Below are 56,445 nucleotides of genomic sequence, written 5' to 3' on the forward strand. Positions count from 1 at the left end.
GCGCGCCAACAGGATGCCGAGGACGATGCCGCTTGTGACCATGCCGACGATATGGCCGCGCTCGGTAGGATGCGCGAGGCTCGCCGCATAGGCGACCAGCGCCTGTGTCACGACTGCCAGAAAGCCGACGGCGGCCATGGAGGCGAGCAGCATCGCCGCATTGGACGAGAAGCCGACGCTGATGAGGGCCGCCACGCTCAGCAGCAATTGCACGATGATGAGCTTGCGCCGGTCGACAAGGTCGCCGAGCGGCACCAGCAAGATCAGGCCGAGCCCATAGCCGAGCTGTGTTGCGCCGACGATGAGGCCGGCAGCCGTGCGCGACAGCTTCAGATCATCAGCCATGACATCGAGAAGCGGATGGGCAAAATAGGCATTGGCGACAGCGAGGCCGCTCGCGACGGCAAACAGGAAAATCGTCGCTCGCGTCAAAGGCGAATTGGCCTCTCCGGAGTATTCGGCGCCCTTGAACCAACCCTTTCGTGATGAGTGAGGGCGCAGAACGTCCTTCGCGCCGCCGGCCGGCGGCGCGTCCTGATCGATCGTCATTGCAAAACTCCCGATTCTTCGGTTTAATAATGAAACCAACGATCGAGTAACATTATTGGTTTAATCATGCAACCATTCTTGCGAACAAAAGACCGGAAAGGCTGAGCCAATGGTGGCGCGGAAAAGCCTGAAAGGCGATTATTGCCCGAGCGCGCGTTCGCTCGACGTGATTGGTGACTGGTGGTCGCTCCTGATCGTGCGCGATGCCTTCGATGGGCTGACGCGCTTCGGCGAATTTCAAAAGAGCCTGGGGATTGCCAAGAATATTCTCACGGAGCGCCTGCGCACGCTTGTCGCGAGCGGCATCCTGGAGCTTGTGCCAACAAGCGAAGGCGGCTCGCGCATGGAATATCGGCTGACGGCGATGGGAAAGGATCTCTTCCCCGTCATGGTGGCATTGCGGAAGTTCGGCGAGCGCCATCTCTTCGCGCCGGCGGAAGAGCATTCGCTGCTGGTGGACCGGGCGACGGGTCAGCCGGTGCAGCTCGATATCCGGGCGCAGGACGGCAGATCCATCGGCCCAGACGAAACAATTATCTTGAAGGTGCCGGAAGCGGAATAGGATAAGAACGCCGGTGTTCGGCAGACGAATAGTCCTTCGAACCGAAGCTTAGAACACCAGCGACCGGTGCAATTGCGCACCTGCCCAGGCGCCGTCGCCGACGGCAAGCGACACCGAATGCGGGATGCGAGCGGCATCGCCGCAGGCAAAGGCGCCCGGCACGGTCGTTTCCTTCATGGCGTCTGTCTGGATCTGTATCCCGAAAGGCGTTTCCTCCAACGCGCAGCCAAGCCGCTCCGCAATCGTGCTTGAAGGCGACACACGCGACGCAGTGAAGAGCCCGGCAAACGGCAGCAGGCGTCCATCGCTGAGCCGCACGTCGGCCTCTCCGTCCAGCCTTGCGACCGGCGTTTCCTCGATCGTCACGCCACGAGCGGCGAGATCGGCGCGCTGCACCTCATCGGGGACAAAGCTGCCGTTGAGGAAGAACGTCACGTCTCCCCATTCCGGCAGCAACTGCGCCTGATGTAGCGACATCGAGCCGGTGGCGATGCAACCGATGCGGCCTTGATCGAGCTCGTAGCCATGGCAATAGGGGCAATGGAAGACGCTTTTGCCCCAACGCTCGCCAAGTCCCTCGATCTCGGGCAAGGCATCGGAGACGCCGGTTGCGAAAAGCAGGCGCCGGCCATCATGGCGCGCGCCGTCTAGCGTGGTGACGACGAAGCCATCTTTCTCTCCCTCGGCCTTCTCGGCAGTCCCTTCGATCCAGGTCAGCGTCGGATAGGTGAAAAGCTGCTCGCGCGCCTTGCGGGCGATCTCGGCGGGGTCGACGCCATCCTGGCCGAGAAAGCCGTGGGATTCCCGGGCAAAACGATTGCGGCGCTTGCCTGCATCGATGACAAGCACCTTGCGGCGGGCACGAAGAAGCTGGAGGGCGGCCGCCATTCCCGCGTAACTGCCCCCAATGACGATGACGTCATAGGTCATGACAAAGCCCTTTCTGAGCGCCATTGCGTGTGACGCCGCGCAAATTCGGCGGCGAGATCGGCAAGTGTGACGTTTTCAAAGCGCTGGAGGAGCAAGGCCTCGGCTTCGGCAAAAGCATCATCGAGGACGGAATTGACCGATTGCTCGACCAGACATTCCGGCGTTTCGTTGCGATTGCCGATGGCAAAGACGGCCGGTTCGCCGAGTGCCTCATGCAACTGGCGCAGCGTGACGCTTTTGAGATCGGCCGCAATCGTCCAGCCGCCAGTGTGCCCCTTGGCGGAATGGACAATGCCCACCTCGCGCAATAGCCCCATGGTACGACGCACGACGACAGGATTGGTGTGCATGCATTGCGCCAGGGCTTCGGAGGTCAATGGTCCATCCTGCTCGGCCATGTGGAGCAAGGCATGGAGAACGGAAGAAAGTCGGCTATCGCGTTTCATGTAACTTCAATTATTACGATTCGATCCGACATTCAAGGGTGGCCTGTTGTGATGAAGCAGGGCTGCGGCTAAGCCCGCTGTTTGAAACGAACCTCGCGTGCCGAAGCGCAAATCCTAATCTCGTCGCCGAGCGACCATTCGGCTGCCCTTGCCGCCATGGCTGCAGGCACGCCCTGCGAGCCAGGCCCGGCGGGAACATCATAAGTGGCGTGCGCATCATGCGGCAGCAGCACACCATAACCGCGCTCAAGCGCCGCCCGCGCCGTTGCGGCAACGCACATGTCCGAGAGCACGCCGCAGATCACCAGATGCTTCGCGCCGAAAGCGGTCAGAATAGCGTCAAGATCGGTGCCATCGAAGCCATCATCCTCCGTTTTCCTGATGACCACCTCGCCAGATAGCGGCGGAAAATGGAGTTTCCACCCCGGTTGAAACGGCTCATCCAGTGCACCGGGCGGACCATCGTTCTGCAGGAAAATCACCGGCGCCCATGCCGACCGCGCCTTATCCAGCAGGAGTTCGATCATCGCTTTCAAGGTGGCATGGCCGGGAACCGCACTCGGCCCCTCCACGAAAGCATTCTGCACGTCGACAACAAGCAGGACATCGGCCGGCGGACGGTCATCGGAAATCTCTTGCTGCTCTCTTTCCATCGATCGGTCAGGCCTCACCTTGAAACAAACTCGGAAGCATATGGGTACCTGCAGGGCAACCCAGCAATGTGAGACCGCCTCAAAAAGCGGCTTTGACGATCATCTCGGCGCCAAGCACCAGAAGGCAGACCAGAAACCCGCGGCGGAAGGCCGCCGGGCTGACGCGATTGCGGATGACCTGGCCGGCCCACATGCCAGCGAGCGCCGGCACGATCGCAAGGGCAGAGAGTGCGAGATTGTCGATGCGGAAAGCGCCATGCCAGGCGAGCGCACCGGCCAGCGCCACCGTGGAGATGGTGAAGGAAAGGCCGAGCGCCTGGATCAGATCTTCCTTTTCCAGCCCGAGCGCCTGCAGATAGGGCACCGCCGGCACGACGAAAACGCCGGTCGCGCCCGTCAAGAGGCCTGTGACCATGCCGATGACCGGCGATAGCAGCGGCTCCAGTGTCTGCGGAACACGAAGCTGGCGGGCAAGCAAGGCGTAACCAGCATAAAGAAGGAGGGCCGCTCCCAGTGCTGCCGAGGTCATATGCGTATCGCCAGCGGCGAGCAGATATGAGCCGGCGAAGGTTCCGACGATGATGGCGCTGACCAGCAGAGAGAAACGACGCGCAAGCGCACCGAAGCTCGGACCGGCCAGAAGCTGCCAGACATTGGTGACGAAGGAGGGCACGATCAGGAGGCTCGCTGCCGTTAGCGGCGAGATCAGTGCGCCCAGCACGCCCATTGCCACGGTCGGCAGCCCCATGCCGGTGACGCCCTTGACCATGCCGGCGATGAAGAAGGTCGCGAAGATCGCCGCGAGAAGCCATATCGAATGATCCATCATGCCCTTTCACTACCAGACGCGAGGGCCGGCACAATGCGGATGATGCGAAGCCAGCCTTCGGCTATTCCGAAGACTGGACATGCGGTAATCTGCACGTCATGCGCTTCGATCTGACCGACCTTCGCCTTTTCCTCGCCGTCGTCGATGCCGGCAGCATCACGCATGGAGCGGCCGATGTCGGGCTTTCGCTGCCGGCCGCCAGCGAGCGGCTGCGTGACATGGAGGCAAATGGCGGCGTACGGCTTCTGGAGCGCGGGCGACGCGGCGTGAGTCCGACGCCCGCCGGTGAGGCATTGGCCCATCATGCCCGGTTGATCCAGCGGCAGCTCACGCAAATGCGCGGCGAGCTTGGCGAGCACGCAAGCGGCCTGCGCGCAACCGTCCGGCTTCTCGCCAACACCGCGGCGATTGTCGAATACCTGCCGCCGCGCCTTGCCGAATGGATGGCCAGAAACCCGCGAACGGACATCGATCTCAAGGAGCGCCAGAGCATCGAGATCGCCCGGGCCGTTTCGGCCGGGCTGGCCGAGATCGGTATCCTGTCGGACGCGGCCGATACCTCCGGCCTGACATTGCGACCCTTCGCGATCGACCGCCTGGTGGTGGTGATATCTAGCGATCATGCGCTGGCAGCGGCAAAGCAGATCGCTTTCACGGAGATCCTGCATGAGCATTTCGTCGGACTTGCCGGCGGAGCGCTGCAGGATCACATCGACGCGCAGGCGGCCCGACTCGGCAGCCGGTTGAAAATGCGGGTACGGATGCGGACGTTTGAAGCCATCTGCCACATGGCCGGCCAGGGCATCGGCCTCGGCATCGTGCCCGAAACGGCGGCGCGTCGCTGCAGCCGATCCGCGAAAATTGCAGCCCTCCGCCTCACCGACCCATGGGCGACGCGCCGGCTTTCGCTCTGCGCACGCTCCCTCGAAGAGCTTCCGTCGCCGGCCCGCGATCTTTTCGAGCATCTGGCAACGATATGACCGTAGCCTGTTGAAAAGACGCGTTGGGATCGACTAGTCTCGCCACGTGGCTGTCGGGGAGAGACGGCGCAATGGGAGGTCGGTATGGAATTTCACGACGACGAGCTTCACCGCTTCGAAGCCGAAGGGGCCGCTCCCTTGCCGCACACCGAGGCGGAAGGCCATGTCGATCATGATGGCGCGCGTATCTGGTATGCGTCCTATGGCAAAGGCTCACCGGTAATCCTCCTGCATGGCGGGCTCGGAAACAGCGGCAATTGGGGCTATCAAGTGCCCGCGCTCATCGACGCTGGCCATCAGCTTATCGTCATCGACAGCCGCGGCCATGGCCGCAGCACACGCGACGAGCGGCCTTATACCTACGAGCTCATGGCCACAGACGTTCTCGCCGTCATGGACAGGCTGAAGATCGACAAGGCCGCGATCGCCGGATGGAGCGACGGCGCCTGTATCGGCATGGTGCTTGGAAAAACCCATCCGGAACGCGTTTCCGGTGTCTTCTTCTTTGCCTGCAACATGGACCCGAGCGGTACCAAGGAATTCGTGGCGACGCCTATCATAGAGCGCTGCTTCACCCGCCATATGAAGGATTATGCCGCTCTCTCAGCCACACCCAGCGAGTTCGATGCTTTCGTCGAAGCGGTTGGCCTGATGCAGCGGACCGAGCCGAACTATACCATTGCCGATCTCGCCGAGATCGACGTGCCCGTCGCCATCGTGCAAAGCGAGCATGACGAGTTCATCAAGCGCGAACATGCCGATTATCTCGTGCGGCACATTCCAGGCGCGAAGCTGATCCTTCTGCCCGGCGTCAGCCATTTTGCCCCCTTGCAGCATCCGGCTCAGTTCAACGCCGCCCTGCTCGGCTTTCTTGCAACGATTTCAGTCTGACGGCAGATTCAGTTGCGCAGGTCCGATCGTTCGGATAAATGATGATCATCATCTTATTCGAACTCCCGAGACCGAATCGCCGCTGACAGGCCCTTCCGCCCCGGGGAGCAATTTGGCTCCAGGCAGGAGAATTTTATGACAGCCACTTTGTTTTCGCCTCTTTCCATTGGCCCGTATGAATTTGCGCATCGCGTCGTCATGGCGCCGCTGACCCGCATGCGGGCGAGCCAGCCGGGCAATGTGCCTTCGGCATTGAATGCCGAATATTACGCCCAGCGCGCCAGCGAGGGCGGGCTCATCATTTCCGAAGGGTCGCAGATTTCCAGTGCCGGTCAGGGCATGCCGGCAACGCCGGGCATCCACACGGCCGAACAAATCGCCGGCTGGAGGGCCGTGACGGATGCGGTTCATTGCAAGGGCGGCAAGATCTTCCTGCAGCTCTGGCATGTCGGCCGCATCTCCCATTCCTCACACCAGCCGGGCGGAGCGGTGCCGATCGCTCCTTCAGCCATTGCCGCCAAGGGTGATGCGTTTACCGCTTCCTTCGAGCGCGTTCCCTTCGAGACGCCGCAGGCGATCGATATCGACCTGATGCCGCTTTTGATCGACGTCTACGCCCAGGCTGCCGCCAATGCCAAGCAGGCGGGCTTTGACGGCGTCGAGATTCATGGCGCCAATGGCTATCTGATCGAACAGTTCCTGCAGGCCCGCACCAACCAGCGCACTGACCAATATGGCGGCTCGATCGAGAATCGTACGCGGCTGCTGCTTGAGGTGGTCGAGGCGGTTTCCGAAGTTTGGGGTTCGGATCGCGTCGGTGTGCGCCTTTCGCCCTTCGGCATCGCCAATGACAGCGGCGAGGACGATCCATTGCGCCTCTACGGCCATGTCATTCGCGAACTGGACCGCCTCAACCTCGCCTATCTGCATCTGATCGAGCCGCGCGCCAGTGGTGCCGGCCAAGCCGAAGTCGACCACAAGAATGTGCCCTCGGCTGCGGAACTCTTCCGGCCTGCCTGGTCCGGCACGCTGATCGCCGCGGGCAATTTCCGGCCGAACACTGCCGAGGCAGCACTTGCCGCCGGCCATGCCGATGCCATCGCCTTCGGTCGTCTCTTCATCGCCAATCCCGACCTGCCGGAGCGCATTCGTCTCGGTGCCCCGCTCAATACCTATCATCGCCAGACCTTCTACGGCGGCGGCGCCGAGGGTTACACCGATTATCCGACGCTGGATGCCAGGGAGGCCGCCGAATGAGCACGCCGAGCGCTATCATCGTCGGAGTAGGAGCCGAACAGGGGCTGGGGGCGGCGCTCTGCCGGCTTCTCGCGGACAAGGGCTATCATGTCGTCATTGCCGGCCGGACGGCGGCAAAGATCGATCAGGTGGCGGCTGGCATCCAGGCGTCCGGCGGCAGTGCCGAGGCGATCGAAACGGACGCCACGGATGAAGCTGCGGTCATCCGGCTGTTCGATCATGCCTTTACCGCTCGAGACGATATTGCCGCGCCTGACTTCGTCGTCTTCAACGCCGGCATCAATCGCCAGATTGCGTTTCGCGCCGTCACCGCCGCGCAATTCGAGGAATTCTGGCGTGTCTGCTGCTTCGGCGGATTCCTGGTAGGACGCGAGGCGGCGCGGCATCTGGCGCCGCTTGGCCGTGGAACGGTGATCTTCACCGGCGCCTCCGCAAGCCTGCGCGGCAAGGCGGGTTTCGCCCAGTTCGCCGCTGCCAAAGCCGGTCTTCGAATGATCAGCCAAAGCATGGCGCGGGAATTCGGACCGCTCGGCCTGCATGTCGCTCATACCATCATCGATGGCGGCATAGACGGCGAGCGGCTACGTTCGCGCCGGCCTGATGTGGATGCCGACGGGCTGCTGAACATCGATGCCATTGCCGAGAGCTACTGGCATATTCACCGGCAGCATCCTTCTGCCTGGACACAGGAACTCGATCTGCGTCCTTACAAGGAAAACTTCTGAGGCCGCCGTCGGAGCAACTCATGGCATTGCTCTAGCAATTCCGCGACAGGGCTTTGGCGATGGCCAGGAATTTCGGGTCTTCTAACCCGGTGCGATGCTGGATCTCTGCTTCGCCCTCCGCGGCCGATGTCTCGCTCGGAATCGTGAAGGACCACGCCGATGGTCGCTTCCGGCCGCGGAAAAACTGCGCCATCCGCCCCATCACACTCTGTTTGTCTGCCCTGCCCTTATGTTCTGAAGGCGGATCGACGGCATTCGGATTGCAGGGATCACCCCATCGTTCATCATAGAGATCCTTGAAGATATAATTGGTCAGCATTGGTTCACCTTTCTTTTTTGAATCGATTCAATCCAGTTGCGCATTGTTTTATTGAATCGGTTCAATCGTACGCCTCAAAACCCGACTGTCAAGAAGAATTGAACCGATACAACTTCATTGCTAGTATCCACCGGAAACATATGGAGGATTTCATTGGCCAAAGGCACCATAAGGCTGGCGGATGTCGCCAAGGCGGCAGGCGTATCGCAGGGAACCGCCTCCAATGTTTTCAGTCGGCCCGAAGTGGTGCGCGAAGAGGTACGCGAGCATGTGCTCGAGACGGCCAAGCGGCTTGGCTATGCCGGGCCGAGCCTGACGGGCCGGCTGCTGCGGGCCGGAAAGGTCAATGCCATCGGCGTCGCCGTCGTCGAGCCGCTTTCCTATTTCTTCAACGATCCCTGGGCCAGGGCGCTCCTGGCCGCTGTGTCCCAGGTCTGCGATGCCAGCGGCACAGGTCTCGCCCTGGTCTCGGCCAAGGATCGGCACAAGCTCGACTGGAACATCAAGAGCGCGTTGGTCGATGGCTTCATTCTGCTCTGCGTGGAAGGCGGCGAAAAGCTGGTTCAGTTGACGCGCGAGCGGCAATTGCCTTTCGTTGCTCTCGCCCTGAATGACGAAGATGCGTCGATCCCCTCGATCAGCGTCGACAATCTTGGTGGTGCGGCCGTTGCGGCCCGGCATCTGGCGGAACTCGGCCACAGGCGTTTCGGCGTGCTCGCGACCGAGCTTTCGGACGATCATGTCGGGCCGGTCAGCATCGGCGGGATCGGGCGGGCGATGTATTCCACCTCGCGCGATCGCGCACTCGGCTATTGGCAGGCACTCGAAGCCTTCGGAATTGGGCGCGAAAACGTGCCGATCTTTGAGACGCTCAACGACAAGCCAAGCGTCGAAGCCGGGCTTGAGTACCTGTTTTCTGCGAAGGAACCGCCGACGGCGATCCTTGCCATGTCCGACAATATCGCGCTTCTGGCGATCAATTGGCTGCGGGCACGGGGCCTTTCAGTGCCGCAGGACGTCTCCGTCATCGGCTTCGATGGCGTGCCGGAAGGCGGCATGGTGGAGCCGGGCCTGACGACGATGGCCCAGCCCTTTGCCGAGATCGCGGAACGCGCGGTGCAGGCCGTTCTTCACGATGCCGTACCGGCCGAGCGAGAGATGATCGGCGTCACGCTGATCGTGCGCGGCAGCACGGCAGCGCCGAGACCCGACCGAATCTAGAGCGGTTCAGCTTTTCACGGAATCTCCGAACCGCTCTATCTCTTTGGTTTAACGCAATTCCGGACGCAAAACCGCTTTGCACTTTTGCTGGAATTGCTCTAGCTCGCCTGCTGCGCGCCATCCACGTTTGCAGCCCGCATCTCGATGAGCTGCCGGGCAGCGGCGGCAGCGGCGTCCTTGTCGCTTGCCACCTGCACGGTGGGGAAGGCGAACTGGATGCCGTTCTCGTCGAAGGACTGCTTGATCAAGGCCAGCGCGCTGCGGCGGATGACGGAGAGCTCGTCGGGCTTGGCGGTGATGGCCAGCCTGATCTCGATCGCGAAATCGCCGAACTGCTCGACACCCTTCATCTTCAGCGTCTGGATGATGCTCGGTTTCAGCTCCTCGTCGTCGAGCAGGCGCTGGCCGATATCCTTGATAATGCGCTTCAGTTTCACGAGATCCGTATCGTAGGTCACCTTGACGATGATCTTATCGATTGCCCAGTCGCGGTTCATGTTGTTGACCGCACCGAGCGAACCGAAGGGGATCGTCGCCAGCGGGCCGCGCTGGTGGCGCAGCTTGACCGAACGCAGGCTGAAGGATTCCACCACGCCCTTGTAATGGCCGCTTTCGATATATTCGCCGATACGGAAGGCATCGTCCCAGAGGTAGAAGATGCCGCTGATGACATCCTTGACGATGGTCTGTGCGCCGAAGCCGACCGCGACGCCGACAACGCCGGCGCCGGCGATCAGCGGCCCGATCTGAACGCCGAGGCCCGACAGCACCATCATGACCGCAATGATGCCGATGACGACGGCAAGAATGTTGCGGAAGATCGGAAGCAGCGTCTGCAGCCGGGCGCGGCTCGCTCTCATCTCATCCGATTCGCCGGCGGCCGGCAGGGATTGCATGACTTTGCCGTCGATATAGGTTTTTGCCAGCTGCCAGACGAGATCGGCAACCAGGAGGATGATGATGCCGCCGAGAATGCCGCGAGCGATGCGGCCGACATTCGATTCGCTGCCACTCATCATCGCATGCGCCTCGACCCCCAGCATGTGGCCGAGCCATAAAGCCGCAAAGGTAATGATCAGCGCCCGCAAGCCGCGGTCGAGCAACACGGCCGCGATCTTGCCGGTACCGAAGATGCCGTCGGCGGCATCATGCAGGGCTTCGATCGCCTTCGTCGATACCGAGAGGACGCGCGGCAGCAATATCGCATAGATGCCGAGCCACAAAAGGCCATCAAAACCGGCCACCCAGAGACACCATAGCGCCGCGAAGAAAATCGTCAGGAGCCAGGAAACCGTCTTCGCCCCCCGCTTTTCCGGTGGAAGCGGCCTGGACCACACGGCAGCCGTGGCGATCAGAAACAGACCGATGCCGAGGGTGTAGCCGATGAGGTCGCGCGCCCCGACAGAAAAGTCCAGCGACGTGACGGCCTGTATGATCGCCCAGCCGCAGGCAAAATAGATAGCAAACAGCGTGCAGCGTCGATACCAATAGGATGCGACGCGCCGCCGTTCGGCGATGCGGGCGGCACCGCCGTCCTCATCCAGAACGTCGTTGGCGCGACGCATCGCTATCAATTCCATGACAAGCTTGCCGATGGAGATCGCCAGCCTGATCGACACCATCGCAATGACGCAAGCGATAGCAAAATTTTCAATGGCTGGCGGCCAATCGAAGGCAAGAAGCGGAACGAGCGTCACCAGGCCATGGATGATGGCGGGCACGACACCGCCCAGAAACTGGAAGCGCGCTGCCTGCAGTTCCGTCTCGGTACCGGCAGCCCTCTCGGTGCGCTGCATATGCCTGGTGTTGATGAAGCGTGCAACGGCGAGTTCGGCCGCCAACCCCAGGAAGAAGAGCAGGACAATCTGAATGATGATGCGTACGAGGCCGACCGACTTGCCTTCGCCTTCCAGCTTTTCCGATGCGGTCATGACCTCGTAGGGCAACGTCATCGCAGCGCCGGAGACCAGCTCAAGGTGATGCCGCGTATGGCCGAGCATGCCTGATAGAACCGACATCTGATTGCCGTCGGTCGGCGTCGGATCGCTGATGGTTGCGGGTTTATCGCTGGCGGGTGTCGGTTGACTATTGAGCTGCGCAGTAAGCCATTGCCTGACATCCGGCTCGTTCATCAGCTGGATCAGCTCGCGAACCTTGTCGGGCGGCGGGGCGGCCGGCTGTGGGGCAGCGGCATTCTGCGCGAACGCAGTCACAGGTGCAGCCAATGCAAAAAGACAAAAAAACAGGCCTCCGATCGTCCACCTGCCGCCCCCGACATTTCTCATCTGCGCTGCCCTTCCCGCAATCTGACCATTCGGCCCGCTCCTGCAGACTATACGCGTTTTTTGTACGGGCAAGCAGGCACTTACGGCCCCCACCCCCATCATACCGCCATTGCCCCGCAACGGCTGCCGCGCTAGGTTCTACAGCAATACCGTTCGGTACTCGGGGATGCGCGTGTTCAATTTCCTGAAAAGGCTCTTCGGCAGAGGCAAGCGCGCGGAAATGCGCCCCGGCCAACCCTATCCGATGCAGGAGCCAGAGAGCGCGGCCGTTGCCAAAACCCTCGATCTCAACATTCCCGACGAAGCTTTGCAGGATGAAGCAGCCTTTGCCGCCTATCTGCAGGAACGCCTGCCGTTCTTCGGAGATCTGATCCGCGTCGATTACGATGCTGCCGCCGGCAGTCTGACGCTGCACAGCCGCAACGGCGATACGATGACGAAATTCCTGAGCAATGCGCTGCTGGCGCTGCGCGAAAAGCGCGGGCCGGCACGCGCGCAGGCGCTCCTCAACTATCTCAACATGACGGAAGCCATGGTCGACAGCGGCGAGCTCGCCAAGGTCCTGCCGGTCCTGAAAGCGCGCGATTTCGTCGAGGTTGCGCGGCAGCAGATGATGCAGGCCGCCAAGGACGAGCCCAATCCGCCGCAATTCGTCTACCTCGACGAGGCCGAAAACCTGATCAAGCTCTTCGTCGTCAACGGCGAGACGACGGTCAACTACGTGATGGCCGAAGCACTCGACGACTGGGGCATCGATGTCCGAGAACTCGCCGAAACGGCACAGGCCAACCTGCAGAAATTCCTTGCCAAGACCGGCGTTCAGATCGCCAAACGCAGCCGGTTCCAATATGTCGAGGTGGACGGCCAGTTCGAGTCCAGCATTGCGTTCCTGCCGAATTTCTGGGCGCAGGTGCAGGAGCAATCCGGCGGCGCCGCGCCGATCGCCGCCTTCCTGTCGCGCGACAAGGTGTTCTTCACGCATGAGAACGATATCGAGGGCCTGCAGCTTCTGGAGCTGATCAGCGCCGATCTCAGCGACGTGCCCTACGTTATTTCGCCGGATCAATATCGCTGGGAAAATGGCCGCTGGACGCTATTTCGCCGTGTCGCCCGGATGGAAGCGGCGATCCGCCACTAGACCTTTTACGCATTGCGGACGGAAAACGCCTTAAACCAGCACTTCCTGATCGACGCGATCCTCTGCACCGAAGAACTTCAGATAACGCTCGACTTCCGCAGGCTCGCCCGTCGCCTTCTGAGGATTGTCCGAGAGCTTCACGGCCGGTCGGCCATTTGCCTCGATGACCTTGCAGACGATCGAAATAGGATTGAGGCCCTTGAGTTCGGTGGGCGCGCAGCCGGCGAAATCGTTGGTAAGGTTGGTGCCCCAACCAAAACTCATGCGGACTCGACCGTCGAAATGCTTGTAGGTGTCGATGATGGCATCGACATCGAGGCCATCGGAGAAGATCAGCAGCTTCTGGCGGGGATCGCGGCCCATCTTCTTCCACCATTCGATGATCTTCTCGCCGCCTTCGATCGGCGGGGCGCTGTCGGGGCGGAAGCCGGTCCAGTCGGCCACCCATTCCGGTGCGTTGCGCAGGAAGGAAGCCGTGCCGAAGGCATCGGGCAGCACGACGAGCAGATTGCCGCCATAGAGGCGGTTCCAGTCACGCAGCACCTTGTAGGGCGCCTTGCCGAGCTCTTCGTCATTTTTCGCAAGTGCTGCGGCGACCATCGGCAGCTCATGCGCATTGGTGCCGACGGCTTCGAGATCGGAATCCATGGCGAGCAGCACGTTGCTCGTGCCGGTGAAGGCGTTGCCCACTCCTTCCTTCAGCGCCTCCACGCACCAACGCTGCCAGAGGAAGCTATGGCGCCGGCGGGTGCCGAAATCGGAAATGCGCAGGCCCGGCAGCTCGCGCAGCCGCTCCACCTTCTCCCACATCTTGGCCTTGGCGCGGGCATACAGCACATCGAGCGTGAAGGGGCCAAGCGCCTTCAACGCCGTACGCGAACGAAGCTCGTTGATGATGGCGAGCGCGGGGATCTCCCACATCGTCGTCTCCTTCCACGAGCCGTGGAAATCGAGAATATACTGGCCGTCGCGCTTCGATAGCTCGTATTCCGGCAGCTGGAAATTCGACAGCCAGGCGAGGAATTCCGGTTCGAAGATCTGGGCGCGGCCGTAGAAACTGTTACCCGCCAGCCAGATCATCTCCTTCTTGGAGAGGCGGAGCGTGCGGGCATGGTCGAGCTGCTCACGCAATTCCTTTTCGTCGATCACTTCTGCGAGGCGGACGCTCTTGGTGCGATTGATAAGCGAGAAGGTGGCATCGACATCCGGATAGAGCTTCCAGATCATCTGCAGCATGAGGAGCTTGTAGAAATCCGTGTCGATCAGGCTGCGGATGATCGGATCAAGCTTCCAAGTATGGTTATAGACGCGGGTGGCGATATCCGTCTTGGTCATGTCGTTCCTGCCCCGTCTCCTGCCCTGCGGACGTCATGCTTTTCGCCAGCGGCGTGCCGGCATGCGGTTGTAGCGCCCTGTTATCAAAAAATGTTGAGCGAAAGTCCAGTCGCTGAAAGAAAATTGATACCAGGGCAAATGGGTCGCATTTTGCCGGCGCCAGCCGAGGCATAAGGCCCCGACCACCGCCATCCGAAGATAGACTTAGTAACCCCGACCGCGATCTACCAGATGCTGCAGCGGTTCGCCGCGTTCGAAGCAGGCGATCTGCTCCTCGACGTAGCGCATCAGTGCCTTTTCGTCAGACACGGCGGAATCATGCGGCGTAATGATGACATTTTCCAGGTCCCAAAGCGGATCGTCCGCAGCCAGAGGCTCGACGGCGAAGACATCGAGCGAGGCGCCGCCGAGGACGCCGGTGCGAACAGCCGAAGCGATATCGGCCGCAACCTGGCTCTTGCCGCGGCCGGCATTGATGAAGATCGGCTTGCCGAGCGGGCCGTTGCGATGCAGCTTGGAAAAGAGCGAAGCGTTGTAAATTCCCGTCGTCTCTGCCGTCAGCGGCAGCAGGCCGACGAGAATGTCGGTACGTGCCAGAAACGCATCCAGCCCGGCGGCATCGAAGGTTTCCATACCGTCGATCTCTTTCTTGCTGCGGGACCAGCCGATGACGTTGAAGCCCATAACTTTCAATTTCGCGGCTGCATCGCAGCCGAGAACACCGAGGCCCATGACGCCGACGGTGACGTCGGCAGCTTCCGGACCATGCTGCGGCGCCCAGACGTGCTGTCGCTGATTCCTGAAATGCCCCTGCACGTCGCGCAGATGCATCAGGCACTGCATCACCACCCATTCGCTCATCCGCGTCGTGAGACTGCGATCCACGAAACGGACCATCGGAATATCGGGCAGGCCAGCAATCGACATCATGGAATCGACGCCGGCGCCGCCCGAGAAGATGACCTTGAGATTGGGCGCGCGCTCGAAAAGATCGGCACCCGGCTTCCACAGCAGCGCGTAGTCGACATGCCTCAGATCCAGCCCCTTGCTGGCGGGGTCAGCGAGATTGATGCTGCCGCGATCGGCAAAAGCAGTTTCGAGTGCCCTGGCGACGGTCTCGGGGTTGAATTTGAGGTCGACGAGAACGGGGCTTTTGGCCGGCATGATGGTGGTCTCTATTGCTGGATGGCGGAGGTTGGCACCGCCTCGATGTTAAAGGCGGCAGCGAGAAGCGCCCTGGTGTAATCCTCTTTCGGCGCCCGGAAAATATCGGCGGATGCGCCCTGCTCTACGACCTTGCCGAAGCGCATGACGATCAGCTCGTTGGCGAGCGCCTTCACCACCTTCAGGTCGTGGCTGATGAAGAGATAGGCTAGATCGTGCTTCTGCTGCAGGTCACGCAGCAAATCGACCACCTGCGCCTGCACGCTCATGTCGAGCGCCGAGGTGGGCTCGTCGAGCATGACGAAGCGCGGCTTCAAGACCATGGCCCGGGCGATGGCGATGCGCTGACGCTGGCCGCCGGAGAATTCATGCGGGAAGCGCCAGCGCGTGGAGGGGTCGAGGCCGACCTCCTCCAGCGCCCAGCAGACGCGCTTGTCGCGCTCATCGGCCGAAAGCGACCGCTCATGTACCTTGAGCCCCTCGGCAATGATCTCGCCGACCGACATGCGCGGGCTGAGCGATCCATAAGGATCCTGGAAGACCACCTGCAGCTGATTGCGCAGCGGCCGCATTTCGCGAAACGAATAGCCGGCTATATCCTTGCCGACGAAGGCGATACGGCCCTTGGAGGAAATAAGCCGGGCGAGCGCGAGGCCGAGCGTGGTCTTGCCTGAGCCGGATTCGCCGACGACGCCGAGCGTCTGGCCAGCGCGCAGCTTCAGATCGATGCCATCGACCGCCTTCACATGGTCGACGACCTTACGCATGAAGCCGGCCTTGATCGGGAACCAGACGCGAATGTCGCTGCCTTCCATGACCACGGGCTTGTTCGTATCGCTCGCCGGCGGTTCACCACGCGGCTCTGCCGCCAGCAGATGGCGGGTATAATCATGCTGCGGCCGCGTGAAGACATCCTCCACCGTGCCGGTCTCCACGATCTTGCCCTTGGTCATCACGCAGACGCGGTCGGCGAATTTGCGGACGATGCCGAGATCGTGGGTGATGAACAGCATCGACATGCCATGCGCACCCTTGAGCTCGCGCAGGAGTTCGAGGATCTGTGCCTGCACGGTCACGTCGAGCGCCGTCGTCGGCTCGTCGGCGATCAGGAGTTCGGGGCGGTTGGCAAGCGCCATGGCGATCATCACGCGCTGGCGCTGGCCGCCGGACAGTTCATGCGGATAGGCCTTGAGCCGCTTTTCCGGCTCGCGGATGCCGACCTGATTCAAAAGTTCCAGCGTGCGGTTGCGAGCGACCTCACCCACCATGCCCTGATGCAACGCCAGGATTTCGCTGATCTGCCGCTCGATGGTGTGGAGCGGATTGAGCGAGGTCATCGGCTCCTGGAAGATCATCGTGATATCGTTGCCGCGCACGGCGCGCAGCTCGTTGTCCGATGCCTTCAAGAGGTCCTTGCCCTTGAACAGGATCTCGCCGGAAGGGTGGCTTGCGGCCGGATAGGGCAAGAGCTTCAGGATCGAATTGGCCGAAACCGACTTGCCGGAGCCGGATTCGCCGACCAGCGCCACGACCTCGCCCTTGCGGATATCGAAGGAGACGCCATCGACGGCGATCGAGGTCTGCCCGCCCTGATGAAAGGCGACGGAGAGATTGCGGACTGACAGCAGCGGAGTGGAATTTTCGCTCATCGGAACGTCTTCCTCGGATCGAAGGCGTCGCGCACGGCCTCGCCGATGAAAATCAGCAGCGACAGCATGATCGACATGGTGAAGAAGGCCGAGAGCCCCAGCCAGGGAGCCTGCAGATTGGATTTGCCCTGGGCGATCATTTCACCCAGCGACGGCGAGCCGGGCGGCATGCCGAAGCCCAGGAAATCCAGCGAGGTCAGGGTGGTGATCGAACCCGACAGGATGAAGGGAACGAAGGTCAGCGTCGCGACCATCGCATTCGGCAGCAGGTGTCGATACATGATGGTGCGGTTGTTGACGCCGAGCGCGCGGGCGGCGCGCACATATTCGAAATTACGCGCCCGCAGGAATTCAGCGCGCACCACGCCGACGAGACCGACCCAGGAAAACAGCAGCAATATGCCGAGCAGGATGAAGAAGCCCGGCGGCAGCACCGAGGCGATGATCAGCAGGATATAGAGCACCGGCATGGACGACCAGATTTCGATGAAACGCTGCATCAGAAGATCGGTCCAGCCACCGAAATAGCCCTGAATCGCACCGGCGCAGACGCCGACGACTGCCGAGCAGATGGTGAGCGCCAGGCCGAACAGTACAGAGATGCGGAAGCCGTAGATCAGGCGTGCGAGCACGTCTCGCGCCTGATCGTCGGTGCCGAGCCAATTAAAATTGCTCCAGTTGCAATTCGGATCGGCGATACCGCCAGGATAGCCCGAGCAGCGTGTCTCCTTGCTCATCGCCCAGAAAGGCGGCGTCGGCGCCGACATTCCTGTGGGAAGGTTGGAATTGGCGGTCTGATAGGAATAATGGATCGGCGGCCAGATCATCCAGCCATGGGCATTGATCTCATCCTGGATATCCGGGGCGCGATAATCCGTCTGCGCCAGGAAGCCGCCGAACTTCTCTTCCGGATAATCGACGAAGACCGGCGCCAGGATCTCGCCCTTATAGGAGACGAGGATCGGCCGGTCGTTGACGATGAACTCCGCGCCGAGGCTGACGACGAACAGGACCAGGAAGATCCAGAGCGACCAGTAGCCGCGGCGGTTTGCCTTGAAGTTCTCCCAGCGGCGCACATTGGTCGGCGAGAACAGTCCCTTGCGCGGCGGCTTCACCGTGGTCGATAGCGTCTGCTGATTGGCTGCATCCATCACACGTCCCTCCGTTCGAAGTCGATGCGCGGATCGATCCAAGTGTAGATGAGGTCGGAGACGAGGCTGACGACGAGGCCGAGCAGCGAGAAGATGAAAAGCGTGGCAAACACAACGGGATAGTCGCGCTGGACGACAGAGAGATAGCTCAGGCGCCCCAGGCCATCGAGCGAGAAGATATTCTCGATCAGCAGCGAACCGGTGAAGAAGGCGGAGATGAAGGCGCCGGGAAAGCCGGCAATGACAATGAGCATGGCATTGCGGAAGACATGGCCATAGAGCACGCGCCGTTCGGAAAGACCCTTGGCGCGGGCGGTGATGACATATTGCTTCTTGATCTCTTCGATGAAGGAATTCTTCGTGAGCAGCGTCGTGGTGGCGAAGGCGGCGAGCGACAGCGAAATCAGCGGCAGCACCAGATGCCAGAGATAATCGAGGATCTTCTGCCACCAGCTGAGATCGGCGAAATTATCCGAGACGAGGCCGCGCAGCGGAAACCAGTCGAAGAAGGAGCCGCCGGCAAAGAGCACGATCAGCATGATGCCGAACAGGAAGCTCGGGACGGCATAGCCGACGATGATGATGCCCGACGTCCAGACATCGAAGGTCGATCCGTCCTGCACCGCCTTGCGGATGCCGAGCGGAATGGAAATGGCATAGGAGAAGATCAGGATCCAGATGCCGAGCGAGATCGACACCGGCAGCTTCTGGGCGATGAGGTCGATAACGGTGGTATTGCGGAAAAAGCTCTCGCCGAAATCGAAGCGGATATAGTTCCACATCATCTGGCCGAAGCGCTCGAGCGGCGGCTTGTCGAAGCCAAACTGCTTGTCGAGCTTGGCGATCAGCTCCGGATCGAGCCCCTGCGCGCCACGATATTTCGAGCTGCTGTCATCTAGGGATTGCTGGGCCAGCGTGTCGGTGCCGCCGGAAAGGCGACCGTTGGCATTGTCGCCCTGCCCGGTCAACTGCGCGATGACCTGCTCGACTGGACCGCCTGGCGCAAACTGCACGATGGTGAAGGAAATCGCCATGATCCCGACAATGGTCGGGATCATCAGCAGGAGACGTCGCAGGATATAAGCGCCCATTAGCCCGCCGCTCCCTCGAAGAGGGGTATGTTCCGCCTCGTCTCAATCCGTCCGTCGATCAAATCATAGTCCCTTCCGCCGGATCGAGACCGGCGCAATAATTTCAGCTTGAAACCATCCGAATCAGCCTCGAGCATTTGGAGCCAGCGAGCCCCTCATTGCAAGAGAGGCTCACTTTCCGGCGCTTTTCGACCACCAGACATCGGGAAAGCCGATCGAGTAATAGGGCAGCTCGGGCAGATGCTCGAATTTGTCCCAATAGGCGATCTTGTTCGTCGTCCCATAAAACAACGGGACAACGTAGTGGTGGGCGAGGAGTACGCGATCAAGCGCCTTGGCGGCAGCAGTCTTTTCTTCGAGGGTCGCGGCAGAGACAAGCTTACCGATCAATATATCGACACCCGGATCGGAAATGCCGGCGTAGTTGCGAGAGCCTTGGCGGTTTGCCGATGCCGAACCCCAGTAATCGATCTGTTCGCTGCCGGGCGGCAGCGCCGTGCCCCACACGTTCCAGGTCGCATCATAGTCGAAGCTGCGAATGCGATTGATGTATTGCGATGAATCGACCGTTCTGAGGGTCGCATCGATGCCAATGCGGCGCAGGTTCTGAACGTAGGGCAGGTTTGATCTTTCCAGCGAAGGACTGCCGAGCAGGATTTCCATCGTGAAGGGCTGGCCGGTCTTTTCGTTGACCATGCGATTGCCCTTCAACACATAACCGGCCTCCTTGAAAAGCGCGATCGCCTTGCGCAGATTGTCGCGCGCCTTCTGCGCGTCGCCGCCTACCGGATTGGTGTAGGGGGTGGTGAAGACTTCAGGCGGCACCTTATCCTTGACGCTGTTGAGGATATTCAATTCCTCGCCCGTGGGCAGCCCTGAAGAGGCAAGCTCGGTGCCGAAAAAGAAAGAGTTGACGCGGCTCAGCTGGCCAAAGGCAAGCGCCCTGTTCATCTCCTCGAAGTCATAGGCGTAGTTCAGCGCCTCACGTACACGCTGATCCTTGAACTGATCGCGCCGGAGATTGAGCACCATCGCCTGCATGATGCCGACCGAACGCAGCGAGTTGGGCAGTTCATCGCGCTTGATGCGGCCGTCCTTGGCGGCGGGAAAGTCGTACGCGGTCACCCAGTGGCTTGCCGACTGGTCCCGCCAGAAATCCGTATTCCCGCCGCGAAAGGCTTCGAATTCCACATCCTTATCGGCGTAGTAGGTGTAGGAAACCGTCCCGAAGTTATTCTGGCCGATATTGACTGGCAGGTTCTTGCCCCAATAGTCATCTCGCAGTTCATATCGGATTGACGATCCTGGCTGCATGGAGACGATCTTATACGGTCCGGATCCCATGACTGGCTCGAGTGTTGTGCGGGAGATATCGCGCGGCTTTCCATCGGCGCCGGCGCTCTCCCACCAATGTTTCGGCACGATCAGCAGCTGGCCGGCAATAAAAGGAAGTTCGCGATTGTTCTTTTCATTGAAGTAGAAGGTGACGTCCCTGTCACCCGTCTTTTCGGCTCGCGTCACGTGGGAATAGATACTGGTCGCGAGAGGATTGAGCTCCTTGGTGCGATCGAAACTGAAAACCACATCATCGGGAGTTACTGGTGTGCCGTCGGCCCATTTCGCCTCGGCGCGCAAGCGGAAGGTCGCGCTCGATATGTCATCGGGATAGGAGACACCCTCGGCAAGCAAGCCATAGGAGATGGCAACCTCGTCATTGGACGACTTCATCAGCGTATCGAAAACCATTGACAATCCGCTAACGGGGTTGCCCTTAAACAGCACCGGATTGAGCGTGTCGAACGTGCCCTCGTCCGAAAGTTTAAGCTCCCCGCCTTTCGGCGCATCCGGATTGACATAATCGAAATGCTTGAAGCCGGGCTGATATTTCAAGTCGCCGAGAATGGCTGTGCCGATGCGGAATTGCGGCTCTTCGGCTTTCGTGGCTAGAGGCATTGCCAGCAGGCAAAAAAGAGAAACGACCAAGCCTGCTTTCAACCGCGACAACGCCATTCATGATCTCCCGATGATTTCTGGAGAATCAGCATAAGGCAAATGAGGGCAAAAAACAGGACTCAATAACGCACCTCTTTGTAAAGAGGCCGAAGACTGTCTCCGGGAATCAACCCTTTGCCGCAGCTTCTTCAAGACGTTTGCGCAACATCAGCCGCAATTCGCCGGCGACGCGGCGATCCTCGGCAGCATCGGGCTCGGCGGCGACGGCGACGACGATGCGAAGCAGTTCGAGCACGATACCCGACATCAGCGCGATATCGTCCGATATCGGCGGCTGCGCCTGCTGCAGGATGCCGGCGATCAGCTCCTTCAGCTCTGCCCGTGAGCGCGCCTTGCGCTCCCTGGGAATATCACGGCGACTGGCCAGTACCGAAAACTCCGGATATTCCTCCATGAAAGCACCGAGCGCATGGAAGATCGCCTCGCCGCTATCGGCAGCGGAAAGGCCGGTGCTCCGCTCGGCTATACCTCGAAGCCCGGCCTTCAATCGCTCCAGGCGTTCGATATGCAGTGCTTCGGCAAGCAGGGGCTTGGTCGGGAAGAACTGATAGAGCGAGCCGATAGAGGAATTTGCCTCGGCCGCAATCTCCGTCATCGTTGCCGCCTCATAGCCCTTGCGCGCGAAAACCTTTGCGGCCGCCTCCAGCAGTATGACGACCCGATCATGGCCGCGCTGCCGCTTCGGCGTGCGCGTCTTCAATTCTTCACTTGATTTTTGTGAGGCCATCCTCATATTTCCATTGTGAGGATATCCTCATATTTTATGGAGCTACCGCCCGATGTCACTTTACGACCCCAAAACTACCGCTCTCGTTTCTATCGACCTGCAAGGCCTCGTCCTCAGCCGGCCGCTCGCGCCCTACTCCGCCCAGCAGATCGTCACCAATACGGTCGCCATCGCAAACAGACTGAAGGCCGATGGCGGAACGACCGTTTTCGTGACGGTTGGATTTTCCGCAGACTATGCCGATGCTGTCAATCAGCCGACAGACGAAAGCTTTGCGCTTCCCCCAGGAGGTTTGCCGCCGGCCGCGCTCGAGGCTCCGGCCGAGATGGCAGCGCTGACGCCTGATGTCGCCATCGTCAAGCGCCAGTGGAGCGCCTTTTACGGCACGGAACTGGACCTGCAGCTTCGCCGTCGCGGCGTCAGGACGCTGATCCTGACCGGAGTCGCCACCAATTTCGGTGTCGAAGCAACCGTGCGCGATGCCTTCGCGGCAAACTACGCCGTCATTGTTGCCGAAGATGCGGTGACGACCTTCTCGCAGGACATGCAGGATTTCGCCTGCACGAAGGTCTTGCCGCGGTTGTCGCGTATCCGCAAGACGGCGGAAATCCTGGCGAACTGATCCATCCGAAGCAAAGGTCTATGCAAGCAAAGGCGACCGCCGGTCGGCCATCTGTCACTGCCGCGGATTCACTTCCATCCTATTTCAGGATAGTCTTACGGCAAATCACTTCGGCTAATGCCGGCCGCCTTTCAAGGATATGCATGGCTTCACTTCTGGCTCGCGCCTTTCGAACGATCGGCAAATTCTCTCTCGCCACCTCGATCGGGATGGGCCTTGTCGCCGGCGATGCGCTGGCGCAGCAGGCCACCCCTTCCCCCGGCAGCGCCAAGGCTGTTTTCGGCGCCGTGACGCTGCCGACGCAGGGACCGCCGCAATCGATCGGCTTCTATGCCAAGGGCTGCCTTGCCGGCGCAGTTGCCCTGCCCGCGGATGGCCCGACATGGCAGGCGATGCGCCTGTCGCGCAATCGTCGCTGGGGTCGACCGGAGACGATCAGCCTGCTCGAGCGCCTATCGCGCGATGCTGCGAAGAATGACGGCTGGCCGGGTCTGCTTGTCGGCGATATCTCGCAGCCGCGCGGCGGCCCGATGATCAACGGCCATGCCTCGCATCAGATCGGTCTCGACGCCGACGTCTGGCTGACGCCGATGCCGCGGCGCAAGATGACGGTGGAAGAGCGCGAAGCCCTGCCTTTCACCACGATGCTCGCCAAGGACAAGTTCCTGACAATCAACGACAAGGTCTGGACCCCGGCGCATGCCCGCCTCTTGATGCGCGCAGCGAGCTATCCGGAGGTCGAGCGCATCTTCGTCAACCCGGCGATCAAGAAGAAGATGTGCGAGACGTGGACGGGCGACCGCAGCAATCTCGGCAAACTGCGGCCGGAATACGGGCACGACTCGCATTTCCATATCCGCCTCCGCTGCCCCGCCGGCTCCGTCGGCTGCACAGGGCAGGCGCCGGTCGCCGCCGGTGATGGCTGCGACAAGTCGCTCGCCTGGTGGTTCGGGCCTGAGCCCTGGGCCAAGCCGAAGCCCAGCGACAAGCCGCCCCAAAAGCCGCGCGAAGTCATGGTTGCCGATCTGCCCAAGGCCTGCCAGGCCGTATTGGCGGCGCCTGCGATTGCTTCCGCACGCCCCACCGCCTCCGGCGCGAAAGCTGCCGACGTTTCAGTGGAGACGGACACAATGCCGGTTTCAGGCGATACGCCGCCCGGTCAGATTCTGCAGCAATAAGTCCTGCACCGTCCTTGCTGGAGGCGTCTTTCAAAACGCGCCCCCTTGGTATAGAAGGCGGGTAAATCGATTGAAAACATCGAGCGGAGCAAGGATTTCATGGCCGGCAGCAAATGCATCGCATTGATCGCGCATGATCAGAAAAAAGATGCGATGGCAGAATTTGCACGGCGTAACGAAGCCGCCCTTGCCGATTGGAATATCGTCGCCACAGGCACGACGGGCGGCCGCGTGCTGGATGCCTGCCCGGACCTCAAGGTCACGCGCCTGAAAAGCGGCCCGCTCGGCGGCGATCAGCAGATCGGCGCGCTCATCGCCACCGGCGAGATCGATATGCTCGTCTTCTTCATCGATCCCCTCACCCCCATGCCGCACGACGTCGACGTGAAGGCATTGACGCGGCTTGCCGTTCTCTACGACATTCCGATGGCGCTCAACGAATCCACTGCCGAGCGGCTGATCAAAACCCTGAACCATTAATCCGCCTTGCCGGCGGCAGACCACGGACCTGGCCATGCCCGAGCTCAATCATAGCGATGCCCCCCTGCCTTTCCCAATCCTGATCGGCGATATCGGCGGCACTAATGCGCGTTTCTCCATCCTCGTCGATGCGGACTCCGAACAGGAGCATTTTCCGGTCGTGCAGACGGCGAATTTCGCGACGATCGATGATGCGATCAAGCTCGCCCTCGAAAACAGCAAGGTTCGGCCCCGCTCGGCAATTCTTGCCATGGCAGGTCCCGTGCAGGGTGACGAGATTCCGTTGACCAATTGCGATTGGGTGATCCGTCCGAAGACGATGATCGCCAATCTCGGCATCGAGGACGTGCTCGTCATCAACGATTTCGAGGCGCAAGCGCTCGCGATCGCCGAGATTTCCGATGAGCATCGCCAGACCATCGGCAAAGCATCCGGTAACATGGTTGCATCGCGCGCCGTGCTCGGGCCGGGCACCGGTCTTGGCGTCGGAGCCCTGGTCCATACCCAGCATCAGTGGGTGCCAGTACCGGGCGAAGGCGGGCATATCGATCTCGGGCCACGCACGGAACGCGACCTGCAGATCTGGCCGCATCTGGAGCCGATCGAAGGCCGCATCTCGGCCGAGCAGGTGATCTGCGGTCGCGGCCTGCAGAACCTCTATCATGCGATCTGCGCGGCTGACGGCATCGAACCGAGCCTGAAGGAGCCAGCTGACATCACCAACCATGCGCTTGCCGGCACCAACAGGCAGGCCGAGGAGACGCTGACGCTGTTCGTCACCTATCTTGGCCGCGTCGCCGGCGATATCGCCATGATCTTCATGGCGCGCGGCGGCGTCTATCTCTCGGGTGGCATTCCGCAGAAGATCCTGCCGGCGCTGCAGAAGCCGGAATTCCGCGCCGCCTTCGAGGACAAGGCACCGCACACGGAGCTGATGAAGACGATTCCGACCCATGTGGTCGTCAATCCGCTGGCAGCACTTTCCGGCCTTGCGATCTATGCCCGCAAACCGACAAACTTTGGCCTTGCCACGGACGGCCGTCGCTGGCGGCGTTGATTGCTTGCCAAACAGCTCATGGTGCGCTGAAACCCGGCGCACCATACTTTTTGAAGGGGCCGGCATCCTCTATAATGGGCGCGGCTCCGCGATCGGCCTTAACCAGCCCGGCAGGCCACGTCTAGCCAAAGCCGTGCTAAGTCTTTAATAGAACCGCGAAAGCACGTGCCAGATGCGGCTCGCTTGGTTCAAGACAGGAAGCCGATTATTGAAATTGCCTGACCCGAAAAGCAAAAACGTCGACAGCGAAGCCATCACCGGCATGCTGAAGCGCATTATCGCCGAGAACGGCCGCGATCATATTCGCGGCTACGCCATCGCGATTACCTGCCTGATCCTCGTTGCGCTTTCGACTGCTTACATCGGCTATATCGTCAAATCTGTCATCGACAGCGCCTTCATCGCCCGCGATATCGTCGATGCCTGGAAAATCTGCTTCAGCATCTTCCTCGTTTTCGTGGTGCGCGGTTTTGCCGGATATTTCCAGTCGGTCATCCTGTCGAAGATCGGCAACAACATCATCGCCCGCTACCAGCGCCGCCTCTATTCGCACCTGATGACACTGTCGGTCGGCTTCTTCAACGAAGCGCGCTCCGCCCAGCTCGCCGCCCGCATCAGCCAGAACGTCTCTGGTATCCGCGATGTCATGAACCTGACGATCACGTCGACGGCGCGCGACCTCCTGACCTTCATCTCCTTGCTCTGCGTCATGGTCTTCCAGGACCCGGTGCTCAGCATCGCATTCGTCGTCATCGCGCCGCCGCTTTTCCTCACGCTACGCTATATTTCCAAGCGCCTGCGCGCTGCCACGCGCGACGCAGTGGTCCTGAACAGCCATGTGCTCGGCGCGATGCAGGAGACCATTCAAGGCGTTTCCATCGTCAAGGCCTTCACGATGGAAGAGGAGCTCGAACGCAAGATCAACAAGCTGATCACCGCTGCAGAGCACCGGCAGAACCGCATCGCCCGTCTTTCGGAGCGCAACGGACCGCTGATCGAAACGGTCGCCGGTTTTGCGATCGCCAGCCTTTTCGCCTATGCCGCCTACCGCTCGATCTACGACAATGTCTCGCCGGGCGTGTTCTTCTCCTTCGCCACCTCGCTGCTGCTCGCCTACGATCCGGCCCGCCGCCTTGCCAAGCTGCAGGTGCAGCTGGAGCGCGCGGTCGTCAACGCGCGGATGATCTATGAGCTGCTCGACATGGAGCCGCGCCAGCGCGACCTCCCCGATGCCAAACCGCTCGTCGTAACCGACGCCCGCATCGAATTTCGCGACGTTCATTTCGCCTATGGCGACGAGGCCGTCCTGTGCGGTGTCAACTTCACGGCCGAGGGTGGCCAGACGACCGCGCTTGTCGGCCCTTCGGGCGCCGGCAAGTCCACTGTCATCAATCTCATCCCACGCTTCTACGATCCCAAGGCCGGCAGCATCTTCATCGACGGGCAGGACATCGCGCATGTGACGAAACAGTCGCTGCGGGAACAGCTCGCCTATGTTTCGCAGCAGCCCTATCTCTTTGAAGGCACGATCCGCGACAACATCCGCTATGGCCGCCCGAACGCGACGGATGCGGAGATCGAGGAAGCAGCGCGCCTTGCCTATGCCCATGATTTCATCGAGGCGCAGCCGATGGGCTACGAGACGCCCGTCGGCGAAAACGGCGTAACGCTGTCCGGCGGCCAGCGCCAGCGCCTGTCGATCGCCCGCGCGCTGGTGCGCAATGCGCCGATCCTGCTTCTGGACGAAGCGACCTCGGCGCTCGACACGGAATCCGAAGCGGCCGTGCAGAAGGCGCTGGAAGAAGCGATGAGCGGCCGCACGGTCGTCGTCATCGCCCATCGCCTGTCGACGGTTGTCCGCGCCGAGAAGATCGTCGTCATGCAGAACGGCCGCGTTGTCGAAGAAGGCAACCACGAGACGCTTGCGACATCGGACAATGGCCTCTACGCTCGGCTCAACAACCTGCAGCTACCGGCGATTTCAAGCAATTCCCGCAAATAGACGATAGAGACGACATGAGCGACGATGCGATGAAGCTGGTGGTGGTGGGCGCGGCGGGCCGCATGGGACAGGCTCTCATCCGCATCATTCACGCCACCGAGGGCGTAACCCTGCACGCCGCCGTCGCCCGCCCCGGCTCCGCCTTCATCGGCAAGGATGCCGGCGAGATTGCCGGGCTCGGGCCGATCGGCGTTCCCGTCACCGACGATCCGCTTGCCGCTTTCCTGCATGCCGAAGGCGTCATCGATTTTACGACGCCGGCAACCAGCGTCACCTTCGCCGGTCTCGCCGCCCAGGCGCGCATCGTCCATATCATCGGCACGACCGGATGTTCGGACGAGGACGAGGCGAAGTTCAAGGCTGCCGCACGCCATGCCCGTGTCGTCAAATCGGGCAATATGGGCCTTGGCATCAATCTTTTGAGCGTGCTCGTCGAACAGGCGGCGCGGGCATTGCCTTCGAACGACTGGGACATCGAGGTGCTGGAGATGCATCATCGGCACAAGGTCGATGCGCCGTCGGGCACGGCACTCCTGCTCGGCCAGGCGGCGGCGAAGGGCCGCGGCATAGATCTTAATGACAATTCCGTGCGCGTGCGCGACGGCCATACCGGCCCGCGCCCGGCAGGCACGATCGGCTTTGCGACCCTGCGCGGCGGCGGCGTGGTCGGCGATCATTCGGTGATCTTCGCCAGCGAAAGCGAGCGGCTGACGCTGTCGCACAATGCCGGCGACCGGTCGCTGTTTGCCCGCGGCGCGCTGCAGGCGGCGCTCTGGGCGCGCGACAAGAAACCCGGCTTCTATTCCATGCTCGATGTTCTCGGGCTTTCTACACGTTGATCCGATCCTGGAGCGGATCGGCCTCGAAGTGCCGATCCGCTCCAGCCTTTTGTTGTCTCGCAATTCCGGACGGAAAACCGCTACACACTTTTCCTGGAATTGCTTCATTAAGGAGAAATTTATGAGCGGCACTCTCGTTCTCGTTCGCCACGGGCAGAGCGACTGGAATTTGAAGAATCTCTTTACCGGCTGGAAGGATCCCGATCTGACGGCGCTCGGCATCGAAGAGGCCAAGACCGGCGGCAAGGCTCTGGCCGATTACGGTATCAAGTACGATATCGCCTTCACCTCGGCGCTGACGCGCGCGCAGCACACGCTGAAGATCATTCTCGATGAAATCGGCCAGCCCGGCCTTGAAACGATCAAGGATCAGGCGCTGAACGAGCGCGACTACGGCGATCTCTCCGGCCTCAACAAGGATGACGCCCGCGCCAAGTGGGGCGAGGAGCAGGTTCACATCTGGCGCCGCTCCTACGACGTTCCGCCGCCCGGCGGCGAAAGCCTGCGCGACACCGGCGCCCGCGTCTGGCCCTATTATCTCACGGAAATCCTGCCGCGCGTGCTTGCCGGCCAGAATGTGCTGGTCGCGGCGCACGGCAACTCGCTGCGCTCGCTCGTCATGGTTCTCGATCGCCTGAGCAAGGCGCAGATCCTCGAGCTCAACCTCGCGACCGGCGTGCCGATGGTCTACAAGCTGAAGGCCGATTCCACTGTCGCCTCGAAGGAAGTCCTCGGCGACATGTCCGGCGCGCATTGAGCTGTTGAACGGAAACCACCCCTCATATGCCTGAGATGAGGGGTGGGAAATGCCGCAATATGTGTTACATTGCACTGCGTATGTAACACATGGACTGACATGACCGACGCGACATTTACCTTCCGAGTTGAAGAAGAGTTGAAGGCGGCTTTCAGCGAGGCTGCGAAAGCGCATGATCAAACCGGTGCGCAGTTGCTCCGGGCTTTCATGCGCGATTATGTGCGGCGCCAGCAAGATGCCGCCGAATATGACATTTGGTTTCGCCAGCAGGTTCAGGCCGGTCTTGCTTCCGCTAATGCCGGCAACCTCATTCCTGACGACGACGTGGACGCTGAATTTGCCGCCTTGCGAGAAGAAACACGCCGCAAACTCAGCGGGCGTTCTTCGTGAAACTTGCTTGGACTCCCGAAGCAAGGGCTGACCGACGCGCAATTTACACCTATATCGAGGCGGAGAACGTCCCCGCAGCACTCGCGCTGGACGAACTCTTTGCCAAACGGTCGAAACAGCTGATTACCCATCCAATGACGGGCCGCCCCGGCCGCGTGTCCGGGACACGAGAGCTTGTCGTACATCGAAACTATTTGCTGATTTACGATCTCGCAGGCGAGACGGTGCGCATAATCCGCATCCTGCATGCCGCACAGCAATGGCCGCCAAACGATTTTCAGCCGATTCCCTAGTGCGGCATCAATTCTCAACGGTGAAGCGCACTCTATCGGCGGCGAAGCGGGAAATCGAATATTGCACCGGGACATTATCGAGATCCGCATTGAGCGCCTGGGCGACGAGAACGATGGCGCCCGGGGATAATTGCAGATCGGTGAGGTCGCCCTCGTCGGCATGCGTCGCGGTGATCTCGGTGACGACGCGGACGTAATCGGGCACACCAAGCTCCTTGAATGCCTTGGTGATCGATCCGGTCGTCCGATAGATCTCGGCGATATCGCCGAAACGATCCGCCGGGAACCAGCTTGTTGCGCGCGATACCGGACGATGATCCGCCTGGCCCAGCGTTTCCAGCCGGATCAACGGCGTACCTGTCTTGAGCTTGAGCTGTTTGGCCAATTCGGCGCTGGCAGCTTCTTCGCCCGATGCAAGCAGCACGCTGCGGGTCTCACGTACCTGGTCGCCGATCCCTTGCGAAAATCGCGTGCGCCTTGAAATCGGGAAACTCAGCCGCTCCTTGCGCTCGATCAGCGTGCCGCGCCCCTGCACGGCGCGGACGATCCCCTCCTGCGCCAGTGCTGCGAGCGCACTCCTGATCGTGTGCCTGTTGACGCCGAACTGCAGCGCCAGCACCGTCTCCGGCGGCACCATGCCCGTCTCGTCGAAGTCGCCGTGGTTGATCGAAGTCCGAATCCGGTCGGCAATCTGCCGCCAGAGCGCCACGCCCGTCTGCCTCTGTATCTTCTGCCCTGCCATCTCGCCCACTCGCCCTGTCACACGCTTGTCACGACTCACTAATAAATATAAAACTATCTTGTATGGTTGTCTATATCAATAGACATTTAGAGGAAGGCGCGATGAATTCAGCACAGAGGCAGGAAGCGGCGGCACAAGAGCGTCGGGAACGCAAGCGCGTCGCCGATCTCTTGGCGCAGGCAGAACGCGACGAGCTAGAGGCTGCCTGGGAGGCATTGCCAAGCAAGCCGACGGTACAGCCGGTGCGCGGACCAGAGACAGGGCTCGTCATGGTGCGCGGCCGCATCGGCGGCGGCGGCTCCCCCTTCAACCTCGGCGAAGTCACGGTGACGCGCGCTACCGTCCGGCTGGCATCCAACACGATCGGCCACGCGCACGCGCTCGGCACGGATCGGGAAAAGGCCCGGCTTTCGGCCATTTTCGATGCACTCTGGCAGCAATCGGCCACGAAGGGTTTCGTCGAAAAGGCTCTTCTGCAGCCGGTTACCGAGCGTATCGCCGAATATGACCGCAAGCGCGCCGAAGAGACGGCGGCAACCCGCGTCGATTTCTTCACCATGGTTCGCGGAGAAGATTGATGAGCCTTTCCAGCACTCCGACCTTCGGCAACGAGGCCCTGACCGGCGGTTTCACCGATCCGGTCTTCGACGCGCAAAGCGTCTTCAAGATGACGATGGATGCCATGGCACGTCCAGGCACCCTGCAAACCGTTGAGGCTGACGTCGCGCCGCCCGCTCCGCTCGGTGTTGCCGCAGGCGCCATCGGCCTCACCCTTTGCGATCACGACACGCCTGTCTGGCTCTCCAACAGCCTGGCAAGATCAAGCCTGGCGGAATGGCTGGCCTTCCACACCGGAGCGCCCGTCATTTCGGAACGGCTGGAGGCGCAGTTCGCCTTCATCGAAGCCGGCATGGCGCTTTCCTCCTTCAGCCAGTTCGGCATCGGCACTCAGGAATATCCCGATCGGTCGACCACGATCGTTCTGGAAATCGAAAGCCTGGTGGGCGGCAAACAACTGGCGCTTTCAGGCCCTGGCATCAAGGATGTGACCATGATCGCCCCGGTCGGGCTGCCGGATGCGCTGCTGCGTATCTGGAACGACAATCGCGCGCTCTTCCCGCGCGGCGTCGATCTCATCCTGACGGCGGGCCGGCAATTCATCTGCCTGCCGCGCACCACCAAGATCACCGCGACGGAGTTGTGACATATGTATGTTGCCGTTAAGGGCGGCGAAGCCGCCATCGCCAATGCTCACCGGCTGCTGGCCGACCGTCGCCGCGGCGACCGCTCGCTGCCGGCAATCGGTATCGACCAGATCGTGGCGCAGCTCGCACTCGCGGTCGATCGCGTCATGGCCGAGGCCTCTCTCTATGACCGAACGCTGGCCGCACTCGCCGTGCGCCAGGCGCGCGGCGACATGATCGAGGCGATCTTCTTGCTGCGCGCCTACCGCACGACGCTGCCGCGCTTCGGTTATTCCCAGCCCCTCGACACATCAGCAATGAAGATCGAACGCCGCATTTCCGCGACCTACAAGGATTTGCCGGGCGGCCAGCTTCTCGGCCCGACCTTCGACTACACGCACCGTCTGCTCGACCCCAGCCTTTTGACGGACGAGCCTGTCGACGAGCCGATGCAGAGGCCGGCGGACGATGGCCGCGTGATGCGCGTCTCGGAAATCCTCAACCAGGAAGGCCTGATCGAGGACGACGGCACCATGCCTGTCGATCACGAGATCGGCGACCTGACGCGCGAGCCGCTGGAATTCCCGATGACCCGGGACCTTCGCCTGCAGGCGCTCGCCCGCGGCGACGAAGGCTTCCTGCTGGCACTCGGCTATTCGACCCAGCGCGGCTACGGCCGCACCCACCCCTTCACCGGCGAAATCCGCATCGGCGAAGTAGAGGTCGAATTTGAGGTGCCGGAACTCGGCTTTGCCGTTTCGCTCGGCCGCATCCAGGTAACGGAATGCCAGATGGTCAACCAGTTTAAAGGTTCGGCCAAGGCACCGCCGCAGTTCACCCGGGGCTACGGCCTCGTCTTTGGCCAAAGCGAGCGCAAGGCGATGGCGATGTCGCTGGTGGACCGGGCGCTGCGGGCAGAGGAGCTCGGCGAAGACATCGTTGCGCCGGCTCAGGACGAGGAATTCGTCATTTCCCACTCCGACAACGTGCAGGCGACGGGCTTCGTCGAACATCTGAAACTGCCGCATTATGTCGACTTCCAGGCCGAGCTCGACCTGGTGCGGCGCATGCGCCGCGACTTCGAGGCCGCTCGCGGTCGCGGTATGGAACCCATGACGGAGGCAGCCGAATGACCGAACTCGCCACCTACAATTTCGCCTATCTCGACGAACAGACCAAGCGGATGATCCGCCGTGCCATCCTGAAGGCGATCGCCATTCCCGGCTATCAGGTGCCTTTCGCCTCCCGCGAAATGCCGATGCCTTACGGCTGGGGCACCGGCGGCGTACAGCTGACGGCGGCGATCATCGGCCCGCAGGATGTGCTGAAGGTCATCGACCAGGGGGCCGACGACACGACGAACGCCGTCTCCATCCGCGCCTTCTTCCAGAAGGTCGCCAATGTCGCCGTCACCACCCGCACGGACGAGGCGACCATCATCCAGACGCGCCACCGCATTCCGGAAGCCAAGCTCGGGCCGAACCAGGTGCTCGTCTATCAGGTGCCGATCCCGGAGCCGTTGCGCTTCCTGGAGCCTCGCGAGACCGAGACGCGCAAGATGCATGCGCTTGAGGAATATGGCCTCATGCATGTGAAGCTCTATGAGGATATCGCCCGCAACGGACGCATTGCCACCACCTACGCCTATCCGGTCAAGGTCGCCGGCCGCTACGTCATGGATCCCTCACCGACGCCGAAGTTCGACAATCCGAAAATGCATCTGTCGGATGCGCTGCAGCTCTTCGGCGCCGGCCGCGAGAAACGCATCTATGCCGTGCCGCCCTATACCGAAGTCGTCAGCCTGGATTTCGAGGATCACCCCTTCGAAGTGCAGCGCTTCGACAAGCCCTGCGCGCTTTGCGGCGCCGAGCAGGTCTATCTTGACGAGGTGATCCTCGACGACAAGGGCGGCCGCATGTTCGTCTGCTCCGATACCGATTTCTGCGAGGATCGCCGCGCCCACGGCCATGCTGGGCCTATGCTGGCGTCAAATGGGCTCGCATCCAAGGAGGCTGCCGAATGAGTGACTCACCCCTTCTCAAGGTCAAGGACGTCTCGAAATTCTACGGCAGCCGCATCGGTTGCCGCGATGTGTCCTTCGAACTCTGGCCCGGCGAAGTGTTGGCTATCGTCGGCGAATCCGGCTCCGGCAAGACGACGCTGCTCAACTGCATCTCGACCCGGCTGCTGCCGACGACGGGCAGTGTCGAATACCACATGCGCGACGAGACCTATCGCGATCTTTTCCGCATGAACGAGGCCGAGCGCCGCTTCCTGATGCGCACCGACTGGGGCTTCGTGCATCAGAACCCGGCCGATGGCCTGCGCATGACGGTGTCCGCCGGCGCCAATGTCGGCGAGCGGCTGATGGCGATCGGCAACCGCCACTATGGCAACATCCGCAATACCGCCATCGACTGGCTCGAGCGGGTCGAGATCGACGCCGACCGCATCGACGACCAGCCCCGCGCCTTCTCCGGCGGCATGCGCCAGCGCCTGCAGATCGCCCGCAACCTTGTGACCGGCCCGCGCCTCGTCTTCATGGACGAGCCGACCGGCGGTCTTGACGTCTCGGTGCAGGCCCGCCTGCTCGATCTGGTGCGCGGCCTCGTCAACGATCTCGGCCTCTCCGCCATCATCGTAACCCACGATCTCGCGGTCGCCCGTCTCCTGTCGCATCGCATGATGGTGATGAAGGACGGCCAGGTGATCGAGCACGGTCTCACCGACCGCGTGCTCGACGATCCGCGCGAACCCTATACGCAACTGCTGGTCTCTTCGATCCTGCAGGTCTGAGGAAGAAACATGGCAACCCCACTCGTCGTTTCCGAAGTCTTCAAAAGCTTCACCATGCATCTGCGCGACGGCATTCGCCTGCCTGTTGTCGCCGATGTCTCCTTTTCCGTCGCTTCGGGCGAATGCGTCGTGCTCGGCGGCCCGTCGGGTATCGGCAAGAGCTCGCTCTTGAAAATGATCTATGGCAATTATGCCGTCGACAGCGGCCAGATCCTTGTCACGCACAAGGGCAGGATCGTCGATCTTGCGACAGCCGATCCGCGTACCGTGCTCGACGTCCGCCGCCAGACCATGGGCTATGTCAGCCAGTTCCTGCGCACCGTGCCGCGTGTTGCTGCCATCGACGTCGTCGCCGAGCCGCTGCTCGCTCGCGGTGTGAGCGTGACCGATGCCCGCGACAGGGCAGCGGAACTGCTCGCACGGCTGAACCTGCCTAGGGAACTCTGGCAGCTGCCGCCCGCCACCTTTTCCGGCGGCGAGCAGCAGCGCGTCAACATCGCCCGCGGCTTCATCACCGATCACGCCATCCTGCTGCTCGACGAGCCCACGGCGTCGCTCGACGCCCGTAACCGGGCCGTCGTCGTCGACATGATCGAGCAGAAGAAGGAGGCCGGCGTCGCCCTTCTCGGCATCTTCCATGACGAGGAAGTGCGCGAAGCTGTCGGCAGCCGCATTCTCGATGTCTCGCAGTTCTCGCCGCGGAAGGCCGCCGCATGAGCCGCAAATTGGGCGAACCACCCTTCATCAGCCCCTCGGCCAGCGTCAACAATTCGACGCTCGGCCGCTATACCGAAGTCTCCGACCGCTGCCGCATCGATGAAGTCGAGATGGGCGACTATTCCTACATCATGCAGGATGGTGCGGTCTGGTGTGCGACGATCGGCAAGTTCGTGAACATTGCCGCCGCCGTGCGCATCAATGCCACCAACCATCCGACATGGCGCGCGACCCTGCACCACTTCACCTATCGCGCCGCCGACTACTGGCCGGATGCCGATATGGAGACGGATTTCTTCACCTGGCGGCGCGACAACCGGGTTGTGATCGGCCATGACGTCTGGATCGGGCATGGTGCGACCGTGCTGCCCGGCGTGACAGTCGGCAATGGTGCCGTCATCGGAGCCGGCGCCGTCGTTTCCAAGGACGTTGCTCCCTACACCATCGTCGGCGGTGTGCCGGCCAAGCTGATCCGCGAGCGTTTCACGTCCGAGGTCGGCGCGCGCATGGACAAGCTTTCATGGTGGGATTGGGATCACGATCGCCTGCGCACAGCGCTTGCGGATTTCCGCGCCCTTTCGGCGGAGGAATTTCTGGATCGCTACGAAGCCTGAGAACGGTTTCCACCCTCATCGGACTTGCAAGGCGCTGACAAGCGATCCAGCTTAGCCGGTCCTTTCAATGCGGGATCGAGAGGAGTTTTCATGGCAAAGCAGTTTTCCAGCATCGACGGTCGGCTGCGCGATTTCATCGCGCGGCAACACATCTTCTTCACGGCATCCGCAACATCGGATTCCCGTGTCAATGTTTCGCCCCGCGAGACACAGTGCCTGCGCATCATCTCTCCGAACACCGCCATCTATCTCGACCGCACCGGCAGTGGCAACGAGACCGCTGCGCATATGAAGGCCGACGGACGGCTGACGATCATGTTCTGCGCCGTCGAAGGGCCGCCGATGATCTTGCGCCTCTATGGCCGCGGCCGGATCATCCATCGATCGACACCCGAATATCGCGAATTGCTGCACGATCACTATGAGGGCGAAGAACCGCTCGGCGCACGGCAGATCGTATGGCTGGACTTCGATCTCGTACAAACGTCCTGTGGTTTCGGCGTACCGCTCTTCAGCTATGAAGGCGAACGGCCGAGCCTGGACCAATGGGCGAAAGCCAAGGGTCCCGACGGCATCGAGGAATACCGGCGCGAGAAGAACAGCTTCAGCATAGACGGTCTGCCGACCGGCATGTTTGACGGCTAAACTTAAAGGAAAGCTCTCAGCCGGCTAATCTTGCAAAATCGCCGGGAATTGTAACAGCAGTTACACAAAACTGACATTGGAGCTTCATGAAGCGGGACTAATCGGTTGCCTTGTGGTTGGCGCCAGCCCCCTCGAAACTCCTTTCGAGACAGGGGCACGCGCCCGTTCTTAGCACCGGTACCGCTGAAATTTCTGCAGCCCGGGAGCCGCGAAAGGGAAGCACTATGTTCGAACTCAGGAATGTCTCACGCCGGTTTGGTAACAAGCTCGCCGTCGATTCCGTGACTTTGGACATACCGCAGGGACAGATGGTCGGCGTCATCGGCCGTTCCGGCGCCGGCAAGTCGACGCTGCTGCGCATGATCAACCGTCTGGCCGATCCGAGTTCCGGCTCCATTCATTTCTCCGGCACCGAAGTCTCCAAGCTGACCGGTCGTGCACTGCGCAGCTGGCAGCGCGATTGCGCCATGATCTTCCAGCAGTTCAATCTGGTGCCGCGCCTCGACGTGCTCACCAACGTCATGCTCGGCCGCCTCAACCATCGTTCGACGATGCTGAGTCTCCTTTCGGTCTTCACCCGCGAGGAGCGCATCGAGGCGATTGCGGCGCTGGAGCGCCTCGGCATCGAGCAGACGGCACTGCAGATGGCCGGCACGCTTTCCGGCGGCCAGCAGCAACGCGTTGCCATCGCCCGTGCCCTGATGCAGCAGCCGAAGATGATGCTGGCCGACGAGCCGATCGCCTCGCTCGATCCGCTGAACGCCAAGATCGTCATGGATGCGCTGCGCGATATCAATGAGCGCGAAGGCATCACCGTCATCACCAATCTGCATACGCTGGATACGGCGCGCAACTACTGCGAACGCATCGTCGGCATGGCGGCCGGCAAAGTCGTCTTCGACGGCAAGCCGGCCGATCTGACGGCAGCCGCCGTCAAGGAAATCTACGGCACCGACAAGGACGGCGCCGGCATCGACGAGACCATGACGTCGACATCGATCAACATTGCCGATCCAGCCGTGCAAGCCGCGGCGACTGAATCTGCCGGCCCGCAACCGCTGGCACTGGCCGGTCTCTGAGAGGGACGGCCGGGATCGAAGGCCCGCGTCAAGGGCGCATTTCTTCTATCAGACCGAAGACATCCGGGGACACCGGTTAATCAGGAGACGAACCCATGTTGAAGAAAGCACTCTTTGCCGCTACGGCGCTTGTTGCGCTCGCAGTCGGCGCTGCTGCCAACGCAGCAGACCTCAAGGAATTGCGCATCGGCATTCTCGGCGGCGAAAACGAAGCCGATCGCCTGCGCAATTACGCCTGCCTTTCCGACCACCTGAAGAAGGAATTCGGTTTCGAGAAGGTTTCGCTGTTCCCGGCCGCCGACTATAACGGCGTTATCCAGGGCCTGCTCGGCGGCACGCTCGACTTCGCCGAACTCGGCGCGTCCGGCTACGCAGCCGTCGCCATCAAGGACCCGAAGGCCGTTACCCCGATCCTGACGACGCAGCAGACCGACGGTTCGACCGGCTACTACTCGATCGGCCTCGCCCTCAAGTCTTCCGGCATCAAGACGATCATGGACGCCAAGGGTAAGAAGCTCGGCTACGCCGACCCGGACTCCACCTCGGGCTACCTTGTTCCGCTGACGCAGATTCCGAAGACCACCGGCGTGCCGAACGACAAGTTCTTCGGCTCGACCCAGTTTAATGGCGGCCATGAGAACAACCTGCTCGCCGCTTACGACGGCAAGGTCGATGTTGCTGTCGACGACTCCTCGGGTGTTGGCGATTTCAAGGACGGCTTCACCTCCGGTACCTTCCGCAAGGAAGTCGACAAGGGCGCCGTAGATCCGAACAAGCTCGTCGAAGTCTGGCGTTCGCCGCTGATCCCGAACGGCCCGCTCGTCGTTCGCAACGCTCTCGGCACCGAATGGCAGACGAAGCTGACGGACTTCTTCATGAAGCTCCCGACGGCTGACGCCAAGTGCTTCAACGCCATCGAAGGCGGCGACTTCAAGGGCTACGTCAAGGTTACTCCGGACTTCTACAACGCCGTCATCGACGTTCGTAAGGCTGCCATCGGCGGCTGATCCGCATTCCTATAATTGGGCGGCCGGCAACGGCCGCCCTTTTGCTATTCACACCCTTTGCTATTCACAAGGGCAGGATTTCATGACGATCGCCGATACGCACCCGAACATGCAAAGCGCGCCACAGAGCGCCAAGGAGATCGGCGACGCCTGGAGCAAGATGGTGGCCAAGCGCCGCTTCTACACCGGCATCGGTCTCGTGATCCTGCTCGTCGCCTTCGTCAGCTCGGTGCGCTTCGCCGACGAAAACAACGCCGGGCATTTCTTTGACCGCCTGCCGCATCTCTTCGATTTCCTGAGCTGGCTCATTCCGAAGGACTGGGCCGACGTCTACCGCGCGCTCTTCGACCTGCCGAGCCCGAACGGGGCGAATGGCGCCGGCGGCGAGGAATTCAATTTCCCGCTCGGTCGCGTCTATGTCTGGGGCGATTTCTATATCCCCGAATATTTCGAGCTGATGATCATCACGATCAACGTGGCACTGGTATCGACCATCATCGGCTTCGTCTTTGCCGTACCCTTGAGCTTCTTTGCCGCCCGCAACATGTCGCCGTCCCATCCGATCCGGCTGGTGACGAAGCGCATCATGGAACTTCTGCGCGCCTTTCCGGAAATCGTCATCGCCGGCCTGTTTTCGGCGATCTTGTCGATCGGCCCGATCGCCGCGATCATCGCCGTCGGCCTGCATACGATCGGCGCGCTTGGCAAGCTCTTCTACGAAGTGGTCGAGAATATCGACATGAAGCCTGACGAAGGCATGCGTGCCGTCGGCGCGAGCTGGAGCGAGCGCGTGCGCTTTGCCGCCCTGCCGCAAGTGCTGCCGAACTTCATGTCCTACGCGTTGCTGCGTCTGGAGATCAACGTTCGCGCCTCAACCATCATCGGCGCCGTCGGCGGCGGCGGCATCGGCGAGGAGCTCAAACTTGCGATTTCACGCGGTTTCGGCGCCAAGACATTGGCGCTGGTGCTGCTTCTCTTCCTGACGATCATCGCCGTCGACCAGTTTTCCGCATGGCTCCGCCGCCGCCTCGTCGGCGAGCATGCCTTCCTTTTGCAGCATTGAGGTTATCCATGTCCGTCATCGACGCCGGCCGCATGCAGGAAATCGAAGCGCGTTACCCGGAAGTTCTTCACCGGTCCTTCCGCCAGCGCTTCGGCGCGCTGATGATCTTCATCGGCGTCATCCTCTACGGCATCTATGCCGTGTGGTTCTTCGACCTGCCGAAGGTCATTTCGGAAGCGCATTGGGAGCGCGTCGGCATCTATCTCAGCGAATGGGTGAGCTATGACGTGCAGCCGGAATTCCGCATCTCCGGAGACAAGATCAGCATCAAATATCCGCGCTTTTCGCCCCTGGGCGATAATCCAAACCCGGACTGGGTGAAGACCAATCCCGATGGCAGCATGACCGTTTCTGTCAGCGGCACAAGCCGCACGGTAACCGTCACCAAGACGCAGGCCATCGTGACCGCGCATGGCATCACGATTCCGATCGATATTGCCGGCGATGTGCCGAAAATCGTCGGTTCCGAGCCCGTTCCAAGCTGGATGACCGTCTATGACGACAATATTCTCGTCAATCTCGGCTTTGCAGGCGACGCCAGCATTTCCACCGACCGCGTGAAGATCCGCAAGCGGTTCATCGGCTGGGCCAACTTCGTCTTCGATACGCATTCGCCCTTCTTCGACAAGCCGGCGAGCGAAGTCATCAGCCTGATCGTTTCGGGGCCGCGGCTCGATCCTGCTCAGTCCAATCTCTCGCTGGCCTTCGACAATATCTGGAACAATGGCGCATGGCAGCATGGCGACGTCTGGACCAAGCTGTTCCAGACCATCGTCATGGCCTTCCTCGGCACGCTGCTGGGCTCGCTCGCGGCCTTCCCACTCGCCTTCCTGGCGGCTCGCAACATCACGCCGAGCCGACTCGTCAACCAGATCCTCAAGCGCTTCTTCGATTTCCTGCGTTCGGTCGACATGCTGATCTGGGCGCTGTTCCTGACGCGCGCCTTCGGCCCCGGCCCGCTCGCGGGCAGCGGCGCGATCTTCCTCACCGAGACGGGCACGCTTGGCAAGCTCTATTCCGAGGGCCTCGAGAACATCGACAACAAGCCGCGCGAAGGCGTGAAATCCACCGGTTCGCCGACCATTCTCGTGCATCGCTACGGGATCATGCCGCAGATCGTGCCCGTCATCGTCAGCCAGACGCTCTACCAGTGGGAATCGAACGTGCGCGGCGCGACCATCATCGGCGCCGTCGGCGCGGGCGGCATCGGCCTCAAACTTTGGGAAGCAATGCGCACCAATGCCAACTGGGAAAACGTCGCCTATATGGTGCTGCTGATCCTCATCGTTGTCTTCCTGTTCGACGCCGCATCCAACGCCCTGCGCTCTCGGCTGATGGGCACGCGAACGAAATAAAAAAGAACGGGAAAAAATCGTTCCGCATCATCATTCTGTCACGGGAATCCGATAGCGCAGGCCGGCAAGACCGCAGCGGCCAAGCTGGCTTTAGCCGGATTCGAACCGTTGCTGCCTTGCTGCTCTTGCGGTTTGTCGCAAATCACCCAACAGTGTCTCGCGCAGCCGATTTTTCCAAGGAATGCAGCCTTGCGCTATGCTCTCTATTTCACGCCGCCCAAAGACGATCCGTTGACATCTCTCGCTGCCCGCTGGCTGGGCCGCGATGCATTTTCGAATGAGATTTTTTCAGACAAGGCCATGGCGCCGCTGCCGGAAGGTCATGCCGAGCTGACGGCCGATCCGCGCCGCTACGGCTTCCATGCCACGCTGAAGGCGCCGTTCGAGCTAGCCGCTTCTGTGACCGAGCGCGATCTCCTCGAAGTCGCCGCCGAATTCGCCTCGCAAACCAAGGCTTTCACCATTCCGGAGCTGGTGCTTGGCCAGCTCGGCCATTTCTTTGCGCTCGTTCCCGGTTCCGTTTACCAGCCGCTGCAGGATTTCGCCTCGCGCGTCGTCAAGACCTTCGAGCCATTCCGCGCGCCGCTGTCGGATCACGATATCGCGCGACGCAAGCCGGAAGGCCTGACCGAGCCGCAGCGCGCCAATCTGCTGCGGTGGGGCTATCCTTACGTCAACGACGAATTCCGCTTCCACATGACGCTGACGGGACGCGTACCTTCCGAGCGTCAGCCCGAATTGCAGGCAATCCTCGCCGAGCGCTTCGCCGAACATACCGGCAAGCCGCTCGATATCTCCGGCCTCGCCGTCTTCGTCGAAGAAGAGCGTAGTGCTCCCTTTACCGTCCGTTCCTGGCTGCCGCTTGCCGGCGCCTAATATGAAAGAGCCGATATGACCAAAGAAACCGTCCTTTCCAACGCCCGCATCGTCCTCGAAGACAAGATCGTCGAAGGTTCCGTGCTGATTCGCGACGGTCGCATTGCCGCCATTTCCGAGGGCAAGTCCGATATCGGCGAAGATTTCGAGGGCGATTTTCTGATCCCTGGTCTGGTCGAGCTGCATACCGACCATCTCGAGGCGCACTATTCTCCGCGCCCGGGCGTGCGGTGGAATAAGACGGCGGCGATCCAGGCGCATGATGCCCAGATCGTCACCTCGGGCATCACGACCGTGTTCGACTGCCTACGCATGGGCTCGGACGAGGACGGCGGTTTCGAAAAGGGCGAGATGCGTGATATGGCCGATGCCATCCAGGCCGCCCAAAGCGAAGATCGCCTGCGCGCCGATCACCTGATCCATCTGCGCTGCGAAGTCTCCTCCGACAACGTGCTCGACCACTTCCAGGATTTCGAGAAGGACCCTTACGTGCGTCTGGTCTCGCTGATGGACCATGCACCGGGTCAGCGCCAGTTCCAGACCATGGATCAGTATATCTTCTACTATCAGAAGAAGCGCGGGCTCAGCGACGAGGCCTTTGCCAAGTTCGTCGCCAAGCGCCAGGAGGAATCGGCCAAGTATGCTACGCCGCATCGCGACGCGATCTCCAAGGTCTGCGCCGATCGCGGCATCACCGTTGCCAGCCATGACGACGCGACGCTTGCCCATGTCGACGAAGCCATCAACTACGGCGTTCGCCTCGCCGAATTCCCGACCAGTATCGATGCCGCCAAGGCTTCGCACGGCGCCGGCATGAGCGTGCTGATGGGCGCGCCGAACATCGTCCGCGGCAAGTCGCATTCGGGCAATATCGCCGCCCGCGATCTGGCCGAACTCGGCGTCCTTGACGTGCTGTCTTCCGACTATGTGCCACTCAGCCTGCTGCATGCACCCTTCATCTTGGCTGATGAGGTTGAGGGCATTTCGCTGCCGCAGGCGATTGCCATGGTGACGGCGACGCCGGCAAAGACGGTCAGTCTCAATGACCGCGGCCGCATTGCCGAAGGGCTGCGGGCGGATCTCGTGCGCGTTCGCCGCGATCACGGCGTGCCGGTCACGCGCTCCGTCTGGCGAGAAGGGCGGCGGGTCGCATGAGCCCGGAAACCAAGATCAAGCCGGCTAACCTCGGCCTGACGGATGCGACAGCAGGCACGCTGGCCGTCGTTGTCGGGCCGAGCGGCGCCGGCAAGGATACACTGATGAATCTGGCCGCCCGGCATTTTGCCGGCCGGTCTGACGTGCATTTCGTCCGCCGCGTCATCACGCGGGACGGCGATGCCGGCAATGAAGACCACAGAAGCGTTTCCGAAGCTGACTTCGATGGAATGGAGCAAGCCGGCGCCTTTGCCGTTTCCTGGGAGGCGCATGGGCTGAAATACGGCATTCCGGCTGAAGTCACCGATGAACTCGCTCGCGGCAATCTGGTCATCGCCAATGGCTCGCGCTCGGCGCTTCACCGCTTCCAGGCCGCATTTCCGCGGCTGAAGGTCATCAACATCACGGCGTCCCGCGAAGTGCTGGCCGAACGACTGATGGCGCGCGGACGCGAGAGCCGCGAAGATGTGCTGAAGCGTCTGGAGAGAAGCGCACTGACCGTTCAGGGCAGCTACGACGTCGCCGATATCGACAATAGCGGCACGCTCGAAGAGGCCGAACGCGCCATTATTTCCGTCCTGGAAACGCTGGTCCGCAAATAGTCTGATGGCGACAATCGAAGATCATTCGACCCGCCACACATCCTCATAACCCTGATCGTCGATGATGAACCGCGTTCCGACCGGAAGCCGGAGGTATTTGACTACGCCAGGCAACAGCTCGCTTAGGTGGGCTGTGTGAACAGGCTGGTAAAAGTCTTCGGCGTCGGAATATTCACCGCAATAGAAGAACCAGCTGACGGTTCCGCCCTTCGGCATGGCCTGCCGCACGCCATAATCGGCATGCGGCCTATCGTCGATAAGGCGACGGCCACCATGTCTTCCGGCTCGGATTCCGGTTTGACCGGTTCCAGATCGCTTCCGCTCAGTGCGCCTCATCCCAATTGTGGGCGGCGCGCGCATCGACCTTCAGCGGCACGGCCATATCAACCGCCGGCATGGCAGCGTTTTCCATGACCGAGACAATGATCGGCGTGGTGCGCTCGACATCGGCATCCTCGACTTCGAAGATCAGTTCGTCGTGCACCTGCAAGAGCATGCGGACGCGATCGCCCAAGCCGGCCGAAGCTAGCGCCGGCTCCATCTTGATCATGGCGCGGCGGATGACATCAGCCGCCGAACCCTGGATCGGCGCGTTGATCGAGGCGCGTTCGTTAAAGGCGCGGACGGAGGGGTTGGAGGAGCGAATTTCCGGGAAATGGATGCGGCGGCCGAAAATCGTCTCGACATAGCCCTTGTCGCGAGCGGCCTGCTTGGTGCCTTCCATGTAATCGCGGATGCCGGGGAAGCGCTCGAAATACCTCTTGATGTAGTCACCGGCTTCCGAGCGCTCGATCGACAGCTGGTTGGCGAGACCGAAGGCGGAGATGCCGTAGATGATGCCGAAGTTGATCGCCTTGGCGCGGCGGCGCACCTCGCTCGGCATGCCATCCACAGGCACGCCGAACATTTCAGAGGCCGTCATGGCGTGAATATCGATGCCGTCCTCAAAGGCCTGCTTGAGCTGCGGGATGTTGGCGACATGCGCCAGGACGCGCAGTTCGATCTGGCTGTAGTCGGCGGAGACGAGCTTATGGCCCGGCGTCGAAATGAAGGCTGTGCGGATCTTGCGGCCTTCTGCCGTGCGCACCGGAATATTCTGCAGGTTCGGCTCGGAGGACGACAGGCGCCCTGTCGTGGTGGAGGCCAGCGAATAGGAGGTGTGAACGCGCTTCGTCTCGGGATGGACGTAGCTCGGCAGCGCATCCGTATAGGTGGACTTGAGCTTGGTGAGCTGACGCCAGTCGACGATCTTGCGCGGCAGCTCGAAACCGGCCGCGGCCAGATCTTCCAGCACCTGCGCCGAGGTGGACCATTGCCCGGTCTTGGTCTTGCTGCCGCCAGCCAATCCCATCTTGCCGAAAAGGATATCGCCGAGCTGCTTCGGGGAGCCGATATTGAAGCGCTCGCCAGCAAGATTGTAGATCTCGTCCTCGAGAGCGGCAGCACCCTGCGCCAGCTCGCCGGAAAGGCGCGAGAGTATCTGCCGGTCGATGGTGATGCCGCGCTCTTCCATGTGGGCAAGCACCGGCACCAGAGGCCGCTCCAACCGCTCGTAGACGACTGAGAGTTTTTCTGCCGCCAGTCGTGGTTTCAAGACCAGCCAGAGACGCAGCGTCACATCGGCATCCTCAGCGGCATAGGCTGTGGCGCGGTCGATATCGACGAGGTCGAAGGTGACATTGGACTTGCCGCTGCCGGCCACATCCTTGTAGGCAATCGGCTTGTGGCCGAGCCAGCGCTCGGAAAGGCTGTCCATGCCATGCGTGGCGTTGGCGCCGCCGTCGAGCACATAGGAGAGCAGCATCGTGTCATCGAACGATTTCATCTCGATGCCGTAACGCTTCATCAGAAGATAGTCGTATTTCAGGTTCTGCGCGATCTTCAGGATGGAGGCATCCTCCAGCAGATCCTTCAGGCGCGGCAGTGCATCGCGAAGCGGAATCTGGTTTTCCGCCAGGCCGCCGCCGAGCAGATCGCCGACACCGGTCTTGTGACCGAGCGGAACATAGGCGGCGCGGATGGAAGCGCCAGTCGGATCATCGCGATTATCGGCGATCGCCAGCGAGAAGCCGACGATTTCGGCCTGCATCGCATCGAGCGACATCGTTTCCGTATCGAAGGCGACGATGCCGGTTTCGCGCGCATCCGCGATCCATCGGTCGAGCGTGGCGAGATCGCGGATGGTCACATATTTCGAATGATCGATCGGCGCGCTCGCGAAACTTGCGGCGCGCGCCTTGGCGAGATCCTCCGGCGCAGTGGTGCCATCCAAAGCCAGACGCGCCTTGGCCGATGGCGCCGGGACCGATGCCCCTTCGGCTTCGACAACGCTGCCGGCGACGAGATCGACATTCTCGCCGACATCGAGATCGGGCCCATGAGCGCCCTCGCCCCATTCGATCTTGACGATGGAGGGCTCGATTGCCGCCGCATCGCAGTCGCAGGCCTCCGCCACGCGCCGCGTCAGGGTCGTGAATTCCATTGCCTTCAGGAAACCGATCAGCTTCGGGCCGTCCTGCGGATCGAGCACCAGCGCATCGAGCGCAAGTTCCAGCGGCACGTCGGTCCTCAGCGTCACCAGCTGCCGCGAAATGCGCGCGAGTTCAGCATTGGCGATGATGTTTTCGCGGCGCTTCTGCTGCTTGATCTCGCCGGCGCGGGCGAGCAGGGAATCGAGATCGCCGAATTCTTCCAGAAGCTGCGCCGCCGTCTTCGGGCCGATGCCGGGGATGCCGGGGACATTGTCGACGGAGTCGCCGGTCATGGCCTGCAGGTCGATCATCTTGTCGGGTGGCACGCCCCATTTTTCGATGACATCGGGAATGCCGATCTGCTTGTCCTTCATGCTGTCATACATGTGGACCATGGGTGTGACGAGCTGCATCAGATCCTTGTCGGACGAGATGATCGTCACGTCGGCGCCGGCTGCCTCCGCCTGACGGGCATAGGTGGCGATGATGTCGTCGGCCTCGAAGCCGTCAGTCTCGATGCAGGGCAGATTGAAGGCGCGGGTCGCCTCGCGGATGAGGCCGAATTGCGGGATCAGCTCTTCCGGCGGCGCCGAGCGATTGGCCTTGTATTCCGGGAAGATGTCCTTGCGGAAGGTCTTCGACGAATAGTCGAAGATGACGGCGAAATGGGTCGGCGTCACCCCCACGGAGGTATCGCGCGCCGAAGTCAAAAGCTTCCACAGCATGTTGCAGAAACCCGAGACGGCGCCGACGGGCAATCCGTCCGACTTGCGCGTCAGCGGCGGCAGGGCGTGAAAGGCCCGGAATATGAAACCGGAGCCGTCGACGAGGAAGAGATGATCACCTTTTTTCATGGAAGCATGGATAGCGTGACGTACCTCCAACGTCCATATAAACTTCAGTTTTGCAGGCTAGAGCGCTTCCGCTTTTCTTCAAATCGCGCAAACGCTTTATCTTTTGTTTTTACGCAATTCCGGACGGAAAACCGCGATACACTTTTCCTGGAATTACTTTGGTGGGAAGGCCAAATCTCTCACCGAAACGTTACTAACTTTTAATCAATCTAATCTGCGCATTCCCTTGAAAAACCACATTCGAAACCTCAAATCATACTCACCGGCGATTGATACGCCGCGGGTCTGGCAACCGGCCTGTCCCCCGCCATGTCAGACTTGGACAAAGGCCTATCCCCTCTCCGGGCCTTTGTCCCCCTTTCGAAAGCCGCCATGGCGTCCCCTCCAGGCCATGGCGGCTTTTTCATGCAAAAAATACAACCAGTGAACGTGAAAAAATCGACTGAAGTTGCTGATTTCAGGGGTCTCTACCTGAATAATTGCCGATTGTCTTGACCTTGAATTGTCGGCATATTTGCAATCATGGGATTTAATCGGATGGACTCCGCCGCCTACCTTGCCAGTCAGATGGCAAAGGGATTCGCTCGCTCGCTACAACAACGCGCGGCGAAGCTCGGCTTTTCCCCCGGTCAGTTTCCAATCCTGCTGGAACTGTGGTCCGAGGATGGGCTCACGCAGAAACAGCTGCTCGATAGGGTCGACATCGAACAGGCGACAATGGCCAATACGCTGTCGCGCATGGAACGGGACGGATTGGTGGAGCGCCGCCCGCATCCTTCGGACAAGCGGGCGCAACTGGTCTTCCTGACGAACAAGGCCGCAGCCATGCAGGCGGAAGCGATCGAAGCCGCCATGGCCGCGGACACGGATCTCCTCAAAGACTTTCGTCAATTCGAGCGCGAACTGCTGCTGGAATATATCCGGCGTGTGCTAGAGAATGCCAAGCAGCTCTAGGGCATTCCATGGAAGGACTTAACGGTTTTCCGCCTAGGATTGCATGAAATGGCTGCACGCGTCAAAGCGGCAAAAAGCCCTAGCCCCGTCCGACCACCTTATCCAGCGCAGCTTGATGTTGGCTGGGTCCGACATCCGGCCTGCCGAAGAATATTCCCTGAAGCTGAGCGCAGCCTTCCTCGATGACGATGCGACGCTGGGTTTCCGTTTCCACACCTTCCGTAACGACAGGCATGTTCAGGCTGTGGCCGAGGCCGATGATGGCGCGGACGATCGAGCGTGCTGCCGGATCGTGTTCGAGGGCGCCGGTGAAGCTGCGGTCGACCTTGATCTTGTCGAAGGGGAAGGCGCGCAGATTGCTGAGCGAGGAAAAGCCGGTGCCGAAATCATCCATGACCACGCGCACACCGAGGCGATGCAGCCGCTGCAGGGTCGCGATGACAGCCGTGCGCTCGCGCATCAGGGCAGCCTCTGTGATCTCCAGTTCGAGGCGCTGCGCATCGAGGCCGGTTTTGCGCAGGATCCGTTCGATCTGGTCGTAAAGGGTCGGGACCATGAATTGCAGCGGTGAGAGATTGACCGCGACATTCGCGGGCTCGCTCCAGCGCGTCGCCTCCTGGCATGCCTGCTGCAGCACCCATTCGCCGATCGCCACAATCGATCCGCTTTCCTCGGCAATGGGAATAAACGTCTCCGGGTCGATCACGCCGCGATCCGGATGCGCCCAGCGCAATAGCGCCTCATAGCCGCTGACGCTGTCGCTGCCGACGTCGTAGATCGGCTGATATTCCAGAAAGAGCTGCCGGCGGAGAATGGCCTGGCGCAGATCGTTCTCTAGCTGACGGCGCGTGCGCACGGCCTTGTCCATTTCCGCATCGAAGAAGCAGGCATGGCCACGGCCCGCATGCTTGGCGCGATAAAGCGCCATATCCGCATTGGCGTAAAGCTGCTCTGCGCTCGTGCCGTCACGCGGATAGATGGCAATGCCGATGCTGACGCCGACAGCCGTCGGATCGCGCGCCGTATCCATCTCCATGCCGAATTCGGCGAGAATGCGCTCGGCAAGGCGGGTTGCTCCTTCGGGCTGCCGGCGCTTCGGCTGGATGATGGCGAACTCATCGCCCCCGAGCCTTGCCACCGTATCGCCATCCTCGATTGCGCGCTGCAGGATGCCGGCGACCTTGCAGAGGATACGGTCTCCTTCGGCGTGACCGAAGACATCATTGATCGCCTTGAAGCGGTCGAGGTCCAGGCAGAAGATCGCGACTTCGCCGCCCCTGCGGTTTACCATCTGCAGTGCCTGGCGCATGCGCTGATCGAACAGCGAGCGATTGGGCAGATCGGTCAATATATCGTGATGGGCCAGGTGCTCGATCATCTGTTGCGCCTGGCGACGCTCAGTCAGGTCGCGCACGACAAGCACGCTGCATTCGTGGCCTCGATAGGTGATGGAGCGCCGCACGGTCTCGACGGGGATCGCCTTGCCATCGCACCCCGACAGCGTTGTTTCCAGCGGAATGGCGGCTTCGGTATGGATATCCATGTCGATGCTCAGAAAGACATCTGGCGCGACACCGATCACCTGCTGCGCCGACCAGCCGGAAATGGCGAAGAACCGCTCGTTCGCGTCGATCACCCGACCGTCGCGGACGATGAGCAGCCCTTCCAGCGAAGCATTGGCGAAACCCCGGAGGTCGGTCAAATGACGATCGATGAAGATGGCGCCGAGAGCGATGAGGATCAGCCCCATCGCGGCAGCCATGACGATGCCGGCAAGGATGCTTCGATCCATGGCGAGGGCAGCACCCGGCAGGGTCACTTCGGGCGTCAGCGTGACGCCGCTCATCGCGGTGAAATGCAGGGAGCAAATCGCAAGCAGCAGAAGAAGAGCGCCAGCCATGATACGCCTGAAGCCAGGAAAGCTGCGAAACACTAGGAAAGCCAGTGAGGAGAAGACGCCACCAATGGCGATGGAAGCGACGACGCGCGGTATATCGAAGGAGAGCTCTGCCGAGGCCTCGACGGCCTGCATTCCCGTGAAATGCATGGCGGCTATTCCAAACGCCATCAGCATGCCGCCGACCGCAAAGGAAACGCGATTATCCCATTCGAAGGCAACGGCAATCGCGAGCCATGAGCCGACGATGGCAAAGACCACCGAAAGCACCGTCAGTGAAACGCCATAGGAGATCGGAAGACTGCTCTGATAGGCGAGCATGGCGATGAAATGCGTTGCCCAGATGCCGACACCGCTGGCAAAAGCCGCAGCAACAATCCAATAGCGGCGCTGATGCGACTGGCATTCCTGCGCACGCGAAAAAAGGAGCATGGTGGCAAGACTGCCGATAAGGCAGATGATCGCCGCTACAATAATAAGCCTGAAGTCATGATCGTCACGAATACATGCAATCACTGAAAACATTACGCGTCTCCAGAATACGCTTCTGGATTGACGTTATTTCTAATAATCTAAAAAACTTGTAAACTACATGCGCAACTAATCACATAAGAGCGTGCCTCGATCGAAAGACGCAAGCTACGGTAAATTTTCAGTTTTAACGCCTCGAAACCCGGCGGGCTTTGGTCTATCGTCCATCCAAATCTCATGTAAGGAGTCGGATATGACCGATCTATCGCCCGTTCTCGACCGCGCCGATCAGAACCTCCCTTCCAGCCTCGACAATCTCTTCGAACTGCTGCGCATCAAGTCCATCTCGACCGATCCGGACTACAAGGCGGAATGCCGCAAGGCGGCGGAATGGCTCGCCACCTACCTGAACTCGATCGGCTTCAAGGCCTCCCTGCGCGATACACCCGGCCATCCGATGGTGGTCGCCCATCACGATGCCGGCAGCGCAGATGCACCGCATGTGCTGTTCTACGGCCACTATGACGTGCAGCCCGTCGATCCGCTCGAGCTTTGGGAAAGCGACCCATTCGCTCCGGAAATCAAGGACCTGGGCGATGGCCGCAAGGTCCTAACCGGCCGCGGCACGTCCGACGACAAGGGGCAGCTGATGACCTTCGTCGAAGCGGTGCGCGCCTATAAGGAAACGAGGGGCGCACTGCCGGTGCGCATCACCATCCTCTTCGAAGGCGAAGAGGAATCCGGCTCGCCCTCGCTCAAGCCCTTCCTCGAAGCCAATGCCGCCGAGCTGAAGGCGGATTTCGCCCTCGTCTGCGATACCGGCATGTGGGATGGTGAAACGCCGTCCATCTCGGCCAGCCTGCGCGGCCTTGTCGGCGAGGAGATCATTATCAACGCCGCCGACCGCGACCTGCATTCGGGCATGTTCGGCGGTGCCGCCGCCAATCCGATCCACATCCTCTCCGATATTCTCGCCGGCCTGCATGACGAGACCGGGCGCGTAACGCTCGACGGCTTCTATGACGGCGTCGAGGAAACGCCGGCTAATATCAAGGCCTCCTGGGAAACGCTCGGGATGACGACGGAAAAATTCCTCGGCGAAGTCGGCCTGTCCATTCCCTCGGGGGAGAAGGGCCGTTCTGTAATGGAGCTGATCTGGGCGCGGCCGACCGCGGAAGTCAACGGCATCACCGGCGGCTATACCGGCGCCGGTTTCAAGACCGTGATCGCCGCCAAAGCATCGGCGAAGGTCTCCTTCCGCCTGGTCGGCCAGCAGAACCCGGCGGCGATCCGCGAGAGCTTCCGCGCCTATGTACGCTCGAAGATCCCTGGGGATTGCTCGGTGGAATTCCATGAGCATGGCGGCTCGCCGGCTATCCAGCTTTCCTACGACTCGCCGGTGCTGAGCAAGGCAAAGACGGCACTTTCCAACGAGTGGCCAAAGCCCGCTATCGTTGTCGGCGAAGGCGGCTCGATCCCGATCGTCGGCGACTTCCAAAGGATGCTCGGCATGGAATCGCTGCTCGTCGGTTTCGGCCTCTCCGACGACCGTATCCATTCGCCGAACGAGAAATACGAGCTGCGCTCCTATCACAAGGGCATCCGCTCCTGGATCCGCATCCTCGACGCCCTCGCCAGCTAAGCCATCTGCGGGTGCGCGTCCTTGCGCGCCCCGCGTCCATCTCGCCGGATGGCAAGGGATGCCGTCATCCGAAGCGACGGGCCGAGACGGCCGTCGCGTCAATTCATACCGTCGATGAGATAAGGCATGGGAATCTGGATCGATACCGATATGGGATTCGATGACATCGCCGCCATCCTGGTGGTGGCGCATTCGGATCTTGTCATCGACGGTGTTTCGCTTGTCAGCGGCAATGCGCCACTGTCTCATGTCCAGGTTAATGCCGCGAGCGCGGCTGCGGTTTTCAACTGGACGTTTCCGATCCATACCGGACGTGAGCTGCCCGTGCTTTGCAAGCTGGAGACGGCACAGGGCATTCTCGGCCAGACCGGCATTCCCACTGCGGGCAGAAGCCTGCCGCCGGCCAACCCGCTTCCGGCGAGCGATGCCTTTGACGCCCTCAGCAATTGGCTTTCCGACGGAAACGGCCCGAAGCGCATCCTGGCGCTCGGACCGCTTACGAACATCGCGGCGCTGGCGCTGGCACGGCCGGATCTCGCCGCCCGCATCGACGAGTTGACCTGGATGGGTGGCGGCGTCACCTCGGGCAACCACACGGCGTCGGCGGAATTCAATGCCTTTGCCGATCCGGAGGCGCTTGGGATCGCCCTTGCGCATGGCCTGCCATTGCGTATGGTCGATCTCGATATCTGCCGCAAGGTGCTGGCTTGGCCGGAAGATGTCACCCATATCCGGAAGATAGCCGGAGAAAAGGCGCAACTGCTTGCAGACCTGCTGGAAGGCTACATCAACATCGCCGTCAGCCGCGGCAGACCGGCCATGGCGATCTACGATCCAACAGCGGCCGCCATTTTCGTCGAACCTGACATCGCCACCCTTCGGCATGCTCGGATCGACGCGGAACTGCAGGGGCAGCATACGCGCGGGCGCACCGTCGTCGAAACGCGGGCCTCGCATGGGCAATTCAATGCGCATTTCGCCGCGGAGATAGACGCGGAAAGGGCGCGCCGGATCGTCTTCGATGCGCTGATGCGGGAAGCCGGCCGCTGAGAAGTGACGGAGAAATATCGTATCTCAAACTCTCAAGCTGCGGTGATACAGGATGTACTGCAGTGAGGCACGTTGAGAATCGTCTCACTGCTCTCTCAATTCCTGCTCGACCAGTGTCGTCCAGAAGGCCACGCCGGAGGCGATCGCCTCGTCGTTGAAATCATAGGCGGTATTGTGATGCAGGGCACCGTCAACGGCGGGGCCATTGCCGAGCCAGACATAGCAGCCGGGGGCGTTCTGGCCGAAAAAGGCGAAATCGTCGCCGGCTGTCGATGGCGGAAAGCGGGTCAGCGCATTCTCGCCGAAAACAGTCGTCGCAGCTTGCAGCGCCCGCGCCGTGGCATCGGCATCGTTGACGACGGGCGGGATGCGGCGCTCGAATTGATAGTCGACGGCAATGTTGAACATGGCTGCAGTCCCATGCGCCAGACGACCGATCTCCTCTTCCAGCTGATCGCGGACCTCAGGCGTATAGGCGCGCGCCGTGCCGCCGATCTCGACCGTATCTGGTATCACATTCAGCGCCTTGGGATCGCCCGCCTGTAGCGAGCAAGCGCTGACGACGGCTGGCTGCAGCGGATCGACGACGCGGCCGACGATGGTTTGCAGCGCGGAAATGAAGGTTGCTGCCGCCGTGATCGGGTCCTTGCCGAGATGCGGCTTGGCGCCGTGGGTTCCGGTACCGCGGAAGGTGATGCGCCAGCTGTCCGACGAGGCAAGCTGCGGCCCTTCGACAACGGCCATCTCGTCGACCGCGAGACCGGGCATATTGTGCAACCCGTAAACGGCATCGCAGGGAAAGAGATCGAAAAGGCCTTCGTCCACCATGCGCTTGGCACCACCTCGACCTTCTTCGGCGGGCTGGAAGATGAAATGCACCGTGCCGGAAAAGCTGCGCGTGGCCGCCAGATGACGAGCGGCACCGAGCAGCATGGTTGTATGGCCATCATGCCCGCAGGCATGCATCTTGCCCGGAATGGTGGATTTATACGGGCGATTGGCCTTTTCCGGCATGGCGAGTGCATCCATATCGGCGCGAAGGCCGATGCGACGCGTGCCATTGCCGACCTGCAGCGTGCCGACGACACCGGTCTTGCCGAGGCCGCGATGCACCGTCAGCCCTGCCTCTTCCAGCAAAGTGGCGACGATGCCGCTGGTGCGCTCCTCCTCGAAGCCGAGTTCGGGATGGGCATGAAGATTGCGGCGAAGCGAGGTGAGGAAAGGAAGATCCGGCTCGATCTCGTCGGGAAAAGACATGGTAAGGTTCCTTCGGCATGGCGCATGATGATGGCGTGCCTAAAGCGCACCGAGATCTTTCAGATTCGCTTCTTGCGCTTTAGGATCTTGATTTGACGCAGGTCGTTGTCGCAAAACCGCTGCACACTTTTGCGCGACATGCTTTATCTTCCCGAAAGCATCGCCTGCTTCAACCCAAATGACGCTCAGGCCGTGAGCTTGTTGAAGACATGTGCCTTTCCGATGACGCTCACTGAAACCATGCTGCCGACCTCGGGCAGGCCGACGCCGGAGCTCTTGATATTCAAGGTCTCGGAGCCGTTGGCATTGGAGAGTACAACCGTAACGGCGCAGACGGCACCGCCGAATTCGATTTCCGTGACCTTGCCGATGCAGGCAGCTCCCGCTCCGGCCTCATCAATGGCCTCGAGGCGCAATTGCTCGGGCCGCAACATGATGTCGGTGCGTCCCTGGCGATTATCGGCATCGACCGCAATCTGCCCGAGGACGCATTTGGCAGACCCTTTGTCGAGATCAGCCGAAAGTACGATGGCATCGCCGAGAAAGAGCGCAGTCTCGCGATCCCTGGGGCTGAGATAGAGCGCCTGCGGCGTGCCGGCCTGTATGAGCCTGCCCTCGCGCAGGACAGCAACCTGATCGGCAAAGGACAGCGCCTCCGCCTGATCATGCGTCACCAGGACCGCGGTGATGCCGGCGATCTGCAGGACACGGGCGACGGCCTTGCGCATGTTTTCGCGCAAGCCGGTATCGAGAGCGGAAAAAGGCTCGTCGAGCAGCATCAATCGCGGCTTGCGGCCGAGCGCACGGGCAAGCGCGACGCGCTGCTGCTGGCCGCCGGAGAGCTGATGCGGGCGGCGATCGAGCATGCCGCGGTCGAGTTCGACCATATCGATGAGAGCATTGATGCGCTGATCGCGGTCGCGCGCGCCGCGCTCCATGCCGAAACCGATATTCTCCGATACGCTCAGATGCGGGAACAGGGCACCGTCCTGCGAGACGATGCCGATGCCACGGCGGTGCGCCGGCACGATGGCTTCGCCATCGGCCAGGGTCTCGCCCTGCAGCACCACTTGGCCCGCATCGGGAACCTCGAAGCCGGCGATGATCCGCAGCAGCGTCGTCTTGCCCGAACCGGACGGGCCGACGATCGCGGTGCGGCTGCCAGCAGCCACCGTGAGATCGATATTATCGAGCGCATGCACGGGGCCGTAGCGTTTGCTGATGTTCTTGATTGCCAGAAAGGTCATTGTCCGGCCGTTCGCTTGGATTGCACGTAAAGGAGAAGGGTGAGCGGCAGCGACAGGACGACCATCATGAAGGCGTAGGGTGCTGCGGAAACATAATCGATCTCGCTGGTCAGCGACCAGAATTTCGTCGCCAGCGTTTCCGTACCGTTGGGAGAGAGCATCAGCGTCGCCGTCAGCTCGTTGGTGATGCCAAGCGCGACCAACGCGACGCTCGCGGCAAAGCCGGGCGCGGCAAGCCGCATGGTGATCTGCCGCACCGCCTGCGCTGGCGTGCGGCCGAGCGCCATGGCTGCACGCTCAAGCTCGACGGGCGCCTGGGCGATGCTGGCGCGCAGGCCGACCATGGCACGCGGCAGGAACAGAAGCACATAGGCGAGCAGCAGCGTCGCAAAGGTCTGGTAGAGCGGCAGGATCAGCCGGACGGTGATCGACACCAGGGCCAGGGCGACGACGACGCCGGGCAGCGAGCCGACATAATAGTGGCATGCTTCGAGAATGCGCTGCAGCCGGCCGGGCGCACGCACCGACAGCCATGCCATGGGGGCTGCTGCAATGGTGGCAAGAAGGCCTCCGGCGATCGCGAGAAGAATGGTCTGCAGCAAGGCCGAGCCGACCGTATCGATCCGCCAGACGTCGGCACCGCCAAGATAAAGCCAGCGCGCCAAGGTGACGAAGGGAATGCCGAGGGTCAGCGCAGCCGTGACGATGGGCAGCGCGACCGCGGGAACGACGAACCAGCCGAGACGACGGCGATCGGCGGGGCGGGCGGCACCCGAGCCGATACGGGCATAGCGCTCGTTGCCACGCACCAGCACCTCGATGCCGAGCAGCAGCAGGCAGCAGAAGACCAGCACGCCGCCGAGCATGTTTGCCGCTGGGCTGTTATAGGCGGACTGAAACTGGTCGACGATCGCCGTCGAGAAGGTATCGAAGCGGATCATCACGTAGAGGCCGTATTCCGCCAGGAGATGCAGGCCGATCAGCAGCGAGCCGCCGCAGATGGCGAGGCGAAGCTGCGGCAGGATTGCGCGGAAGAAAACGCGCCAGGGGCCGAGGCCGAGCGAGGCGGCGGCGTCCTCGATCGCCGGATCGAGCCGGCGCAGGGCGGCCGCGACCGGCAGGTAGAGGAAGGGAAAATAGGCGAGCACCGAGACCAGCACGCCACTCCAGAGCCCGCGCATGCTCGGCACGAGGCTGACCCAGGCATAGCTGTGCACGAAAGCGGGCACGGCAA

Annotated in this window: 55 protein-coding genes (2 of these 55 running past the window's edge); 34 read left to right on the plus strand and 21 right to left on the minus strand. The window is 61.3% G+C overall.

Going from position 1 to position 56,445, the window contains the following annotated elements:
* Positions 1-549, minus strand: partial view of an MFS transporter gene (locus JJQ51_RS30490; protein ID WP_269245670.1) — the start only. 750 nt of this gene lie to the left of the window's left edge; only the first 549 of its 1,299 coding nucleotides appear in the window; the start codon lies at positions 547-549; its stop codon lies beyond the left edge, outside the window.
* A gap of 109 nt (positions 550-658) precedes the next feature.
* Between JJQ51_RS30490 and JJQ51_RS30495 the strand changes: the two genes are divergently transcribed.
* Positions 659-1,111 (plus strand): winged helix-turn-helix transcriptional regulator, encoded by a 453-nt coding sequence (locus tag JJQ51_RS30495; protein ID WP_145323320.1) that lies wholly within the window; start codon positions 659-661, stop codon positions 1,109-1,111.
* 48 nt (positions 1,112-1,159) lie between these two features.
* On the opposite strand, the gene JJQ51_RS30500 is transcribed toward JJQ51_RS30495, so the two are convergent.
* The 4 genes from JJQ51_RS30500 to JJQ51_RS30515 form a co-directional block, all read right to left on the minus strand.
* Positions 1,160-2,041, minus strand: a complete 882-nt coding sequence (locus tag JJQ51_RS30500; RefSeq protein WP_269245704.1) for an NAD(P)/FAD-dependent oxidoreductase — start codon at positions 2,039-2,041, stop codon at positions 1,160-1,162.
* Positions 2,038-2,487, minus strand: coding sequence for an RrF2 family transcriptional regulator (locus tag JJQ51_RS30505; protein WP_113330608.1), 450 nt, complete (start codon positions 2,485-2,487; stop codon positions 2,038-2,040). Before JJQ51_RS30505 ends, JJQ51_RS30500 begins: the two co-directional genes overlap by 4 nt.
* A gap of 68 nt (positions 2,488-2,555) precedes the next feature.
* Entirely contained in the window at positions 2,556-3,140 is a 585-nt protein-coding gene (locus tag JJQ51_RS30510) for an isochorismatase family protein (protein WP_269245671.1), read from the minus strand.
* 79 nt (positions 3,141-3,219) lie between these two features.
* Positions 3,220-3,969 (minus strand): sulfite exporter TauE/SafE family protein, encoded by a 750-nt coding sequence (locus JJQ51_RS30515; protein ID WP_269245672.1) that lies wholly within the window; start codon positions 3,967-3,969, stop codon positions 3,220-3,222.
* Positions 3,970-4,067: 98 nt separating this feature from the next.
* Here JJQ51_RS30515 and JJQ51_RS30520 point away from each other — a divergent pair, with 98 nt between their 5' ends.
* The 4 genes from JJQ51_RS30520 to JJQ51_RS30535 all read left to right on the plus strand — a co-directional run bounded on the left by JJQ51_RS30520 (position 4,068) and on the right by JJQ51_RS30535 (position 7,822).
* Entirely contained in the window at positions 4,068-4,949 is an 882-nt protein-coding gene (locus JJQ51_RS30520; RefSeq protein WP_269245673.1) for a LysR family transcriptional regulator, read from the plus strand.
* An 84-nt stretch (positions 4,950-5,033) separates the two neighbouring features.
* Positions 5,034-5,840, plus strand: coding sequence for an alpha/beta fold hydrolase (locus JJQ51_RS30525; RefSeq protein WP_269245674.1), 807 nt, complete (start codon positions 5,034-5,036; stop codon positions 5,838-5,840).
* A gap of 135 nt (positions 5,841-5,975) precedes the next feature.
* Positions 5,976-7,097: an alkene reductase gene (locus JJQ51_RS30530; RefSeq protein ID WP_269245675.1), complete on the plus strand. Its 1,122-nt coding sequence runs from the start codon at positions 5,976-5,978 to the stop codon at positions 7,095-7,097.
* Positions 7,094-7,822, plus strand: a complete 729-nt coding sequence (locus JJQ51_RS30535; RefSeq protein ID WP_269245676.1) for an SDR family NAD(P)-dependent oxidoreductase — start codon at positions 7,094-7,096, stop codon at positions 7,820-7,822. Before JJQ51_RS30530 ends, JJQ51_RS30535 begins: the two co-directional genes overlap by 4 nt.
* Positions 7,823-7,853: 31 nt before the next feature.
* On the opposite strand, the gene JJQ51_RS30540 is transcribed toward JJQ51_RS30535, so the two are convergent.
* Positions 7,854-8,141 (minus strand): hypothetical protein, encoded by a 288-nt coding sequence (locus JJQ51_RS30540; RefSeq protein WP_269245677.1) that lies wholly within the window; start codon positions 8,139-8,141, stop codon positions 7,854-7,856.
* A gap of 153 nt (positions 8,142-8,294) precedes the next feature.
* On the opposite strand from JJQ51_RS30540, the gene JJQ51_RS30545 reads away from it, so the two are divergent.
* Complete coding sequence (locus tag JJQ51_RS30545) at positions 8,295-9,362, plus strand: LacI family DNA-binding transcriptional regulator (RefSeq protein ID WP_269245678.1); 1,068 nt, start codon at positions 8,295-8,297, stop codon at positions 9,360-9,362.
* Positions 9,363-9,460: 98 nt separating this feature from the next.
* Here the strand turns inward: JJQ51_RS30545 and JJQ51_RS30550 are convergent, their stop codons facing one another.
* The gene (locus tag JJQ51_RS30550; protein WP_113330600.1) at positions 9,461-11,647 is read right to left on the minus strand and encodes a mechanosensitive ion channel family protein; all 2,187 of its coding nucleotides are present in this window, start codon (positions 11,645-11,647) and stop codon (positions 9,461-9,463) included.
* Between the two features lie 166 nt (positions 11,648-11,813).
* Between JJQ51_RS30550 and JJQ51_RS30555 the strand changes: the two genes are divergently transcribed.
* A complete protein-coding gene (locus JJQ51_RS30555; protein WP_246661904.1) occupies positions 11,814-12,785 on the plus strand; it encodes a hypothetical protein in 972 nt (323 codons plus the stop codon).
* Between the two features lie 30 nt (positions 12,786-12,815).
* Here JJQ51_RS30555 and pncB read toward each other — a convergent pair whose 3' ends face one another.
* From pncB to JJQ51_RS30590, 7 genes are all read right to left on the minus strand, one after another.
* Positions 12,816-14,120 (minus strand): nicotinate phosphoribosyltransferase, encoded by a 1,305-nt coding sequence (gene pncB / locus JJQ51_RS30560; RefSeq protein ID WP_113330599.1) that lies wholly within the window; start codon positions 14,118-14,120, stop codon positions 12,816-12,818.
* A gap of 204 nt (positions 14,121-14,324) precedes the next feature.
* Positions 14,325-15,284 carry a 2-hydroxyacid dehydrogenase gene (locus JJQ51_RS30565; RefSeq protein ID WP_269245680.1) on the minus strand — a complete coding sequence of 320 codons (960 nt, stop codon included), beginning with the start codon at positions 15,282-15,284 and terminating at the stop codon, positions 14,325-14,327.
* 11 nt (positions 15,285-15,295) lie between these two features.
* Entirely contained in the window at positions 15,296-16,933 is a 1,638-nt protein-coding gene (locus JJQ51_RS30570) for an ABC transporter ATP-binding protein (RefSeq protein ID WP_269245681.1), read from the minus strand.
* Complete coding sequence (locus JJQ51_RS30575) at positions 16,930-18,084, minus strand: ABC transporter permease (protein WP_113395902.1); 1,155 nt, start codon at positions 18,082-18,084, stop codon at positions 16,930-16,932. Before JJQ51_RS30575 ends, JJQ51_RS30570 begins: the two co-directional genes overlap by 4 nt.
* Positions 18,084-19,175, minus strand: coding sequence for a microcin C ABC transporter permease YejB (locus tag JJQ51_RS30580; RefSeq protein WP_269245682.1), 1,092 nt, complete (start codon positions 19,173-19,175; stop codon positions 18,084-18,086). The genes JJQ51_RS30575 and JJQ51_RS30580 overlap by 1 nt, the downstream gene beginning before the upstream one ends.
* Before the next feature lie 171 nt (positions 19,176-19,346).
* Positions 19,347-21,185, minus strand: coding sequence for an extracellular solute-binding protein (locus JJQ51_RS30585; protein ID WP_269245683.1), 1,839 nt, complete (start codon positions 21,183-21,185; stop codon positions 19,347-19,349).
* 109 nt (positions 21,186-21,294) lie between these two features.
* Positions 21,295-21,915, minus strand: a complete 621-nt coding sequence (locus JJQ51_RS30590; protein WP_269245684.1) for a TetR/AcrR family transcriptional regulator — start codon at positions 21,913-21,915, stop codon at positions 21,295-21,297.
* A gap of 52 nt (positions 21,916-21,967) precedes the next feature.
* On the opposite strand from JJQ51_RS30590, the gene JJQ51_RS30595 reads away from it, so the two are divergent.
* From JJQ51_RS30595 to JJQ51_RS30635, 9 genes are all read left to right on the plus strand, one after another.
* The gene (locus JJQ51_RS30595) at positions 21,968-22,537 is read left to right on the plus strand and encodes an isochorismatase family protein (RefSeq protein ID WP_113390797.1); all 570 of its coding nucleotides are present in this window, start codon (positions 21,968-21,970) and stop codon (positions 22,535-22,537) included.
* Between the two features lie 143 nt (positions 22,538-22,680).
* The gene (gene mepA / locus JJQ51_RS30600) at positions 22,681-23,715 is read left to right on the plus strand and encodes a penicillin-insensitive murein endopeptidase (protein ID WP_269245685.1); all 1,035 of its coding nucleotides are present in this window, start codon (positions 22,681-22,683) and stop codon (positions 23,713-23,715) included.
* Between the two features lie 99 nt (positions 23,716-23,814).
* Positions 23,815-24,195 carry a methylglyoxal synthase gene (locus JJQ51_RS30605; RefSeq protein WP_113330590.1) on the plus strand — a complete coding sequence of 127 codons (381 nt, stop codon included), beginning with the start codon at positions 23,815-23,817 and terminating at the stop codon, positions 24,193-24,195.
* A gap of 34 nt (positions 24,196-24,229) precedes the next feature.
* Entirely contained in the window at positions 24,230-25,252 is a 1,023-nt protein-coding gene (locus JJQ51_RS30610; protein WP_113330589.1) for a glucokinase, read from the plus strand.
* A gap of 262 nt (positions 25,253-25,514) precedes the next feature.
* Entirely contained in the window at positions 25,515-27,254 is a 1,740-nt protein-coding gene (locus tag JJQ51_RS30615; RefSeq protein WP_442967356.1) for an ABC transporter ATP-binding protein, read from the plus strand.
* Between the two features lie 14 nt (positions 27,255-27,268).
* Positions 27,269-28,093, plus strand: a complete 825-nt coding sequence (gene dapB / locus JJQ51_RS30620) for a 4-hydroxy-tetrahydrodipicolinate reductase (RefSeq protein WP_269245686.1) — start codon at positions 27,269-27,271, stop codon at positions 28,091-28,093.
* Positions 28,094-28,214: 121 nt separating this feature from the next.
* Positions 28,215-28,850: a 2,3-bisphosphoglycerate-dependent phosphoglycerate mutase gene (locus tag JJQ51_RS30625; protein ID WP_112341831.1), complete on the plus strand. Its 636-nt coding sequence runs from the start codon at positions 28,215-28,217 to the stop codon at positions 28,848-28,850.
* 99 nt (positions 28,851-28,949) lie between these two features.
* A complete protein-coding gene (locus JJQ51_RS30630; RefSeq protein ID WP_113351496.1) occupies positions 28,950-29,240 on the plus strand; it encodes a CopG family ribbon-helix-helix protein in 291 nt (96 codons plus the stop codon).
* Complete coding sequence (locus tag JJQ51_RS30635) at positions 29,237-29,533, plus strand: type II toxin-antitoxin system RelE/ParE family toxin (protein WP_269245687.1); 297 nt, start codon at positions 29,237-29,239, stop codon at positions 29,531-29,533. The genes JJQ51_RS30630 and JJQ51_RS30635 overlap by 4 nt, the downstream gene beginning before the upstream one ends.
* 7 nt (positions 29,534-29,540) lie before the next feature.
* On the opposite strand, the gene phnF is transcribed toward JJQ51_RS30635, so the two are convergent.
* Entirely contained in the window at positions 29,541-30,275 is a 735-nt protein-coding gene (gene phnF / locus JJQ51_RS30640; protein ID WP_145645957.1) for a phosphonate metabolism transcriptional regulator PhnF, read from the minus strand.
* A 101-nt stretch (positions 30,276-30,376) separates the two neighbouring features.
* Between phnF and phnG the strand changes: the two genes are divergently transcribed.
* From phnG to phnN, 15 genes are all read left to right on the plus strand, one after another.
* Complete coding sequence (phnG, locus tag JJQ51_RS30645) at positions 30,377-30,853, plus strand: phosphonate C-P lyase system protein PhnG (RefSeq protein ID WP_269245688.1); 477 nt, start codon at positions 30,377-30,379, stop codon at positions 30,851-30,853.
* Positions 30,853-31,479: a phosphonate C-P lyase system protein PhnH gene (gene phnH, locus JJQ51_RS30650; RefSeq protein ID WP_113351500.1), complete on the plus strand. Its 627-nt coding sequence runs from the start codon at positions 30,853-30,855 to the stop codon at positions 31,477-31,479. The genes phnG and phnH overlap by 1 nt, the downstream gene beginning before the upstream one ends.
* A gap of 3 nt (positions 31,480-31,482) precedes the next feature.
* Complete coding sequence (locus JJQ51_RS30655; RefSeq protein WP_269245689.1) at positions 31,483-32,592, plus strand: carbon-phosphorus lyase complex subunit PhnI; 1,110 nt, start codon at positions 31,483-31,485, stop codon at positions 32,590-32,592.
* Positions 32,589-33,482: an alpha-D-ribose 1-methylphosphonate 5-phosphate C-P-lyase PhnJ gene (locus JJQ51_RS30660; protein WP_113333858.1), complete on the plus strand. Its 894-nt coding sequence runs from the start codon at positions 32,589-32,591 to the stop codon at positions 33,480-33,482. Before JJQ51_RS30655 ends, JJQ51_RS30660 begins: the two co-directional genes overlap by 4 nt.
* Complete coding sequence (gene phnK, locus JJQ51_RS30665) at positions 33,479-34,255, plus strand: phosphonate C-P lyase system protein PhnK (RefSeq protein ID WP_015338361.1); 777 nt, start codon at positions 33,479-33,481, stop codon at positions 34,253-34,255. Before JJQ51_RS30660 ends, phnK begins: the two co-directional genes overlap by 4 nt.
* A 9-nt stretch (positions 34,256-34,264) precedes the next feature.
* Positions 34,265-34,972, plus strand: coding sequence for a phosphonate C-P lyase system protein PhnL (gene phnL, locus JJQ51_RS30670; RefSeq protein WP_113333859.1), 708 nt, complete (start codon positions 34,265-34,267; stop codon positions 34,970-34,972).
* Positions 34,969-35,586, plus strand: a complete 618-nt coding sequence (locus JJQ51_RS30675; RefSeq protein ID WP_269245690.1) for a DapH/DapD/GlmU-related protein — start codon at positions 34,969-34,971, stop codon at positions 35,584-35,586. Before phnL ends, JJQ51_RS30675 begins: the two co-directional genes overlap by 4 nt.
* A gap of 90 nt (positions 35,587-35,676) precedes the next feature.
* Positions 35,677-36,231 carry a pyridoxamine 5'-phosphate oxidase family protein gene (locus JJQ51_RS30680; RefSeq protein ID WP_269245691.1) on the plus strand — a complete coding sequence of 185 codons (555 nt, stop codon included), beginning with the start codon at positions 35,677-35,679 and terminating at the stop codon, positions 36,229-36,231.
* Positions 36,232-36,455: 224 nt separating this feature from the next.
* Positions 36,456-37,310: a phosphonate ABC transporter ATP-binding protein gene (gene phnC / locus JJQ51_RS30685; protein ID WP_112722839.1), complete on the plus strand. Its 855-nt coding sequence runs from the start codon at positions 36,456-36,458 to the stop codon at positions 37,308-37,310.
* 95 nt (positions 37,311-37,405) lie between these two features.
* Positions 37,406-38,317: a phosphonate ABC transporter substrate-binding protein gene (gene phnD, locus JJQ51_RS30690; protein ID WP_113333862.1), complete on the plus strand. Its 912-nt coding sequence runs from the start codon at positions 37,406-37,408 to the stop codon at positions 38,315-38,317.
* A gap of 82 nt (positions 38,318-38,399) precedes the next feature.
* A complete protein-coding gene (gene phnE / locus JJQ51_RS30695; RefSeq protein WP_113351507.1) occupies positions 38,400-39,380 on the plus strand; it encodes a phosphonate ABC transporter, permease protein PhnE in 981 nt (326 codons plus the stop codon).
* An 8-nt stretch (positions 39,381-39,388) separates the two neighbouring features.
* Positions 39,389-40,735: a phosphonate ABC transporter, permease protein PhnE gene (phnE, locus tag JJQ51_RS30700; RefSeq protein WP_113333864.1), complete on the plus strand. Its 1,347-nt coding sequence runs from the start codon at positions 39,389-39,391 to the stop codon at positions 40,733-40,735.
* 189 nt (positions 40,736-40,924) lie between these two features.
* Positions 40,925-41,611, plus strand: coding sequence for a DUF1045 domain-containing protein (locus JJQ51_RS30705; protein WP_113351508.1), 687 nt, complete (start codon positions 40,925-40,927; stop codon positions 41,609-41,611).
* Positions 41,612-41,626: 15 nt separating this feature from the next.
* Positions 41,627-42,766, plus strand: coding sequence for an alpha-D-ribose 1-methylphosphonate 5-triphosphate diphosphatase (locus tag JJQ51_RS30710; protein ID WP_113351509.1), 1,140 nt, complete (start codon positions 41,627-41,629; stop codon positions 42,764-42,766).
* Positions 42,763-43,368, plus strand: a complete 606-nt coding sequence (phnN, locus tag JJQ51_RS30715) for a phosphonate metabolism protein/1,5-bisphosphokinase (PRPP-forming) PhnN (protein WP_113351510.1) — start codon at positions 42,763-42,765, stop codon at positions 43,366-43,368. The genes JJQ51_RS30710 and phnN overlap by 4 nt, the downstream gene beginning before the upstream one ends.
* A 21-nt stretch (positions 43,369-43,389) precedes the next feature.
* Here the strand turns inward: phnN and JJQ51_RS33005 are convergent, their stop codons facing one another.
* Entirely contained in the window at positions 43,390-43,728 is a 339-nt protein-coding gene (locus JJQ51_RS33005; protein WP_442966481.1) for an immunity protein Imm33 domain-containing protein, read from the minus strand.
* Positions 43,691-46,693 carry a DNA polymerase I gene (gene polA, locus JJQ51_RS30720; protein ID WP_113395912.1) on the minus strand — a complete coding sequence of 1,001 codons (3,003 nt, stop codon included), beginning with the start codon at positions 46,691-46,693 and terminating at the stop codon, positions 43,691-43,693. Before polA ends, JJQ51_RS33005 begins: the two co-directional genes overlap by 38 nt.
* Positions 46,694-47,230: 537 nt before the next feature.
* Between polA and JJQ51_RS30725 the strand changes: the two genes are divergently transcribed.
* Positions 47,231-47,647 (plus strand): MarR family winged helix-turn-helix transcriptional regulator, encoded by a 417-nt coding sequence (locus tag JJQ51_RS30725; RefSeq protein ID WP_113333869.1) that lies wholly within the window; start codon positions 47,231-47,233, stop codon positions 47,645-47,647.
* 79 nt (positions 47,648-47,726) lie between these two features.
* Here JJQ51_RS30725 and JJQ51_RS30730 read toward each other — a convergent pair whose 3' ends face one another.
* Complete coding sequence (locus tag JJQ51_RS30730) at positions 47,727-50,069, minus strand: bifunctional diguanylate cyclase/phosphodiesterase (RefSeq protein ID WP_269245692.1); 2,343 nt, start codon at positions 50,067-50,069, stop codon at positions 47,727-47,729.
* A gap of 199 nt (positions 50,070-50,268) precedes the next feature.
* On the opposite strand from JJQ51_RS30730, the gene JJQ51_RS30735 reads away from it, so the two are divergent.
* Together JJQ51_RS30735 and JJQ51_RS30740 are read left to right on the plus strand one after the other, a co-directional pair.
* Positions 50,269-51,657: a M20/M25/M40 family metallo-hydrolase gene (locus tag JJQ51_RS30735; protein ID WP_113352064.1), complete on the plus strand. Its 1,389-nt coding sequence runs from the start codon at positions 50,269-50,271 to the stop codon at positions 51,655-51,657.
* Between the two features lie 126 nt (positions 51,658-51,783).
* Positions 51,784-52,707 carry a nucleoside hydrolase gene (locus JJQ51_RS30740; RefSeq protein ID WP_113390786.1) on the plus strand — a complete coding sequence of 308 codons (924 nt, stop codon included), beginning with the start codon at positions 51,784-51,786 and terminating at the stop codon, positions 52,705-52,707.
* An 84-nt stretch (positions 52,708-52,791) separates the two neighbouring features.
* Here the strand turns inward: JJQ51_RS30740 and JJQ51_RS30745 are convergent, their stop codons facing one another.
* The 3 genes from JJQ51_RS30745 to JJQ51_RS30755 form a co-directional block, all read right to left on the minus strand.
* Positions 52,792-53,964 carry a M20 aminoacylase family protein gene (locus tag JJQ51_RS30745; RefSeq protein ID WP_269245693.1) on the minus strand — a complete coding sequence of 391 codons (1,173 nt, stop codon included), beginning with the start codon at positions 53,962-53,964 and terminating at the stop codon, positions 52,792-52,794.
* Between the two features lie 185 nt (positions 53,965-54,149).
* The gene (locus tag JJQ51_RS30750) at positions 54,150-55,211 is read right to left on the minus strand and encodes an ABC transporter ATP-binding protein (protein ID WP_113352067.1); all 1,062 of its coding nucleotides are present in this window, start codon (positions 55,209-55,211) and stop codon (positions 54,150-54,152) included.
* On the minus strand, positions 55,208-56,445 hold the 3' portion of the coding sequence (locus tag JJQ51_RS30755; RefSeq protein ID WP_233790154.1) for an ABC transporter permease. Its footprint extends 310 nt past the window's final position; the window shows 1,238 of its 1,548 coding nt (coding positions 311-1,548); its start codon lies off the right edge, out of view — the gene reads right to left on this strand; its stop codon occupies positions 55,208-55,210. Before JJQ51_RS30755 ends, JJQ51_RS30750 begins: the two co-directional genes overlap by 4 nt.

The organism is Rhizobium sp. AG207R, assembly GCF_027109195.1.
Lineage (GTDB): Bacteria > Pseudomonadota > Alphaproteobacteria > Rhizobiales > Rhizobiaceae > Rhizobium > Rhizobium dioscoreae.

Coding starts and splice junctions, on each gene's coding strand:
- JJQ51_RS30495 (WP_145323320.1), top strand. CDS start 659: ATGGTGGCGCGGAAAAGCCTGAAAGGCGATTATTGCCCGAGCGCGCGT.
- JJQ51_RS30500 (WP_269245704.1), bottom strand. CDS start 2,041: ATGACCTATGACGTCATCGTCATTGGGGGCAGTTACGCGGGAATGGCG.
- JJQ51_RS30505 (WP_113330608.1), bottom strand. CDS start 2,487: ATGAAACGCGATAGCCGACTTTCTTCCGTTCTCCATGCCTTGCTCCAC.
- JJQ51_RS30510 (WP_269245671.1), bottom strand. CDS start 3,140: ATGGAAAGAGAGCAGCAAGAGATTTCCGATGACCGTCCGCCGGCCGAT.
- JJQ51_RS30515 (WP_269245672.1), bottom strand. CDS start 3,969: ATGATGGATCATTCGATATGGCTTCTCGCGGCGATCTTCGCGACCTTC.
- JJQ51_RS30520 (WP_269245673.1), top strand. CDS start 4,068: ATGCGCTTCGATCTGACCGACCTTCGCCTTTTCCTCGCCGTCGTCGAT.
- JJQ51_RS30525 (WP_269245674.1), top strand. CDS start 5,034: ATGGAATTTCACGACGACGAGCTTCACCGCTTCGAAGCCGAAGGGGCC.
- JJQ51_RS30530 (WP_269245675.1), top strand. CDS start 5,976: ATGACAGCCACTTTGTTTTCGCCTCTTTCCATTGGCCCGTATGAATTT.
- JJQ51_RS30535 (WP_269245676.1), top strand. CDS start 7,094: ATGAGCACGCCGAGCGCTATCATCGTCGGAGTAGGAGCCGAACAGGGG.
- JJQ51_RS30540 (WP_269245677.1), bottom strand. CDS start 8,141: ATGCTGACCAATTATATCTTCAAGGATCTCTATGATGAACGATGGGGT.
- JJQ51_RS30550 (WP_113330600.1), bottom strand. CDS start 11,647: ATGAGAAATGTCGGGGGCGGCAGGTGGACGATCGGAGGCCTGTTTTTT.
- JJQ51_RS30555 (WP_246661904.1), top strand. CDS start 11,814: ATGCGCGTGTTCAATTTCCTGAAAAGGCTCTTCGGCAGAGGCAAGCGC.
- pncB (WP_113330599.1), bottom strand. CDS start 14,120: ATGACCAAGACGGATATCGCCACCCGCGTCTATAACCATACTTGGAAG.
- JJQ51_RS30565 (WP_269245680.1), bottom strand. CDS start 15,284: ATGCCGGCCAAAAGCCCCGTTCTCGTCGACCTCAAATTCAACCCCGAG.
- JJQ51_RS30570 (WP_269245681.1), bottom strand. CDS start 16,933: ATGAGCGAAAATTCCACTCCGCTGCTGTCAGTCCGCAATCTCTCCGTC.
- JJQ51_RS30575 (WP_113395902.1), bottom strand. CDS start 18,084: ATGGATGCAGCCAATCAGCAGACGCTATCGACCACGGTGAAGCCGCCG.
- JJQ51_RS30580 (WP_269245682.1), bottom strand. CDS start 19,175: ATGGGCGCTTATATCCTGCGACGTCTCCTGCTGATGATCCCGACCATT.
- JJQ51_RS30585 (WP_269245683.1), bottom strand. CDS start 21,185: ATGGCGTTGTCGCGGTTGAAAGCAGGCTTGGTCGTTTCTCTTTTTTGC.
- JJQ51_RS30590 (WP_269245684.1), bottom strand. CDS start 21,915: ATGGCCTCACAAAAATCAAGTGAAGAATTGAAGACGCGCACGCCGAAG.
- JJQ51_RS30595 (WP_113390797.1), top strand. CDS start 21,968: ATGTCACTTTACGACCCCAAAACTACCGCTCTCGTTTCTATCGACCTG.
- mepA (WP_269245685.1), top strand. CDS start 22,681: ATGGCTTCACTTCTGGCTCGCGCCTTTCGAACGATCGGCAAATTCTCT.
- JJQ51_RS30605 (WP_113330590.1), top strand. CDS start 23,815: ATGGCCGGCAGCAAATGCATCGCATTGATCGCGCATGATCAGAAAAAA.
- JJQ51_RS30610 (WP_113330589.1), top strand. CDS start 24,230: ATGCCCGAGCTCAATCATAGCGATGCCCCCCTGCCTTTCCCAATCCTG.
- JJQ51_RS30615 (WP_442967356.1), top strand. CDS start 25,515: ATGCTGAAGCGCATTATCGCCGAGAACGGCCGCGATCATATTCGCGGC.
- dapB (WP_269245686.1), top strand. CDS start 27,269: ATGAGCGACGATGCGATGAAGCTGGTGGTGGTGGGCGCGGCGGGCCGC.
- JJQ51_RS30625 (WP_112341831.1), top strand. CDS start 28,215: ATGAGCGGCACTCTCGTTCTCGTTCGCCACGGGCAGAGCGACTGGAAT.
- JJQ51_RS30630 (WP_113351496.1), top strand. CDS start 28,950: ATGACCGACGCGACATTTACCTTCCGAGTTGAAGAAGAGTTGAAGGCG.
- phnF (WP_145645957.1), bottom strand. CDS start 30,275: ATGGCAGGGCAGAAGATACAGAGGCAGACGGGCGTGGCGCTCTGGCGG.
- phnG (WP_269245688.1), top strand. CDS start 30,377: ATGAATTCAGCACAGAGGCAGGAAGCGGCGGCACAAGAGCGTCGGGAA.
- phnH (WP_113351500.1), top strand. CDS start 30,853: ATGAGCCTTTCCAGCACTCCGACCTTCGGCAACGAGGCCCTGACCGGC.
- JJQ51_RS30655 (WP_269245689.1), top strand. CDS start 31,483: ATGTATGTTGCCGTTAAGGGCGGCGAAGCCGCCATCGCCAATGCTCAC.
- JJQ51_RS30660 (WP_113333858.1), top strand. CDS start 32,589: ATGACCGAACTCGCCACCTACAATTTCGCCTATCTCGACGAACAGACC.
- phnK (WP_015338361.1), top strand. CDS start 33,479: ATGAGTGACTCACCCCTTCTCAAGGTCAAGGACGTCTCGAAATTCTAC.
- phnL (WP_113333859.1), top strand. CDS start 34,265: ATGGCAACCCCACTCGTCGTTTCCGAAGTCTTCAAAAGCTTCACCATG.
- JJQ51_RS30675 (WP_269245690.1), top strand. CDS start 34,969: ATGAGCCGCAAATTGGGCGAACCACCCTTCATCAGCCCCTCGGCCAGC.
- JJQ51_RS30680 (WP_269245691.1), top strand. CDS start 35,677: ATGGCAAAGCAGTTTTCCAGCATCGACGGTCGGCTGCGCGATTTCATC.
- phnC (WP_112722839.1), top strand. CDS start 36,456: ATGTTCGAACTCAGGAATGTCTCACGCCGGTTTGGTAACAAGCTCGCC.
- phnD (WP_113333862.1), top strand. CDS start 37,406: ATGTTGAAGAAAGCACTCTTTGCCGCTACGGCGCTTGTTGCGCTCGCA.
- phnE (WP_113351507.1), top strand. CDS start 38,400: ATGACGATCGCCGATACGCACCCGAACATGCAAAGCGCGCCACAGAGC.
- phnE (WP_113333864.1), top strand. CDS start 39,389: ATGTCCGTCATCGACGCCGGCCGCATGCAGGAAATCGAAGCGCGTTAC.
- JJQ51_RS30710 (WP_113351509.1), top strand. CDS start 41,627: ATGACCAAAGAAACCGTCCTTTCCAACGCCCGCATCGTCCTCGAAGAC.
- phnN (WP_113351510.1), top strand. CDS start 42,763: ATGAGCCCGGAAACCAAGATCAAGCCGGCTAACCTCGGCCTGACGGAT.
- JJQ51_RS33005 (WP_442966481.1), bottom strand. CDS start 43,728: ATGCGCGCGCCGCCCACAATTGGGATGAGGCGCACTGAGCGGAAGCGA.
- polA (WP_113395912.1), bottom strand. CDS start 46,693: ATGAAAAAAGGTGATCATCTCTTCCTCGTCGACGGCTCCGGTTTCATA.
- JJQ51_RS30725 (WP_113333869.1), top strand. CDS start 47,231: ATGGACTCCGCCGCCTACCTTGCCAGTCAGATGGCAAAGGGATTCGCT.
- JJQ51_RS30730 (WP_269245692.1), bottom strand. CDS start 50,069: ATGTTTTCAGTGATTGCATGTATTCGTGACGATCATGACTTCAGGCTT.
- JJQ51_RS30735 (WP_113352064.1), top strand. CDS start 50,269: ATGACCGATCTATCGCCCGTTCTCGACCGCGCCGATCAGAACCTCCCT.
- JJQ51_RS30740 (WP_113390786.1), top strand. CDS start 51,784: ATGGGAATCTGGATCGATACCGATATGGGATTCGATGACATCGCCGCC.
- JJQ51_RS30745 (WP_269245693.1), bottom strand. CDS start 53,964: ATGTCTTTTCCCGACGAGATCGAGCCGGATCTTCCTTTCCTCACCTCG.
- JJQ51_RS30750 (WP_113352067.1), bottom strand. CDS start 55,211: ATGACCTTTCTGGCAATCAAGAACATCAGCAAACGCTACGGCCCCGTG.